The sequence below is a fragment of the Lentzea sp. NPDC037011 genome, assembly GCF_055607425.1.
The window spans coordinates 1-55,820 of the sequence record NZ_JBVJRT010000015.1 but is presented as its reverse complement, the minus strand read 5'-3'; the positions used below and the strand labels follow the sequence as shown (position 1 = coordinate 55,820).

Here is a 55,820-nt window from a genome sequence, read left to right as displayed (position 1 = left end):
GTCGGGCCGGGTCCACATGCGGATGTCCACGTTCTGGCCGCGGACGACGGTTGCTGCCATGGGAACGAGGTTAGGCCGCGTTCTCGTTGATCCACAAAGGAGTTTCCGCGGCCGACACGAACTCCCAGGTGCCCTTGCGCACCTTCGCCCTGCTCATGTCGCCGCCCAGGGACGTGACGAACGCGCGCACGACCGGCAGGTCTACGACGCCCGCGATGAGGATCGCCCGGTTCTGGAGCGTGACGCTGCCGCCACCGAGCGTCTCGCGCGCCACGACGTCGTTGAGCAGGCCTTCCCGCAGCTGCTGCGCGGTGATGCCGTCGACCTCGACCTGCACGGCGTCGACCTGCGGCGAGTTCGCGGGCAGGAAGCGGAACGTCAGCACCGACTCCTGCCGGAACCGCTTGCCGATCGTGGCGGCGGCGTGCCGCAGGCCCTCCTCGCCGAGGGTGACGTCGAACTTGCGGGAGCGCTCGAACGTCGTCCGCTGCTGCTCGCTCGACCAGAACACGCCGTCGAGCAGCGTGGAGCGGGTGGTGACGCCGCCGTGGGCGAAGACGATGCCGCGGACCTCGCGGTCGAAGCCGGTCAGCCGGTCCCGCAGGCGGGAGTCGGCGGGGTCGGTGATGATCGCGGTGTTGTTCGTCGCGAAGATCTCCGGCAACGGCAACGGGGTGCCCGCCGCCGTTCCGGTGGTGACCGAGAACGCCAGCACCGACGTGACTGCAACGAGTAGTTTTCGCATGCGCGTCAAGGTATTGGCCCGAGCCGGTCGGCGTGCGGAATCCCAGCAGGCGGGCTGGCCCGATCATTGACAGCCGCACAGAACGTGAGAATCCTTCAGCCATGGATCGCGTGTGCGTCATCGGGGCGGGTTCGTCCGGCATCGCCGCTTGTCAGGTGCTGAGCGCCCGCGGCGTCGACTACGACTGCTACGAGGCCGGCTCCGACATCGGCGGGAACTGGCGCTACCTCAACGACAACGGCATGTCGTCCGCCTACCGCTCGCTCCACATCAACACCTCGCGGCAGATGATGGAGTTCAGGTCCTTCCCGATGCCGGCACACCTGCCGGCGTACCCGTCGCACTTCCAGATCGCCGAGTACTTCGACGACTTCGTGAAGCACCACGGCTTCCGCGACCGCATCCGGTTCCGCGCCGAGGTCACGTCCGTGGTGCCCACCGCCGGTGGCTACGCGGTCACCTCGCGCGACCGGGACACGGGGGAGCCGGTCACGACCTCGTACGGCTCGGTCGTCGTCGCGAACGGGCACCACTGGTCGCCGCGCTGGCCGGAGCCGGCGTTCGAGGGCACGTTCGACGGCGAGCAGATGCACGCGCACTTCTACAAGACGCCGGAGCGGTTCGCCGGCAAGAAGGTCCTGGTGCTCGGCATCGGCAACTCGGCCTGCGACATCGCCGTCGAATCGTCGCGGGTGTCCGCGCGGACGTTCCTGGCGATGCGCCGCGGCGCGCACATCATGCCGAAGTTCCTGTTCGGCATGCCTACCGACCACCTGACGACCTCGCCGCTGGCCCGGTTCGCGCCGTCGTGGCTGCAGGCGCTGTCACTGCGGCTCATGCTGCGGATCTCGCGCGGCAAGCTCACCGACTACGGTCTGCCGCAGCCCGCGCACGGCATCCTCGCCGCGCACCCGACGGTGTCCGACGACCTGCTCACCCGGCTCGGGCACGGCGACATCACGGTGAAGCCGAACGTCGCCCGGCTCGACGGGACCGGTGTCGTCTTCACCGACGGCAGCCGCGAGGACGTCGACGTCATCATCTACTGCACCGGCTACAAGGTCGAGTTCCCGTTCCTGGAGGCGTCCGCGTTCCCCTCGGTGTCGTCGGCCGACAACGAGGTGTCGCTCTACAAGCGGGTCGTCGACCCCGAGCACCCCGGGCTCTACTTCCTCGGGCTGATCCAGCCGCTCGGAGCGGTCATGCCGCTCGCGGAGGCGCAGGCCGAGTGGGTCGCCGACCTGCTCACCGGACGGGCGGTGCTGCCGCCGGTGCCGGACATGAAAGCGGAGGTCCTCGCGTACCGGCAGGGGCTGCGCAGCCGGTACGTCGCGTCGAAGCGGCACACCCTGGAGGTCGACTTCCTCGGGTACCAGCGGGAGCTGTTGGCGGAACGGCGCCGCACGCCCGCTCACTGATATATCGGCTGCTTCGTAGCTCACGACACCCTGCTGACCTGCGCCTTAGCAATGAGTCTTTGGACGACGACCGCAAAAGAATCGTTGCAAAGGGGCAGGACGGCAGCCGGCTGGAGGTGAGCTGACGGTGGTGAGCTGACGGGTGGTGAGCTACGGGAAGGCTGGGGCAGGCGTGACAGGGGAGCGGGCTGGGTACGGTCCAGGTGTGGCTCAGGTGATCGTGCTCAACGGCGGGTCCAGCGCGGGCAAGTCCGGGATCGCGCGGTGCCTGCAGGCGGTGTTCCCGGAGCCGTGGCTGGCGTTCGGGGTGGACACGCTGATCGACGCGATGCCGGCGCGGTTGCGGCTCGGCGAGGAGGGCATCGGGTTCGCCGACGACGGTGAGGTGACCGTCGGCGGGGAGTTCCGCGAGCTGGAGGACGCGTGGATCGGCGGTGTCGCCGCGATGGCACGGGCCGGGGCGCGCGTGATCGTGGACGAGGTGTTCCTCGGCGGCACGGAGTCGCGGGCGCGGTGGGAGAAGGCGCTGGACGGGCTCGACGTGGTGTGGGTCGGGGTGCGGTGCGACGCGACGGTCGCCACCGGGCGTGAGCTCGCCCGCGGGGACCGGGTGAGCGGCATGGCGGAAGCGCAGGCGGACCTGGTGCACCGGGACATGACCTACGACGTCGAGGTCGACACCACGCACACCGAGTCACTGGACTGCGCGAAAGCGATTGCGGGTTTCCTGAGCAGCAAGAACGGCTGAGCCAGGGGGTTCGGTGGGCGCCACACCGAACCGGTGAACGGGACTCAGGTCAGCAGCACTCGCAGCACGTGCAGCACTCGTCCGTCATCGGGATCACCTCCCCTCCGGTGGGCACCACGGGGGACAGTCGGTGCTCTCGACCATCTCCGCCAGCTCGGTGCGGAGCCGGGCCAGCCGCGTCATCTCGGCGTCGATGTCCGCGATGTGCCGCCGCAGCAGCTCCGAGGCGGGTTCGCACGGGCACTCGCCGGTGTCGCGGACGGCCAGCAGCGAGGCGATCTCGCGCAATGTGAGCCCGAACCGCTGGCAGTCGCGGATGAACCGGATCCGCTCGGCGGCCGCCTCCGGGTACTGCCGGTAGCCCGACGACGTGCGCGGCGGGGGAGCGAGCAACCCCGCCCGCTCGTAGTACCGCACCGTGTCCGGCGCGACCCCCACCTCCCGTGCGAGTTCCGCAACTCTCATGCCGCCCACGCTAAACCTGGGAGTGCACTCCAGGGTCAAGCACGACGAAGGGGGCGGCCGGCGTGCTGCCGGCCGCCCCCTTCGGGCGAACGGGTCAGTGCACGCCGAGCACGCCGTCGACGCGGCGCGGGATGCCCAGCGGGTTCGCGTCCTGCAGCTCGGCCGGCAGCAGGGCGTCCGGCCACGACTGGTAGGTCACCGGTGCGATCCAGCGGCGGATCGACGTCGCTCCCACCGAGGTGTGCAGCGGGTTCGTCGTCGACGGCCACGGGCCACCGTGGTGCTGGCCCCACGCCACGGCGACACCGGTCGGCCAGGCGTTGAAGATGATGCGGCCCGCGACGTGCCGCAGGACCTCGGCGACCGCACCGGCCTCGGCGTGGTCCGACTCGGCCGCGTGCACGGTGCCGGTCAGCGTTCCCGGCAGCTTCGCGAGCACGGGGTGCAGCTCCGCGGGCGACGAGTACGTCACGACCAGCGCCGCCGGGCCGAAGTGCTCCTCGGTCAGCTTCTCCAGGTTCTGCTCGAACACCGAGATCGGCACGCTGAACAGCCGCGGCGACACCGCCCACGCCTCGTCCGGCCGGCTGCCGGTCGACACGACGGTCACCAGGTCCGACGCGGCCAGCGCGTCCGTCGAGGCGGTGTAGGAGTCGCACATCCGCTCGTTGAGCATCGCGCCACCGGCCGTCGCCGCCACCGCCTCGCCCAGCGCGGGCACCAGCTCCGCGGGCGCGAACACCAGGCCGGGGTTCGTGCAGAACTGGCCGACGCCCATCGTCAGCGACTGCGCGAAACCGGCGGCGACGTCCGGGGTTGCCGCACCCGGCAGGATCACCGTCGGGTTCACGCTGCCCAGCTCGCCGTAGAACGGGATCGGGTCCGGCCTGCCCTGCGCCAGGTCGAACAACGCCCGCCCGCCACCGGTCGACCCGGTGAAGCCGACGGCCCGCACGACCGGGTGCTGCACCAGGGCCACGCCGGCCTGGGTGCCGTAGACGATCCCGAACACGCCCTCGGGCGCACCGGCCGCGCGCAGCGCGTCCACGACCACGCGGGCGGTCTCCCGCGAGGTCGACGGGTGCGCCGAGTGTGCCTTCACCACGACGGAACAGCCGGACGCGAGCGCGGACGCCGTGTCACCGCCGGCCACCGAGAACGCGAACGGGAAGTTCGACGCGGAGAACACCGCGACCGTCCCCAGTGGACGCAGCACGCGGCGCAGCACCGGGCGCGGCGGGATGATGTCCGGGTTCGCCGAGTCCAGCGTCGCCTCGACGTAGCTGCCCTCGCGCAGCACCTCCGCGAACAGCCGCAGCTGGTTCGTCGTGCGCTTGAGCTCGGTGGTCAGCCGCGGCACGCCCAGCGCCGTCTCGCTGTCCGCGGTGGCGACCAGCAGCTCCGACTCCGCGTCGAGCGCGTCGGCGACCGCCTCCAGCACCACCGCGCGGTCGGCGGCCGGCGCGAGCGACCACGCCGGGAACGCGACGGCGGCAGCCGAGGCGATCCAGTCCACCTCGCTGTCCGGGGTCTTGGCGACCGGTTCGCCGAACGGCTCACCGGTGCGCGGGTTGTATCCCTGAACGACGTGGCTCAACGCCCTGCCTCCTTGACTGCCGTGTCGAAATCGGGGCCGCACCAGGCCCCGCCCACGTACTTGCCCGCATACGACGACGGGTCGAGCTCACCGCCGTGCGCGGCCAGCACCTCTTCCGCGAACACCTCGGAGTCGTCCTGCGGTTCGTAGCCCAGCGCGCGGGCCTCGTCGAGCGAGAACCAGCCGCGCGTGTTGGCCGAGACGCCCCACACGATCCGGAACCCCGGTGAGGCGACCGACAGCGCCGCCTCGAACAGCCGGGCGCCGTCGTCGGGTGACATCCACGTCGACAGCATCCGCACGTCGCGCGGCTTCGGGAAGCACGAGCCGATGCGCAGTGCGATCACGTCCATCCCGTAGCGGTCGGCGTACAACGACCCCAGCGCCTCCAGCGCCACCTTCGACACACCGTAGTAGGTGTCCGGGCGCGGGAAGAGGTAGTCACCGGCCTCGCCGTCGGCGCGTTCGACGTACCCGACGGCGTGGTTGGAGCTCGCCAGCACCACCCGGCGCACACCGGCGCGGCGCGCGGCCTCCAGGACCGTGTGCGTGCCGTCGATGTTGACCCGCAGGATCTTCTCCCACGACTCCTCCAGGCTGTGCCCGCCGAGGTGGATCACGGCGTCCACGTCCCGCATCGCCGCCTCCATTGCGGCCATGTCGGTCACCGATGCCTGGACGAGCTCGACGTCCTCGCCGTCCGCCGCGGCGGGCAGCTCGGCGATGTCCAGCAGCCGCAGGACACGGCCCTGTGCGGCGAGCCGGGGACGCATGAGCGTTCCCACCACGCCGGCCGCGCCGGTGATCAGGATGCGTGCGGTCACGGGTTCGACCCCTCCGTCGTGTGCGTGTGTCTGGTGGAGCTCGGGTTCAGCGGCCGAACTGGCGGAGGAGCTCGGTGATCGTCCTGGCGGCGTCCAGCAGGGCGGCGATGACCTGCCGCTCGTGTTCCGGGGTCAGCCGGCCCAGCGGGACAGAGCAGCTCATCGCGTCCAGCACGGGGTTGCGGTACGGCAGGGCGACGGCGAAGCAGCCGAGCCCCGGCGTGTTCTCCTCGCGCTCGTGGGCGTACCCGGCGTTGCGGAACCCGGCGAGCTGCTCGTGCAGGGCCGCCCGGTCGGTCACCGTGTTCGGCGTCAGCGGCGCCAGCCCGTCGGGAAGGATCAGGTCGACCTCCTCCGGCGTCCGCGTGGACAGCACGGCCTTGCCCAGCGACGTGGAGTGCGCTGGCAGCCGGCGGCCGACGCGCGAGACGACGCGCAGGTGGTGCTCGGACTCGCGGCTCGCCAGGTAGACGACGTCGGCACCGTCCAAACGGGCGAGGTGCACGGTCTCGTTGATCTCCTGGCGCACCTGCTCCATCACCCGGATGGCCGCCCGCACGACGGGGTCGTGGTCCAGGTAGGACGTACCGACGAGCAGCGCGCGAACACCGATGCCGTAGGTGCCCCTGTCCGAGTCGACCTCCACCCAGCCGCGCGCGACGAGCGTCTGCAGCAGCATGTAGAGGCTGGACTTGGGGTAGCTGAGCTCGCGGTGCAGCTCCGTGAGCGTCAGCCTGCGGTCTGACGCGGACAGCACCTCGAGCAGCTCCACCGTGCGGTCGGCGGACTTCACCGCACCCGGACGAGCCGTGCCCTTGTCGATCGGCGACGCCACCTGGCCTCCTCGAAACAGGAAAGCAACTTGCCCTTGACACGTTGCTGTCCTGATTCTTACAGTCCTGCACCAGGTTCACAAGTACGACCCAGGTTCACATACCTGAACTCGAAGGGCCTGACGATGCGCCGTAGAACAGCCACCACCGTCGCCACGCTCAGCGTGGCCGCCCTGCTCGCGGGGTGTGGCAGCGGCAGCACGGCCTCGTCGGCCAAGGACCCGGACAAGCCCCTCGAGGTGTGGACCCGCTCGACCGAGGCGACGGCGAAGGTCTACGAGAAGATCTTCAAGTCCTTCACCGAGAAGACCGGTGTGCGGGTCGACTACAAGCCGATCTTCAACGACTTCGACAAGCAGGTGCAGCAGCGCGCCGCGTCGAAGGACCTCCCCGACGTCGTCATCACCGACACCGGCTCGCTCGGCAACTTCGTCAAGCAGGGCTGGACGACCGAGGTGAACCGCGGAGACGTCGGGGGTGGCTCCGACGTCGTCGACCGCGCGTGGAACAACGCCAAGGGCGCGGACGGAAAGTTCTACGCCATCCCCTACTCCACCCAGGCGATGGTCACGCTGATCCGCAAGGACTGGCGCGAGAAGCTCGGCAAGCCGATCCCCACGACGTGGGAGGAGCTCGACGACCTCGCGAGGGCCTTCACCCGCGACGACCCCGACGGCAACGGGCAGAACGACACCTACGGCATGCTCGTCCCCGGCACCACCGACCGCGGCTACCTCGCCTGGTGGGCGTCGAGCTACATCTGGCAGGGCGGCGGCGACATCCTGGAGGAGCAGGGCGACGGCAAGTTCCGCGTCGGCATCGACTCCCCGGAGTCGGTCAAGGCCGTCGAACGGCTGCGCAAGCTCTTCTGCGAGGACAAGGTCGTGCAGCCCGGCTCGCTGACGCTGGGCACCAACGACGCGCACCCGCTGTTCGAGGCCGGCAAGAGCGGCATCTACCTCACCGGCCCCTACATGATCGGCCGCTTCGACAAGTCGGTCGGCAAGGACAGGTACGAGGTCATCGCGTCCCCGCGCGGCCCGGCCGGTGCCACCGTGCTCGGTGAGGGCGAGAACATCTACCGGATGGCCGGCTCCGCGAAGACCGCCGACCAGCAGAAGCTCGCCGAGTACCTCATCACGCCCGAGGCGCAGCAGGCCGGCATGAAGGGCGACCCGCAGCCCGTGGTCCGCCTGCCCGTCAACAAGAACGTCGACGTCGACGCGACCTACGACGACCCGCGCTGGGCAACCGTGGCGGGCGTGTACTCCAGCGAGGCGCGGCCGTTCCCGAGCGTCCCGAACTTCGCGCCGTTCCGGCAGAAGACCTCGGAGACCCTGAACTCCATCCTCGCGAAGTGCCCCGCCGACTCCTCGGCCGAGCTGAGGTCGCTCGCGGAGGCGCTCAAGAAGGAGCTCGACAACCAGAAGGCGTCGAAGTGACGGCAGTGCGGTCACCCGGCGACACCCGAGACGTGGGCTTGACGGCTAGTGGCGGCGGTGCCGTCGAGACCCACCCCGTGAGGCGGCGCCGCCGGCGCCGCCTCACGGGAGCCACCTTCGTCCCCTGGCTGTTCCTGCTCCCCGCCGCGCTGATCTTCCTGGTCTTCAAGTTCATCCCGATGGCAGAGGGCATCCGGCTCTCGCTGTACCAGGTGCGGCCGTTCCTCGGTGACATCTTCGTCGGGTTCGAGAACTACGCCACGATCCTGCGGGACGAGAAGTTCCTGACCGCCGGCTGGCACACCCTCGTGCTGGCCGGCGGTCAGACGGCCGGTGCGATGGTGATCGGCTTCTTCCTCGCGTTGTTGCTGGAAGGCCACACCAAGACGCTGTGGTTCGTGCGGTCCGCGGTGTTCCTGCCCGTCGTGGCGGCCACCGCGGTCATCGGTGAGATCTGGCGGCTGTTCTTCTACCCGGCACCGGAAGGCTTCCTCAACGAGCTCATCTCGTGGGTCGGGCTCGGCCCGTGGGAGTACATCCACGACCCCGGCACGTCGCTGGTGTCGGTGATGTTCGTCGGCATCTGGAAGCACGCGCCGTACGACATGGTGCTGATCCTCGCCGGTCTGGCCGGCATCGACCGCCGGCAGTACGAGGCGGCCGCGATCGACGGTGCCTCGACGCCCCAGCGGATCTGGAACGTGACACTGCCCGCGTTGCGGCCCGTCATCACGATCCTGCTGACACTGGCGGCGATCCGCGGCCTGCGCGTGTTCACCGAGGTGTACGTGCTGACCGGCGGCGGACCGGCCGGGTCGACCGACGTCTGGATGACCCGCGTCTACACCACCGCGTTCGAGCAGTCCGAAGCCGGGCTCGCCTCCGCTGGCTCCGTGCTGTTGTTCCTGGTTACCTTGGTTTTGACGGTCAGCGTGCAGTGGTACCGCCGCCGGAGGGAGGCGCGATGAGCAGCGTCAACTCAAGCCGTTTCGACAGCGCCCTCGGCTGGTCCACCCACACCGGCGCGTGGTTCAGCCGGGGTCTCCGCTTCGTCCTGAGCGCCCTCGCGGTGGTCCTCTTCTGCGGGCCGCTGCTGGTCATCTTCTCGGGCGCCTTCGACCACAACCCGGACCCGACGAAGCTGTCGGTGGTACCGGACGACCCGTCGCTGATCAACTTCCGGGTCGCGGCGGAGAACAGGATCTGGCACTACCTGGCCAACTCGCTGATCATCGCCGGCGGCGCCTTGGTGCTGCAGCTCGCGGTCAGCGTGTTCGCCGCCTACGCGCTGGCGCGCAAGAAGTTCCGCGGACAGGCCATCGCGCTGCTGGTCATCCTCGCCACGATGATGCTGCCGGAGGAGGTCATCGCGATCCCGCTGTCCCTGGTGATCGGCGACCTCCCGCTGCTGCACGTGAGCCTCAGGGGCACCCTGCTCGGCGTCATCCTCCCGTTGGGGGCGTGGGGTTTCTCCATCTTCGTCATGACGGAGTTCATGAGGGAGATCCCCGCGGAGCTGGAGGAGGCGGCCAAAGTGGACGGTGCGGGGGAGCTGCGGCTCTTCGCGCAGATCATCCTCCCGCTGTGCAGGCCGGCGCTGGGCGTCATCGCCGTGTTCGGCTTCAACATGATCTGGGAGCAGTACCTGCTCCCCCTGATCGTCGCCGCCGACCCCTCCGACTACACGCTCACGGTCGCACTGCTCGCGCTCCGCTCCGACGACATGGTCGGGACGGGGATCGTGCTGGCCGGTGCGTTGCTGGCGCTGGTACCGAGCCTGGTCGTGTACCTGTCGCTGCAGAAGTCCTTCCTGCGTGGGATCACCACGGGAGCGATCAAGGGATGAGTGCTGGTATGCAACTCGATGGTGTGCTGTTCTTTCCGGTGACCCCGTTCGACACCGAGGGAAACATCGCCTGCGACGTGCTCGCCGAGCACGTCAAGCACGGTGTGTCGGCCGGTCCGGGCGCGGTGTTCGTCGCCTGCGGCACCGGCGAGTTCCACGCGTTGGAGCTGGCGGAGTTCGAACGCGCGGTGGCGGTCGCGGTGGAGGCGACCGGCGGGCGGGTGCCGGTGTTCGCCGGTGCCGGCGGCTCGGTGGCGTTCACCAAGCAGTTCGTGCGGGCCGCCGAACGCGCCGGTGCCGACGGCATCCTGCTGCTGCCGCCGTACCTCGTGACGAACCCGGCCGCCGGCCTCGTGCGGTACGTGGCCGAGGTCGCGGGCGCCACGGAGCTGCCGATCATCGTGTACCAGCGCAACAACGCGCGGTTCACGCCGGACACCGCCGTCGAGGTCGCGTCGATCCCGAACGTCATCGGCCTCAAGGACGGCCTGGGCGACCTCGACCAGATGCAGCGCATCGTGCTCTCGGTGCGCGCCGGCGTCGACAAGCCGTTCCAGTTCTTCAACGGCCTGCCGACCGCGGAGATGACCCAGCTCGCCTACCGGGCCATCGGCGTCGAGCTGTACTCGTCGGCGGTGTTCTGCTTCGCGCCGGAGATCTCCCTCGGCTTCTACCAGGCCGTGCAGTCGGGGAACACCGAGCTGGTCAACCGGTTCCTGCACGAGTTCTACAAGCCGCTGGTCGAGCTGCGCGACCAGGTCCCCGGCTACGCCGTCGCCCTGGTGAAGGCGGCCGTGCGCGCGAACGGCCTCGACGTCGGCGGCGTGCGCGCGCCGCTGGTCGACCCGTCCGAAGAACACCTCGCCGCACTGGACAAGATCATCGTCGCGGGCAAGGCCCTGCTGGCCTGAGGGGACGGTCGCCGTGAAGATCACCGAGATTGTTCTGACACCGATCGCGTTCCGCGACCCGCCGCTGCTGAACTCGGCCGGCGTGCACGAGCCGTGGGCGCTGCGCACGATCGTCGAGGTGCACACCGACGAGGGCATCTCCGGGCTGGGGGAGACCTACGGCGACCTCGGGCACCTGGAGCGCTCGCGGTCCGTCGTCGGCTCGCTCGTCGGCCTGGACGTGTTCGCGCTCAACGAGATGCACGCGCGCGTCTCCGCCGTGCTCGGCGGCACCGTCGGGCTCGACAAGCACGGCCTGACCGGTCAGATCACCGCGGAGAGCACCGTCGACCGGGTGTTCTCGCCGTTCGAGGTCGCGTGCCTGGACATCCAGGGCAAGGCGCTCGGCCGCCCGGTGCACGACCTGCTGGGCGGCGCCGTCCGCCCGGCGGTGCCGTACTCCGCCTACCTGTTCTACAAGTGGGACGGGCACCCCGGTGCCGAACCCGACGAGTGGGGCGCGGCGGTCGACCCCGCGGGCATCGTGGCGCAGGCGCAGAAGATGATCGGGCAGTACGGCTTCGGGTCGATCAAGCTCAAGGGCGGCGTCTTCCCGCCGGAGCAGGAGGTCGAGGCGATCCGCGCGCTGCGCGAGGCGTTCCCCGGCCACCCGCTGCGGCTCGACCCGAACGCGGCCTGGTCCCCGGCGACGTCGCTGCGGGTCGCGGCCGAGCTGGACGGCGTCCTGGAGTACCTGGAGGACCCGACCGCGCAGATCGCCGGCATGGCCGAGGTGGCCGCGCAGGCGCCGATGCCGTTGGCCACCAACATGTGCGTGGTCGCGTTCGAGCACCTGCGGCCGTCGGTCGAGCAGGGTGCCGTGCAGGTGATCCTGTCCGACCACCACTACTGGGGCGGGCTGCAGCGGTCGCGGCAGCTGGGCATGATCTGCCAGACGTTCGGCATCGGCCTGTCGATGCACTCGAACTCGCACCTGGGCATCTCGCTGGTCGCCATGACGCACCTGGCCGCCGCGACGCCGAACCTGAACTACGCCTGCGACACGCACTACCCGTGGAACGCGGCCGACGAGGTCGTCGAACCCGGCGTGCTGTCCTTCGTGGACGGTGCGGTGCCGGTGCCCACCGGTCCGGGCCTGGGCGTGTCGCTCGACCGGGACGCGCTGGCCCGGCTGGCGGAGAACTACGAGCGGTGCGGCATCACGGCCCGTGACGACACGGGGTACATGCAGAAGTTCGACCCGAGCTACGAGAGGAAGCGCCCCCGGTGGTGAAGTCGGTTGTCCACGCCTACCCGTGGGACCTGATCGGTGATCCTGACGCCGTTGCGCGGTACCGGGACCTCGGTGTCGACGCGGTCGCCCTGGCCGCCTCGTACCACACGGTGCGGGCGGCGACCCCCTTGCACCCGGAGCACCGTCTGGTCGACGCGCGGCACGCGGCGCTCTACCTGCCCGTGCGCCCGGAGAAGTACGGGCGGCTCGTGCCGGCGGAACCGTCCTGGGTGGACGGTCCCGACTCGTTCGGCGAGGCGGCCGCGCTGGTCCGTGCGGCCGGGCTGCCGGTGTACGCGTGGACCGTGCTGACGCACAGCTCGCGGCTGGGCGACCTGCACCCGGACATCACCGTGGTGAACGCGTTCGGCGACCGGTACCCGTACGCGTTGTGCACGGCGCAGCCCGACGTCGTGGAGTACACGTCGGCGCTGGTGTCGGAGGTGCTGGAGCTCGGCGCGCCGGACGGGGTCGTCCTGGAGGCCTGCGGGCCGCTGGGGTTCGTCCACGGCGGGCACCACGAGAAGACCGACGGAACCGACTGGAACGCGGTGCAGCAGAAGCTGTTGTCGCTCTGCTTCTGCTCGGCCTGCACCGCCCTGTACGCCGACCCGGACGCCGTGCGCGCAGCGGTGCGGGCTGGGGTCGACCGCGGCGCACCCGGCGTCGAGGAAGCGCTGGGTGCGCTCGCGGACGACGTCCGCGCGGTGCGCACGGGTGTGGTGCGGTCGTTGCGGCAACGCGTCGTCGGTGAGATCCGTGCCGCCGCGCCTTCCGTCCGGATCGGCATGCACGTGACGGCGGACCCGTGGGGCACCGGGCCGTTCGCGACCGTCGCCGGCGGGCTGGACGCGGACGTCGACGTGCTCACCACCATGTGCTGGCCGGGCCCGGAGGTCGCGGTGCCGGGCATCGAGGCGTTGCGCGCGGCCGCCCCGGACACGCGGATCGCCGCGTACGTGCTGGGACTGCCGCCGAAACCGGCCGACGGAGCGGCGCTGTCGAAGGAGTGGCTGGCGTACGCGGACGCGGGGGTTGAGGAGTTCCACCTCTACCACGGCGGCCTGGCGTCGGCGGCCCGGCTGGAGGCGCTGCGCGAGGCGGTCGCGGCCGTTTCCCGGTAACTGTGAAGCGAACTCGCTGCAACCCGTTGTGAGCGCGGTTCCGTCCTTGGTGCATGAGGCACATCGGAACCGTAGTTGGCACTGGCGCCCTGCTGCTGGTGATGACCGCCTGTGGCAGTGCGCAGAACACCGGCACTGGAGCAGGTGGCGGTCCAACCTTGCCGACCGCCACCTCGTCCTCCTCGGAGGTGCCGCCGGGCATCGCGCCCGGTGAGGTGCCGCCCGACGGCACACCGGTGACGAAGCTGGACACCAACGCCCTGGCGTCGGACTACCCGCGCACCGCGTGGACCCAGGGCGACGGCAAGACCGTCACCGTCGTGGCCCAGGAGGCCGGGTGCGGCAAGGCCAGCGCGTCGGTGCTGGAGCAGTCGGCGTCGGTGGTGAAGATCGAGCTGCTGGAGACGCTGCCGCTCACCAAGCAGATGTGCACGATGGACATCCGCTTCCCCCCGCTGAAGGTGCAGCTGGACGAGCCCCTGGGTGAGCGCACGGTCGTGCTGACGTCGCGGCAGGAACAGAAGTAGACCTCCCTCCCCCCGGTGCCCGGCCGGCACCTGCCCCGTCGGCCGGGCACCACCCGCGCTCAGCTCCGTTTGCAAGGATGGTGCGCATGAGAAACGTCGTCGCTGCCGTTGCTCTCGCTGTCGTGGTCGCCGGGTGCTCGTCCGGTGGCACGTCGAGCGCGCCGGGTTCGAGCTCCTCCTCCGGTGTCCCGCCGACCGGGACGTCCGCGCCCGGCGCGTCGACGCCGGGGTCGAGCTCGCCCTCCGCCCCCGTGCAGCCGCCGGTGTCGATCTCGCAGGAGAAGCCGGTCGTGCCGCCGGACGTCACGCCGGTGCCTCAGGAGAAGGTCGACTCGACATCGTTGTCAGAGACCTTCCGCACCGAGGCGTACGTGTTCGGCGACGGTCGCGACGTCGAGGTCTTCGGCGTCGGCGGTGGCTGCAAGGAGGCCCGCGCCGAGGTGACCGCGCAGTCCGCCGAGGTCGTGCAGGTGACGCTGGTGACGATCACCAAGCAGCCGCCGGGCACGGTCTGCACGCAGGAGGTCCGCGAGGTCCCGCTGACCGTCCGCCTCGACGCGCCGCTGGGCGACCGCAGGCTCGTGCTGGAGTCCCGCGAGGAGTCCGGCTGACGGCTGGGGCACTGATAAGTGGATCTTCGCCTGGGGAACCGCGAGCTGCACGTGCACGACGTCGGGGAGGGCGTGCCGGTCTTCTGGCACCACGGCACGCCCAACCTCGGCCTCCCGCCCGAGCCGTTGTTCCGGCCGGGCGTCCGCTGGCTCTCGTACGACCGGCCCGGCTACGGCAGGTCGACCCCGCTGCCCGGTCGTTCGGTGGCGTCGGCCGCGACTGATATATCGCACATCGCCGACGAGCTCGGCCTGTCGGCGTTCGCGGTCGTCAGCTATTCCGATGGAGGCCCGCACGCCTTGGCCGTGCCGCTCTGCTCGGTGACCGCGTCACCGCCGTCGTCGCCGCCGCGTGCCTGGCGCCGTTCGACGCCGCGGGCCTCGACCACTTCGCCGGCATGATCCCCTCCGGCTCGGCCTCGCTGCGTGCTGCGGCTGCGGGCCGTGCGGCGAAGGAGCAGCACGAGTCCTCCGGCGCCGAGTACGACCCGGAGTTCACCGAGGCGACCTCGCCGTGCTGCGCGGTGACTGGTCGTGGTTCGAGCAGGTCGTCGGTCCCGCCCTCGCCAACGGCCCTGGCCCGCTCATCGACGACGACCTCGCCCACGTGACCTCGTGGGGCTTCGACCCGTCGGCCATCAGCGCACCGACCGTGCTGCTGCACGGCGAACGCGACGGCATCGCCCCCGCCGCACACGCCCGCTGGCCGGCCGCATCCCCGGCGCCGAGCTCCGCCTGTTCGCCGACGACGGCCGCATCTCCGTGCTCACCCACGTGCCCGCCGTCCTCGACCAGCTCCTACCTGCCCCTTTGCAACGACTCTTTGGACGACGATCGCAAAAGAATCGTTGCAAAGGGGTGGGCCAAGCAACGGCCGGGTCAACCGATATATCAGTTGGCCCGGCCGTTGAGGTGTTGCGGCAGCTCGGCTGGAAGCCGCTGTGCGAGCTAGCGGCGGAAGCTGATCTGCAGGGTCGGGGCGGAGGTCTCGGCGAAGAAGTCGTTGCCCTTGTCGTCGACGACGACGAACGCCGGGAAGTCCTCGACCTCGATCTTCCAGACCGCCTCCATGCCGAGCTCGGGGTACTCCAGCACCTCGACCTTGCGGATGCAGTCCTGCGCCAGGCGTGCCGCCGGGCCGCCGATCGAACCGAGGTAGAAGCCGCCGTGCGTGGCGCACGCGGACGTCACCTGCTTGGAGCGGTTGCCCTTCGCGAGCATCACCAGCGAGCCGCCCGCGGCCTGGAACTGCTCGACGTAGGAGTCCATGCGGCCGGCGGTCGTCGGGCCGAACGACCCGGAGGCGTACCCCTCCGGCGTCTTGGCCGGGCCCGCGTAGTAGACCGGGTGGTCCTTCAGGTACTGCGGCATCTCTTCGCCGGCGTCGAGGCGTTCCTTGATCTTGGCGTGCGCGATGTCGCGGGCCACGACCAGCGGACCGGTCAGCGACACGCGGGTCTTCACCGGCAGCTGGGTGAGGACCTCGCGGATCTCGGCCATCGGGCGGGTGAGGTCGATGCGGACGACCTCGTCGGACAGGTCCTCGCCCTCGACCTCGGGCAGGAACTGGGCCGGGTCGCGTTCGAGCTGTTCCAGGAACACGCCCTCTGCGGTGATGCGGGCCTTGGCCTGGCGGTCCGCCGAGCACGACACCGCGATGCCGACCGGCAGGGACGCGCCGTGGCGGGGCAGGCGGATGACGCGCACGTCGTGGCAGAAGTACTTGCCGCCGAACTGGGCGCCGATGCCGAAGTTGCGGGTCAGCTCCAGGACCTGCTGCTCCAGGTCGCGGTCGCGGAACGCGTGGCCCGACGCCGAACCCTCCGACGGCAGGTTGTCCAGGTAGCGGGCCGACGCCAGCTTCGCGACCTTCAGGTTCTGCTCCGCGGACAGGCCACCGACCACCACCGCGAGGTGGTACGGCGGGCAGGCGGCGGTGCCGAGCGAGCGCAGCTTCTCGTCGAGGAACGACGCGAGGCGCTTCGGGTTCAGCACCGCCTTCGTCTCCTGGTACAGGAACGTCTTGTTCGCGCTGCCGCCGCCCTTGGCCATGAACAGGAACTCGTACATCGGGTCCTGGCCGGGCTTGTGGAACACCTCGATCTGCGCGGGCAGGTTGGTGCCGGTGTTCTTCTCGTCCCAGAACGTCAGCGGCGCCATCTGCGAGTAGCGCAGGTTGAGCTCCTGGTAGGCCTCGTAGACGCCGCGGGCCAGGGCCTGCTCGTCGTCGCCGCCGGTCAGGACCGTCTCCGTGCGCTTGCCCATGATGATCGCCGTGCCGGTGTCCTGGCACATCGGCAGCACGCCGCCGGAGGAGATGGCCGCGTTGCGCAGCAGGTCCATCGCGACGAAGCGGTCGTTGCCGGACGCCTCGGGGTCGTCGATGATCTTGCGCAGCTGGGCGAGGTGCGACGGGCGCAGCAGGTGCTGGATGTCGCGGACGGCTTCCTTCGCGAGCAGCGTCAGGGTCTCCGGCGCGATCTCCAGGAACCTGCGGTCGCCGGCCTCGATCAGCTTCACCCCGTCGGAGGTGACGAGGCGGTACTCGGTCTCGGTGTCCTTCGCGAGCGGGAGGACGTCGGTGTACTCGAAAGTGGTGGGCACGGCGTACACAACTCCAACGGTGTGCAGTTCGGATCAGAAAACCGTACCGCCACCAAAGGGACGTACCACGCCCCGTCCACCGTGTTCTTCGCTACGGCCGCCCGAAACGCGGAAGGCCGGGGCAGCCCCCGGCTGCCCCGACCTTCCTCCGTGTGCGACGTCCGGCTCTCGGCGGGCGTCGCGTGGCTTGGTAACGCCCGACCGTGCCGTGCGTTGAGTCACAAGTCAATGCTTGCGGTCGCCTGAGATCCGACCGTGACACCACCTGGCCCAACGGGCCTCAGGAGGCGTATGCCCGCAGCTTCGCGGCCCTCTCGCCCTGGCGCAGCTTCGACATGACCTCGCGCTCGATCTGGCGCACCCGCTCGCGGGACAGGCCGAACCGCTTGCCGATCTGGTCGAGGGTGCGCGGCTGACCGTCTTCGAGGCCGTAGCGCAGCCGGATCACGGCCTGCTCGCGCGGCTCCAGCGTGGCGAGCACGCGGCGCAGGTCGTCCTGCAGCAGGCCGGAGATGACGGCGCTCTCGGCGTCGGTCGCGTCCGAGTCCTCGATGAAGTCACCGAGGGGAGCGTCCTCCTCCGTGCCGACCGGCATGTCCAGCGATACCGGGTCACGGGCGTGGTCGAGCAGGTCGGAGACCTTGTCCACGGAGATGCCCGACTCCTTGGCGAGCTCCTCGTGCGTGGCCTCGCGGCCCAGCGACTGGTGCAGGTCGCGCTTGATCCGCGCGAGCTTGTTCACCTGCTCGACCAGGTGGACGGGGAGGCGGATGGTGCGGCCCTGGTCGGCCATGCCGCGGGTGATGGCCTGGCGGATCCACCACGTCGCGTACGTCGAGAACTTGAAGCCCTTGGTGTAGTCGAACTTCTCCACCGCGCGGATCAGGCCCAGGTTGCCCTCCTGGATCAGGTCCAGCAGCGGCATGCCGCGGCCCGTGTAGCGCTTCGCGAGCGACACGACGAGGCGCAGGTTGGCCTTGAGCAGGTGGTCCTTGGCACGGCGGCCGTCGCGGACGAGCTCCCCCAGCTCTTCGCGACGGGTGGGAGTCAGGCGCTTGGCCGTCTCCAGGACGTGGTGGGCGAACACGCCCGCCTCGATGCGCTTCGCGAGGTCGACTTCCTCCTCGGCGGTGAGCAGCGCTGTCTTGCCGATTCCGTTCAGGTAGACTCGAACGAGGTCGGCCGCTGGCCCCTGAGCGTCGAGGTCGGCTGCTTCGACGGCGGTGTTGTCTCCGACTTCACGGTCGAAGATCCTGGTGACGGTCATGGATCTCCCTCCCCCTGCTGCGGGCGACGCGGTCGCGGGCACGGTGGTCAAGGCGGCGCGGCGCTGCGCCCTGGTGCCGGTTCGCGGCGGGCCCGCTCTGTGGATCCCATCGCTTGCTGGCTCTCATCCGGGGTAACGAACCGGATTCCGAATTCGTTCCCGACTTCCTGACCTGAAGACGTCGCCGCTGTCACAACGGTTGCGCGAGTAATCTGAGGATTGGCTGAGAAGCCTTTCCTCAGACCTCCACGAGCACCGTGAACGGACCGTCGTTCACGCTCCGCACCTTCATCTCCGCCCGGAAACGTCCCGTTTCGACCCGTGCGCCCATTTGGCGCAGCTCCGCCACGACGGCGTTCACCAACGGTTCCGCGTGCTCGGGCCGCGCGGCCGCCGTCCAGGACGGGCGGCGGCCCTTGCGCGTGTCCCCGTAGAGGGTGAACTGGCTGACGACCAGCAGGGGAGCGCCGGTCGACTCGCACGACTGCTCGTCATCGAGGATCCGCAGCCCGTGCAACTTGCGCGCCATTTTGGCGGCGTGGGCCGCCGTGTCGTCGTGGTGGACGCCGAGCAGGACCAGCAATCCGGGCTCGGTGATCGCCCCGACGACCTCCCCTTCGACTTCCACACTCGCCTCTGTGACGCGCGCCACAACGGCTTTCACGCGGGAATCAACATTCCGTGCCGGATGAGATCACGAACGATCGGCAACGCGGCTTCCGAATCGATTTCTCCATACGCGAACTCCAGCAACGCGAGCAGGTCCGCCAACGGCAGCGCACCCGTGCACCCGGCGACGAGCTTGGCCGTCGCCTCGTCCACCTCGTGCTGCCAGCCGGGCCCGTCGGTGCGGTGCAGCCGGGCCACGACCTTGCGCCAGCCCTCCTCGCCCGCCTCGGACACCTCCTCCAGCAGCACGGTGTCCGCGACCCGGAACGTCCGGTCGAGCAGGTCGGGGTTCGCGCGCAGCCACGCCACGTTGTCGAGCCACCGCGCCGCCTCCGGGCCCAGCGGGTCGTCGAACGCGTGCCGCAGGTCCTCGCACACGACCTCGGAGTGCAGCTCGTCGGTGCGCCGCAGCGTCACGTACCCGAACCCGACGCCCTGGACGTCGTTCTCCTCGAACCAGTCGAGCCACGCGGCGGCCTTCGCCCGCCCCTCCGGACTGCGCGGGTCGACGCCCGCGTCCTTGAGCCACGTGCCGACGTACAGCGCCGGCTCCGCGATGTCGCGCTGCACGAACCACGCGTCCACACCGCCGCGGGGGAGCCAGCCGGAGACGCGCTCCTCCCAGTCCTCGCCCTTGCGGTGCACCCAGGACGCGAGCAGCTGCCCCACACCACCCTCGTTGAGGAACGCGGGCAGCTGCCGGATCACCAGCGCCGACGCGTCGTCACCGCCGAGACCGGAGTCGCGGTAGACGTAGTCGACCCGCGGCGGCCCGACGACGAACGGCGGGTTGCACACGACCTGGTCGAACCGCCGGTGGCGCACCGGGCCGAACCACTCGCCCTGCAACGTCTCCACGTCCAGCCCGTTGATGCGGAACGTGCCCTGTGCGAGCCGTAGCGCGCGCTCGGACAGATCGGTGGCCGTGATGCGTTCGGCGTGCTTGCTGGCGTGCAACGCCTGGACACCGCAGCCGGTGCCGAGGTCGAGCAGCGAGCCGACCGGGGTGCGCCGGGTGGCGCGGGCGAGGCTGATCGAGGCGTGGCCGACGCCCAGGACGTGGTCCTCGGGCACGGAACCGCCGCGCAGGTCGGAGTCGAGGTCGGCGATGACCCACCAGTTGTCCTCGTAGGGCCGCACGTCCAGCCCGGCGGTCAGCTCGCTCGTCAGCACCTCGTTCGCGACGAGGTCGTCGATGTCGGTCCCGGCCAGCGCCCTGCGGACGTCCTGCTCGGGTTCGGTGTCGCCGAGCAGGAACAGGCGGATCAGCGTGCCGAGGGTCCCGGCGTCCCTGCTGGCGCGGCGGGCGGGTTCCGGCTCGCCCCTGCCGAGGGCGGCGTGGGCCTGCGGGCCGAGCGCGTCGACCACGCCGTCCGCGGTGTAGCCGGCGTTCTCGAAGGCCTCGCGCAGGCGGGCGCACAGGTCGGCGGAAAGATCAGGGTGCACGGCTGCACATGTTTTCACGGCACCGGGATCAGCGCGTGGCCGACAGCCTCATCACCGACAGCGCGATCGCCATCGCCAGCCGCTGGTCCGGGTCGTCGAGCGGAAGCGGTGTCACCTCCGCCATCTTCTGCATGCGGTACCGCAGCGTGTTCGGGTGCACGTTGAGCTCCCGCGCGGCGGCCCGCACGTCACCCTGGGCTGCGAGCCACGCCTTCAGCGTCGATGCGTAGTTCGTCCCGAACTCCTCGTCATGTCGCAATATGTTGGATATCGGTCCACGGGTCGGCAGCCGTCCGGCGTCGGCGACGGCCGCGAGCCGGTGCAGCAGCACCCGTGCCCACGCGTCGTCGTACACGACCGGCTCACCCGTCGACAGCGCCAGGCACTCGTCGGCCTCCTGGCGCGAGGTCGGCAGCTGCGTCGCCTCGGCCGGCCCGCCGACACCGGCCAGCACCGTCGCCTCCGCCGGCAGCTCCCGCACCAGCGAGCGCACCCAGTCGACGGCGTCGTCGGCGGCGGGGATCACCGTGTAGAGGACGTTGCCGAACAACGCGCTGCGCCCCGGCCGCGACCAGCCGAAGCCCGCGGTCGCCCGCTGGAACGCCAGCACCGCCGCCCCGTGCTCGCCCTCGCCCGCGTGCGCCTGCACCGCGATCACCCGCAGGTCCGCCGACGGCAGGCCGAGCCGGGCGACGTCCGCGGACTCCGGGTGTTCGAGCAGCCGGATGACCAGGTCGGCCTCCGCCTGGCGTTCGAGGTCGGTCGAGGCACGCGAGCGCAGCAGGTGCAACGCGGCTGTGCGCGCGCCGTCCACCAACGCCGCCGTGCGGGCCGCGTCGACCGGGCCGGTCACCTCCACCCACACCGAACCGAGCAGCTCGCGTCCGGCGCGCACGGCGGCCACCAGGCGGTTGCCCAGCTGCGGGGTCAGCTTGGGCACGAAGATCGGTTCGTCGGACGAGGCGAGGTGCGTGAAGACGCCGTACTCGTCGAGCGCGCGCCGGGCCTCCTCCGGCACCCGGCGGCCCAGGATGGTCTGCACCCGCACCGGGTCGACGTCCTGCTGGCGGTAGGAGTAGGCGAGCACGCGGGACTGCTGGTCCTCGATCGTCACCGGTCCGCCGACCACGCCCGCGATGACGTCGGCCAGCCCGAACAGGTCACCGGTGCGCGTGCCGCCGTTGACCAGTGTCTGCGTCACGTTCGCGAGCTGGCTCCACGGCACCGAGGGGTCCACGAGCAGCACGGCCGCGCCGGACTTCTTCGCGGCGACCACGACCCGTTCGTCCAGTGGCGGCCTGCCGTGCAGCACCACCGCGGAGGCTGCGGTCGACGACACCAGCCGGGCCGCCGCGGCGACCGACGGCGTGCCCAGGCCCAGCAGCACGTCCCCCGCGGCGGCGGGCGTGTTCTCGGCCGGGTCGTGCAGGGCGACCCCGCGCAGCTCGGCGGCACGGCCCCTCGGCGCGCACGCCAGGTGCGTGCCCAGGCTGCCGAGCACGTCCACGAGGCGATCAAGGGCGACCACCCGCGGATGTTAACCGCCGACCGGCCGTCCCGGTCGTCACCCGGACGTGCGACCATGGATGCCGGAGGTGGTGTCGTGAGCAGTCCAGACCGGAACGACACCCCGGTGTTGATCACCGAGGCGGCCCCGTCCTACGAGGAACAGCACGCCGCCCGGCGCCGCAAGTACGCGATCATGATGAGCCTGCGCTTCCCGTGTCTCATCCTCGCGGCGCTGTTCGCGCACACGTGGTGGCTCGCGCTGTTCTTCATCGTGCTGTCCGTGCCGTTGCCGTGGATGGCCGTGCTGATCGCGAACGACCGGCCGCCGCGCAAGTCCGAGAAGGTGAACCGGCACCAGGTCGAACGCCGCGCGATCGCACCGAAGAGCACGACCGTCATCGACGGTTAACGGGGCGGCTGGGCGCCGACGACGGCGACCGCCCGCGAACCCGCGCGCACGCCACCGAGCAGCGCGTCGCGCTTGGACGCACCCGAGAGCCACGCCGCGAGGAACCCCGCGTCGAACGCGTCACCGGCACCGGTCGAGTCGACGCACTCGGCGCGCTCGGCCGGAACCGACACGATCTCGTCGGCGTCGACCCACGAGGCACCGTCCGGGCCGGAGGTGACCACGACGGTCCCGACGTGCGAGAGCAGCTGCTTGGCCGCGGCCGGGTCGGGTGAGCCCGCCAGCGCCGCCAGCTCGTCGGCGTTGGGCATCAGCACGTCGACGCCCCGCACGTCCTCCAGGAACCACGGCGTGGCCTCGATCAGCACCGCGGCCTGCGGGTCCACCGACGTGGTCCAGCCGGCCGCCCGCGCAGCCGCCAGCGCCGCCAGCCCGGCGGGCCGCGAGGTGGCGTCGAGCAGCACGTAACCGGACAGGTGCAGGTGGCCGTCCGCGCCCGCGAGCAGGCCGGGGTCGAGGTCGGCGGGGGAGAACCGGGCGTTCGCTCCGCGGTCGGGCAGCATCGAGCGCTGGCCGTTCTCGTCGACCAGCACGACCACGCAGCACGTCGCGAGGTCCGGGTCGACCGCGAACGCGCACCGCACACCCGCGGCGGTCAGCTCGGCGTGCACCTGCCGTCCCGCCGAGTCGGCGCCCACGCGCGCGACCAGCACCGGCGACGCACCGCACGCGGCCAGCCACACGGCCGTGTTCGCGCCCGCGCCGCCGGGTTCGATCGTCACCTTCGCGCGCACGTCACCGCCGTGCGCGATGGGGCCGGAGTGGCGGGCGACGACGTCCAGGCCGGCATCGCCGACCACGACGACCGGCCTCACCGGCACAGCTCCACCGCGACCTCGGCCGCGACCTGGACGTTGCTGACGACGAGCTCCTCGTTCGCGTCGAGGCTCACGCCCCCGCTCGCGGTGTGGAAGTGCTCCAGCAGCACCGGCGTGACGTCCTTGCCGCGCACGTCGCCGTCGACGAGCTTCCGCAGGCCCTCGGCGAGCAGCCGGTCGTGCAGCCCGGCGTCCATCTCGAACGCCTCCGGGATCGGGTTGACCAGCAGCATGCCGCGCTCGCCCGCCGCGAACACCGCGGCCGCCTGCTTCGCGTCCTCGACCCGCCACGGCACGCCGAACTCCGACTCGCGCCGGTAGAACGCGGGGAAGCGGTCGGTCCGGTAGCCGACGACCGGCACGGACCGGGTCTCCAGCACCTCCAGCGTCGCGCCCATGTCGAGGATCGACTTCACCCCGGAGGACACCACGAGCACCGGCGTCGTCGCGACCACGTCGAGGTCGGCCGAGACGTCCCACGTCTCGTGCGCGCCGCGGTGCACACCGCCGAGGCCGCCGGTGCCGAACACGCGGATGCCGGCCCGGTGGGCGAGCGCGGTCGTGGACGCCACGGTCGTGGCACCGCTGCGGCCGAGCGCGCAGGCGGCGCCCAGGTCGCGCAGGGACAGCTTCAGCAGCTCCTCGGAGCAGACCCGCTCCAGCTCGGCGGTGGTGAGGCCGATGTGCGGCACGCCGTCGAGCACGGCGATCGTGGCCGGGACGGCACCGGCCTCCCGCACCACGCGCTCCAGGCGTGCGGCGACGGTCAGGTTGCGCGGGGCGGGCAGCCCGTGGGACAGGATCGTGCTCTCAAGTGCGACGACCGGCCGGTTCTCGGCCAGTGCGGCGGCAACTTCCTCAGCGATGTGCAGCGTAGTCACGAGAGGGCATCTTCCCAGGTACTCTGGGCGGGTGAGCACCCAGACTCTCCCCGAGGTCGACGTACGGCCGGATGAGACCGACCAGTCCTCGGACGACGCCCCGAAGATGTTCCACTACGTGCGCAAGGCGAAGATCGCCGAGAGCGCCGTGATGGGCACCCACGTGGTCGCACTGTGCGGCGAGGTCTTCCCGGTCACGCGGTCGCCGAAGCCCGGTTCGCCGGTGTGCCCGGACTGCAAGAAGATCTACGAGAACCTGCCCGAGGGCGGCGGCGAGGAGTAGCCCTCCTGTCCTGCGACGCGAGCCCCGGCGCCTGCTGCTCAGGCGCCGGGGCTCGCGTGCGTCGCGGACCTGTCAGGGGCCGCTGGTGCGTTCGCGTTCCTGCTTGACGGCCTGGACCGGTAACGGTGTCGTGAGCTGCGTGTCGGCGGGAGAGGGCGCGGTGTGGGCGGTCTGCTCCGGCCTGGCCGGCCGGGGCCGCGCGGCCTCCTCGCGGATGCGCGACGCGGCGCGTTCCAGCTCCAGGCGGCGCCACCGGCGGCGCTGGCGGCGGGTCATCTTCGCGGGCCACATGTCCTGGATGGCGCTGTTGAAGTACGCGCCGATCGTGATCGCCAGGCCGATGAAGAACACGAACAGCAGGAACGCGATCGGCGTCGCCAGCGCGCCGTAGGTGTAGCCGGTGGTGGTGATCCACTGGATGTACAGGCGCAGGCCGATCGACGACAGGATGAACACCGCCATCGCGAGGACCGCGCCGGGCAGCACCCGGTGCCACGGCAGCTTCCGCGGCAGGGCGAGTTTGTAGAGCATCGACAGCGACAGCACGAGCAGCAGCCCCACACCGGGGTAGTAGAAGCGGCTCACCCACGTCTCGACGTAGGGCTGCCACGACGCCGGGAACAGCTGCGGCAGGATTTCCGGGCCCAGCGCCAGCACCGGCAGGCCGACCACCAGCGCGACCAGCGACACCATGTACAGCAGCAGGGCGAACAGGCGCTGCCACAGTTCGTTGCGCACGCCGTACTGGCCGTGCGCGACCGTGATCGCGTCCACGAACGACGACATCGCCGAAGACCCCGCCCACAGCGAGATCAGGAAGCCGATGGAGACGATCTCGCCCTTGCCGGTGCTCAGGATCTCGGTGACCGTCGGCTGGATCACCCCGTTCACCACGTCCCCGCTGAAGATCGTCCGGGTGAACCCGATGATCCTGTCCTGGACGGCGCTCACGACCGCGGAGCCGAACCAGTCGCCGAGGTAACCCATGGCGCCCAGCACTCCGAGCAGCAGCGGGGGGAACGAGAGCGTCTGCCAGAACGCGGCCTCGGCGGCTTCTGAGAAGATGTTTCCCTGCCACGCCTTCGACAGCGTGCGCGCCAGTAGACGCAGCGGCGTCTTGCGGCCGGACCTGCGTGCGTCGTTGTCGGTAGGCGAGCCCATCGCAAGGTCAAGCATGGTGCATGTGGCCACGTTTCGCGGCATCGGCGTCCGGAACAGGTAGGGTCGGGGTGCCCTCGGCGACGGCCTGCCTGAGGGCAGTTTTGTGTCGAAACCACGTTCGACCTGCGCAAACGAGGAGAAACACGTCTGTGACAGCGACAGCGACAGCGACAGCAGCAATGCGACCGCTGCGGGCATGGCAACGCCGCGCGCTGACCAAGTACCTGGCGGCGAAGCCCCAGGACTTCCTCGCCGTCGCCACGCCCGGTGCGGGGAAGACGACCTTCGGCCTCCGGGTGGCGGCCGAGCTGCTCGCCGACCGCACGATCGAGGCCGTCACGATCGTCACGCCCACCGAGCACCTCAAGCACCAGTGGGCGAAGTCCGCGGCCGAGCAGGGCATCGCGATCGACTCGAACTTCCGCAACACCAACGCGATCACCTCCCGCGACTACCACGGTGTCGCGGTCACGTACGCCCAGGTCGCCGCGCACCCGTCGCTGCACCGGGTGCGCACGGAGAACCGCAAGACGCTCGTGCTGCTCGACGAGATCCACCACGGCGGTGACGCGAAGTCGTGGGGTGACGCGATCCGCGAGGCGTTCACGCCCGCCGTGCGCCGGCTGTGCCTGACCGGCACGCCGTTCCGCTCCGACGACTCGCCGATCCCGTTCGTGCAGTACGAGGAGGGCGCGGGCGGGTTCAAGACCTCGAAGGCCGACCACACCTACGGCTACTCCGACGCGCTGCGCGACGGCGTCGTCCGGCCCGTGCTCTTCATGGCGTACTCGGGTGAGGCGTCGTGGCGGACCAGCGCGGGCGAGGAGTTCACGGCACGGCTGGGCGAACCGCTCACCCAGGAGCAGACCGCGCGGGCCTGGCGCACCGCGCTGGACCCGGCCGGCGACTGGATGGCCTCCGTGCTGCGCGCCGCCGACCAGCGGCTCACGCAGAAGCGCGAGAACGGCATCCCCGACGCCGCCGGCTTGGTGATCGCGACCGACCAGGAGACGGCGAAGGCCTACGCGCAGGTGCTCCTGCGCGTGACCGGCCACACCGCGACCGTCGTCCTCTCCGACGACCCGAAGGCCTCCGGCAAGATCGCCGAGTTCGCCGCGACGAACGAACGCTGGATGATCGCCGTCCGCATGGTGTCCGAGGGCGTCGACGTCCCGCGGCTCGCGGTCGGCGTGTACGCCACGTCGTCGTCGACCCCGCTGTTCTTCGCGCAGGCCGTCGGACGCTTCGTGCGCGCCCGCAAGCCCGGCGAGACCGCGTCGGTGTTCCTGCCCTCGGTGCCGGTCCTGCTGCAGCTCGCGGCCGAGCTGGAGGCCCAGCGCGACCACGTCCTGGGCAAGCCGCACCGGGAGAAGGACGGCTGGGACGACGAGCTGCTCGCCGACGCGAACCAGACCAAGGACGAACCCGGCGAGGAGGAACGCGCCTTCACCGCGCTGGGCACCACCGCCGAGCTCGACCAGGTCATCTACGACGGTTCGTCGTTCGGCACGGCGGCGTTCGCGGGCTCGCAGGAGGAGCAGGAGTACCTCGGCCTGCCGGGGCTGCTGGAGCCCGACCAGGTGCGCACGCTCCTGCTGCAACGCCAGGAGGAGCAGCTCGCGTCAGCGGCCAAGCGCCCCAAGGCGGAAGCCCCGGTGCGGGAGGTGCGGACGGCCAGCGTCCAGGAACGGCTCGCCTCACTGCGCAAGGAGCTCAACACCCTCGTCGCCATGCACCACCACCGCACGAAGAAGCCGCACGGCAAGATCCACAACCAGCTGCGCGAGTACTGCGGTGGCCCGGTGACGGCGATGGCGAGCATCGAGCAGCTCGAAGAGCGGATCGCGACGCTCCGCTCCTGGTGAGCGCCGATATATCGGATATGGCACATCGCTGATCAGGCGATATGCCATATCCGGTATCCAGTATGCGATATCCCGTATGCGATATATCGCTCAAGCTCGGACGACGGCGACCGCGAGCGTGCTGTAGCTCGCGGTGAAGCCACCACCCATGGCGTCGATCGCGTTGCTGACGGCGTCGACGACGACATCGACCTTGTCGCGGGCGAGCGGCGTGAGCGAGCCCGTGGTGAGCATGAGGTCGAGGTAGCTGCCGGTCGTGTAGCTGTGCTCCCAGTCGGCACGCCACTGCTCGGCACCGCTGAACTCGCCGGTGGCCAGGAACGCGTCGGCGGTCCGGGCACAGCCAGTCGCGTAGCTCTGCAGCGCCTGCTCGGCCGTCGTGCTGAGCTGGAACGGTGCGTCGGGCACGACGCGCCGGTACGCATCGGCGAAGGCCCGGGCAACCGGGTCCGGCGGCGTGAACACGTGCCACAGCGCGACGAACAACCCACCGGGCCGCAGCACCCGCGCGACCTGAGCGGGGCCGACAGCGGGATCGACCCAGTGCCACGACTGGGCCGCGACGACGGTGTCGACCGTGCGGCCGGCCGGGTCCCAGCTCTCGAACGCCGCCGTCTCGACGATCACACCGGTGCCGCGGGCGAACTCGGCCATCCGCTCGTCGGGCTCGACACCGAGCACGGTGCAGCCCGCGTCCCGCAGTTGCCGGGCGGCGATGCCCGTGCCGCAGCCGACGTCGAGCACGCGCGGACCGGTGCCGAGGCCCAGGGCGGAGCCGGTGTCGGGGCCATGGCCAAAGCCCATGTCGGGATTCGCGCCGGAGCCAGTGGCGTAGCCCAGGCCGGAGTCTGTGTTGGGCCCGCGTTCGGAGGTTGCGCCGGAGCCCATGTCGAGACTGTGGCCGGAGCCCGTGTTGGAACCCCGGCCAGAACTCGCGTCGGGAACCCGGCTGGAGCCCATGGCGGAACTGCGGCCGGAACTCGTGTCGGGAATCCGGCCCAAGCCTGCGTCGAGACCCTGGCCCGCGCCCGTGTCGGAACTCGCGCTGGGGCTCCGGCCCGAGCCCGTGTCAGGACCGCGTCCGATGCGGGCGATCCGGTCGACCATCTCGGCGGGGTAGGGCGGGCGAGCGCGGTCGTAGCGGTCGGCGTCCGAGCCGAAGCTCTGCGACCACCCGGCTAGAGTGGGCATGTGCCCACCATAGTGGGCATGCGCCCACTTGTGAACCGAGCGAGGGTGGAGGCGCGAGCCGTGCCGACCGGGGTGCATCTGCGTGACGTGCGGGAACAGCTGTTCGGCGCGGCCGAGCAAGTGCTGCGCGAGGGCGGGCCCAGCGCGTTGACCAGCCGCGCGGTCACGGAGACCGCAGGCGTCGCCAAAGGTGTGTTGCACCGGCACTTCGCGGACTTCGACGCGTTCCTCGCCGCGTTCGTCGTGGACCGCGCGACCAGGACGGAACGACGGCTCGCGGAGCTGACCGCGGGTGAGGGGACGGTCGTCGGCAACCTGGCCGAGGCCGTCGAGGCGGTCTTCACGTCCGTCGCCGTGTCGGTGGTCGCGCTGATCACCTTCAGGGACGAGTTGCGCGCCCGGCTGCGTGACACCTGGCCCGCCGGGGTGCCGGTGCTGACCGAGGCGGTCGAGCTGATCGCGGCCTACCTCGCCGCGGAGCAGCGGCTCGGCCGGGTCGAGGCCGGCGTCGAGTTCGACGGCCTGGCGCCGATGCTCATCGGCAGCGCCCACCTGTTGTTCGCCGACCGGCAGGCGCGGCCGGACGCGGAGAGCGTTCGACAGCTGGTTCGACGGGTCGTTCGACCGGCCATCGATTCACCTGCCGACAACTGATATCCGATATATCAGTACTGGTTGCAGTAGTGCCTTGGTAACGCTCTCACAACGCTCGGTAGCTAAATTGCGGCAGAGTTACCGCATCGTGACGACTTAATCGATGCAGTGTGGTTCCGGTCACGCGTATGTCGGGCATACGTTGTGCGCCACAACATTCTCTGTGACACAGCGCAGTGAAAGGGATGGCGGATGCGCAGCAAGACTCTCGCTTCCATCGCCGTTACCGCGGGCCTCGCCCTGGCGGTTTCGGCGTGCGGCGCCAACACGTCCTCCGGCACCGGGGGAAGCACCGAAACGAACTCTGGCAGCGGCAGTGGCGCGAAGGTCGGCGTGATCCTTCCTGAGACCGCCTCCTCCGCACGCTGGGAGGGCTTCGACAAGCCGCTCCTCAAGGCCGCTCTGGAGAAGGAGGGGCTCGTCCCCGACATCCAGAACGCCCAGGGCGACGTCCAGAAGTTCAGCACCCTCGCCGACGGCATGATCAACGCCGGCGTCAAGGTCCTGATCATCGCCACGCCCAACAGCGAGGTCGGCGCCTCCGTCGCCAAGAAGGCGCAGGCCCAGGGCATCCAGGTCATCGACTACGACCGCCTGAACACCGGTGGCTCCTCGTCCTACTACGTGTCGTTCGACAACGTGAAGGTCGGCGAGCTGCAGGGCCAGGGCCTCGCGGACGCGCTGAAGGCCGCGCCGCAGGGCGCGAACGTCATCGAGGTCGAGGGCGCGCCGACGGACAACAACGCGACCCTGTTCCACGAGGGGCAGCAGAAGGTCCTCAAGCCGCTCTACGAGTCCGGCAAGCTCAAGCTCGTGCAGTCCCAGCCGATCGACAACTGGGACAACCAGAAGGGTGGCCAGGTCTTCGAGCAGATCCTGACCTCCAACGGCGGCAAGGTGGACGGCGTCGTCGCCGCGAACGACGGCCTCGCCGGCGCGGTGATCACGGTCCTCAAGAAGGTTGGCCTGAACGGCAAGGTCCCGGTCACCGGTCAGGACGCCACCCCGGACGGTCTGCAGGCCGTGCTCCGCGGTGACCAGTACATGACCGTCTTCAAGCCGATCAAGGACGAGGCCGAGGCCGCCGCCAAGCTGGCCGCCGCCCTCGCCAAGGGCGACACGGCCGCCGCCGACGCCCTCGCGACCGGCACGACGAAGGACGGCAAGGCCAACCGCGACGTCAAGTCCGTGCTGCTCACCGCTCAGCTGATCACCAAGGACAAGGTCAAGTCCGTGGTCGACGCGGGCTTCGTCAAGGCCTCGGAGATCTGCGTGGCCGACACCCAGGCCGCCTGCACCGAGCTCGGCATCAAGTAGTAGGACCGCTTGCGTCCAGGCGGGGTGCGGACTGCGCACCCCGCCTCGGCGCGTGGTAACTCCGGAGGAACCCCCAGTGAGCGAGCCGATTCTCGAGCTGCGCGGCATCAACAAGAGCTTCGGTCCCGTGCACGTCCTGCACGACATCGACCTCGTCGTGAACCCCGGCGAGGTCACCGCCCTCGTCGGCGACAACGGCGCGGGCAAGTCGACGCTGGTCAAGTGCATTGCGGGCATCCACCCGACGGACTCGGGTGAGGTCCTTTTCAACGGCGAACCGGTGCACATCAAGGGCCCGCGCGACGCCGCAGAGCTCGGAATCGAGGTCGTCTACCAGGACCTCGCGCTGGCCGACAACCTCGACATCGTCCAGAACATGTTCCTCGGCCGCGAGCGCACCAAGGGCGGTCTGCTCGACGAGACCGACATGGAGCAGGCGGCGCGCAAGACGCTGGCGTCGCTGTCGGTGCGCACGGTGAAGTCGGTGCGCACGCAGGTCTCGTCGCTGTCCGGTGGTCAGCGCCAGACCGTGGCGATCGCCAAGGCCGTGCTGTGGAACAGCAAGGTCGTGCTGCTCGACGAGCCCACCGCCGCACTCGGCGTCGCGCAGACGCGCCAGGTGCTCGACCTGGTCCGCCGGCTCGCCGAGCAGGGCCTGGGCGTCGTCCTGATCAGCCACAACATGAACGACGTCTTCGAGGTCGCCGACCGCATCGCGTGCCTGTACCTGGGCCGCATGGCCGCCGTCGTGGGGTCCAAGGACGTCACGCACGGCCAGGTGGTCGAGCTGATCACCGCCGGACGTTCCGGTGACCTGGGCATCGCCCGCCCCGAGGCGGCGACGATCTGATGAGTTCCGAAGAGGCCAGCATGACCGACACCACCGAAACGCACGAGGCGGAGACCGCCCAGCAGGGCGCGATCTCCGACTTCGGCATCGACACGACCTCCATGTCCACCGGCGAAGCGGTGCGCGACTACTGGGCCAGGGTCCGCGGCGGCGAGCTCGGCTCGCTCCCCGCGCTCCTCGGGCTCGTGGTGCTGCTCATCGTGTTCAGCTCGCTGTCCGACACGTTCTTCACCCTGGGCAACCTCGCCAACCTGCTCCAGCAGGGCGCCAGCATCACCATCATCGCGATGGGCCTGGTGTTCGTGCTGCTGCTCGGCGAGATCGACCTGTCGGCCGGTACCGCGTCCGGTGTGACCGCTGCGGTGATGGCGCTGCACCTGATCCACAACGGCAACCTGCTCGGCGGCATGGGCGACACGGTGTTCTACGTGTTCTGCGGCCTGCTGGTGCTGGCGATCGTGCTCGCCGTGGTGATGAAGATCTGGGCGGGCGCCGCGCTGTCGGCCATCGCACTGGTGATCGCCGCCGTCGGCGTTCCCGCGAACGCCTGGCTGGAGATGCTGCTCGCCGTCTGCGTCGGCGCGGCCATCGGCTGCATCACCGGCTTCCTGGTCGCGAAGGTCGGCATCCCGTCGTTCGTCGTGACCCTGGCGCTGTTCCTCGTCTGGGGCGGTGTCGTGCTGCAGCTCATCGGCCAGGGCGGCACGCTCGGCCTGCGGGACGACACGATCTTCAACGTCGCCAACGGCAACCTGAACTTCGTCGGCTCGTGGGTGCTGTTCGTCGTCGCCGTCGGCGGCTACGCGGCGGTCGTGCTCACCCGGCACTTCTCCCGCCTGCGCCGGGGCCTCGTGGCCCAGCCGACCACGCTGGTGCTGGCCAAGATCGGTGCCCTCGCGGTGCTGGCCGCCGTCATCACCTACGCGCTCTCGCTCAACCGCGCGCCGAGCAACCTCGTCGTCATCGAGGGTGTGCCGTACGTGGTGCCGCTGGTGCTCGTGCTGCTGGTGATCGGCACCTTCGTGCTTGACCGCACCTCCTACGGCCGCCACGTCTACGCCGTGGGTGGCAACAAGGAAGCGGCGCGCCGGGCCGGCATCAACGTCGAGCGGATCCGGATGAGCGTCTTCGTGATCGCCTCCTCCGCCGCCGCGATCGGCGCGATCGTGTACTCGTCGAAGGTCGGCTCGGTCGACCCGAACGCCGGTGGTGGCAACACGCTGCTGCTGTCGGTCGGCGCGGCCGTCATCGGTGGCACGTCGCTGTTCGGTGGCAAGGGCCGTCTGCGCGACGCCGTCATCGGTGGCGCCGTGCTCGCGATCATCCAGAACGGCATGGGCCTGCTCAAGCAGCCCGCCGCGGTCGTGTTCATCGTGACCGGTCTGGTCCTGCTGCTCGCCGCGAGCGTCGACGCCCTGTCCCGACGCCGAGCGGCGAACTCGGCTCGCTGACGCGGTGACTGGACCCACGTCCGGCACCCGTCCCGACGAGATCCGCAGGCACAACAGGACGGCGCTGCTGCGCCGCCTGCACGTCGACGGACCGTCCACCAGGGCGTCGCTCGCGGCCGAGCTCGGGCTCAACCGCAGCACGATCAAGGCACTGGTGGACGGTCTCGCCGAAGCCGGCGTGGTCGCCGAACGCGTGCCCGCTCTGCGCAGCGGAGCGGGCCGCCCGTCCCTGCTCGTCCTGCCCCAGCCGCACGCGGCGGTCGTGATCGCGATCGACGTGCGCGTGGAGCACGTGGCGATGGGGTTCGTCGGCCTCGGTGGGGAGATCCTCGGGCGGGACAGCTGGAACCTGCACCGGACGCGTGATCCGGGTGAGGTCATCACGCACATCGTCGACTCGGCGCGCCTCATGGCCGACGACCTCGACGCCACCGCCGTCGGAGTGGGCGTCTCGGTGCCCGGAGTCGTGCGGCGTGCCGACGGGCACGTGCACGAGGCACCGAACCTGCACTGGACGGACGTGGCCCTCGGCACACGCCTGGAGGCGGTGCTGAAGGTGCCCGTCCAGGTCGGCAACGACGCGGAGCTCGGTGCGCTCGCGGAGCACGTGCGCGGCGCGGCGCAGCAGTCCTCGGACATGGTCTACATCTCCGCCGACGTGGGCGTCGGCGGCGGCGTGATCCTGTCGGGGCAGCCGTTGCGCGGCACCGGCGGCTACGTCGGCGAGCTGGGGCACATGGTGGTCAACCCGCGCGGGCGGCAGTGCTACTGCGGCTGCACCGGCTGCTGGGAGACCGAGGTCGGGGAACCGGCGCTGTGCCGGGCACTCGGCCTGCCCGACGACGCCCCGCGCGGCGCTGTCGTCGCGGCGCTGCGGGCACTCGACGACCCGTCCGTGCTCGACGAGTTCGCCGACTGGCTCGCACTGGGGCTCGCGAACATCGTCAACGTCCTCGGCCCGGAGATGGTCGTGCTGGGCGACCTCTACACGGCGCTGCCGGCGTCGGTGGTCGACGGGGTCAGCGCGGCCGTGCAGCGGCGCAGCCTCGTCTCCAGGGCTGTCGGCGGCACCCAGGTCGTCACGTCCCCGCTGGGCAGGGACGCGAAGCTCGTCGGCGCAGCGGAGCTGGCCTTCGAACCGGTGCTCGACACCATCTGACCACTGGGGAGACCACCCGCGGAAGCGAAGGGGCCGGAGATCCAGTGGATCTCCGGCCCGAGCGGCTAGGTGGGGTGGAAGTCAGCCCTGCTGAATCTCAGCAGCGAGTTCGCGCAACTTCTCACTGTGCGCGCGAGCGTGGTGCCCGCAGAACAGCAGCTCGCCCCCGGACGGGAGCAAGGCGCGAACCTGGGCAGCAGCCCCGCAGCGGTCGCAGCGGTCGGCAGCGGTCAACTCGGGGCGGGTGAGTGCTGCAGTCATGATGAATCTCCCTCCGTCCCAGCAACGAAACGTTGTGTTCCGGTGCCCTCTTACCAAGCTGCGACCACAGCGCCCCTGGCTTGGTGCGCGTGCTCGCTGGCTCCACTCTGACAGACGTTTTGGCGATAGTCAGTGTTCCCGTGTGCGTGGCGACTCGCGTCACTCCGGGATTTACCCGCTTGACGCAGGCTCACACCTGGGTTTGCCACCGGTTCACCGGCTTGACAGGTACCCACAGCAACCGAAAACGTGCTGGTGGAGCAGCCCTTCAGGGCCGTTCGGTCGGTTGCGTGCAACCGGGAGTGTGATATCGGTTGCTCTTGTCCGCCCGCAGCGAACAGGTCACGAACGTCCCACGATTCGGACGCGGAACCGTGATCAAAATGCCCTCGCAAGCACCTGACTTGGAAGCACGACGGCCCCGCACCGAACCGGTGCGGGGCCGTCGTGCGTATGTCTTTGTAAGACGCTGTCCTAGTCGAGGTAGTCGCGCAGGACCTGCGACCGCGACGGGTGCCGCAGCTTCGACATCGTCTTCGACTCGATCTGCCGGATGCGTTCCCGCGTGACGCCGTAGACCTGGCCGATCTCGTCGAGCGTGCGCGGCTGGCCGTCGGTGAGGCCGAAGCGCAGCCGGACGACGCCCGCCTCGCGCTCGGACAGCGTCGCGAGCACGGACTGCAGCTGGTCCTGCAGCAACGTGAACGAGACGGCGTCCACGGCGACGACGGCTTCCGAGTCCTCGATGAAGTCACCGAGCTGGCTGTCGCCCTCGTCACCGATCGTCTGGTCCAGCGAGATGGGCTCACGCGCGTACTGCTGGATCTCCAGCACCTTCTCCGGCGTGATGTCCATTTCCTTGGCGAGCTCTTCGGGAGTGGGCTCGCGGCCCAGGTCCTGCAGCAGCTCGCGCTGGATGCGACCCAGCTTGTTGATGACCTCGACCATGTGCACCGGGATGCGGATGGTGCGGGCCTGGTCGGCCATCGCGCGGGTGATCGCCTGGCGGATCCACCACGTGGCGTACGTGGAGAACTTGTAGCCCTTGGTGTAGTCGAACTTCTCGACCGCGCGGATCAGGCCCAGGTTGCCCTCCTGGATCAGGTCCAGGAACGCCATGCCGCGGCCGGTGTAGCGCTTGGCCAGCGACACGACGAGGCGGAGGTTCGCCTCGAGCAGGTGGTTCTTGGCGCGCTCGCCGTCGCGGACGATCCAGCGCAGGTCGCGGCGCAGCTGCGGCGTGAGCTTCTCGGCCTCCTCCTCGGAGCGGCGCACGCGTTCGGCGGCGTAGAGACCGGCCTCGATGCGCTTGGCCAGCTCGACCTCCTCCTCGGCGTTGAGGAGGGCGACCTTGCCGATCTGCTTGAGGTAGGCGCGGACCGAGTCGGCCGAGGCGGTGAGCTCCGCGTCCTTGCGCGCCTGGCGCAGGGCCTCGGACTCCTCCTCGTCCCAGACGAAGTCGCCCTCGCTCTTGGGGTCCTCGGCCTCTTCCGGCTCGTCGGCGATCGGCTCGTCGACCAGCTCGACGTCCTCCAGGTCGCCTTCGCCGGGAGCGCCTTCCACGTCCTCCGGCTCGTCGCCCTCGCCGGCCTTCTTCGGCCCGCCCTTGGCGGCGGCGTCCTTGGCCCCTGCCTTGCGCGGAGCGCGGGTGGTCTTGGCGCCGGCGGCCTTGGCTGCGGGCTTCTTGGCTGCCGCAGCGGTCGTCTTGCGCTTCGTCGTCTCCTCGGCCTCGCCGGCCGCGGTCGACTTGGTGGTCTTGGCGGCGCTCGCGGCGGAGCTGGAGCGTCGGGTTGCGGTTTCTGCGGCTGCCACGTACGCCCTTTCGCGACGGTCGTTCAAGGCTGACCAGAGGGCGCGAAACCTCGGTCGCCAGAGTTCAGGGGATCTCCCCGCCGATCTTGACTGGCGGGTGTGCGTTCCATTGTAACGACGTCCGTGACGCGGTGTTGCGCCCCGAGGCTGTTCGAGGCGCTCCCACCTGCGTTCTCGCAGCTAGATCCAGTCGAGAGGAACGGACACGTTTCGGTGTCGGTTACCCGCTACGGCCGGGCGCCGTGCGCCGCGGCCCACGCGACACCGACGATGCCCGCGTCGTTCTTCAGCGCGGCCGCGACGACCTCCGTGCGCACCTTGAGCAACGGCAGCCACTTGTGCGCCTTCTTGCTCACGCCGCCGCCCGCGATGACGAGGTCCGGCCAGATGAGGTCCTCCAGCACGTTGACGTACCGGCTGACCCTGGGCGTCCACTCCTCCCAGGACAGCTCCTTCTCCTCCTTGACCGACGCCGCCGCGCGCTTCTCCGCGTCGTGCCCGTCGACCTGGAGGTGGCCGAACTCGGTGTTCGGGACGAGCTTGCCGTCCAGGAACACCGCGCTGCCGATGCCCGTGCCGAACGTCAGCAGCACCACGGTCCCGAGCCTGTCCACACCCGCGCCGTACGACATCTCCGCGATGCCGGCGGCGTCCGCGTCGTTCATCACAACGATGTCCTCGGGCTTGCGGCCCAGGCGTTCGGCGAACAACGACGCCGCGTCGCAGCCGATCCAGCCCTTGTCCACGTTCGCGGCGCTGTGCGCGACGCCGTGCTTGACGACGCACGGCAGCGTCACGCCGACCGGTCCGTCCCACTGGAACTTCTCGACGATCTCGGCGACGACGTCCGCCACCGCGTCGGGAGTCGAGGGCTGGGGCGTGGGGATCCGCATCCGTTCGCCGTCCAGTGAGCCGGTTTCGAGATCGACCAGCCCGCCCTTGATGCCGGAGCCGCCGATGTCCACACCGAACCCGCGGGTGATGCCCATCCCCGTGGTCCTTCCTACTCGATTCAGTAACCGTGGTGCGCAGACATTAGCCTGACGTTGTCCGATAGTCCCGTGCTAGTGACGCAGGAGGGAACCGGTCGTGCTTGATCCCCGGCCACTCGTCGACATCGCCGCAGCCATCGGACGGGAAGCAGGTGCTCTCGTCCAGCGCATGCGCGCGTCCGCGGTGGTGTCGTTCGACACGAAGAGCACCTCCACCGACGTGGTGACGGAAGCCGACCGCGCCTCGGAACAACTCGTTCGGACGCGTCTGTCCGAGGCCCGGCCCGGTGAGCCGGTGCTGGGCGAGGAGGAGGGCGGGTCCGTCGGCTCCGGCCTGACCTGGGTCGTCGACCCGATCGACGGCACCGTCAACTACCTCTACGGCATCCCCTGGTACTCGGTGTCGATCGCGGCGCAGCTCGACGGCGAGTCGGTCGCCGGCGCGGTCTTCGAGCCGGCGACCGGCCGGATGTGGACGGCGGCGCGCGGGCACGGCGCGTTCCTCGACGGCGAACCGGTGCGCGTGTCGGCGGCCACGGACCTGTCGCTGTCGCTGCTGGGCTACGGCTTCGAGTACCGCGCCGAACGCCGTCAGCGCCAGGCCGACACCTGGGCGGCGATGTCGACCCGCGTGCGGGACATGCGCCGTGCCGGTGCCGCCTCGCTCGACCTGTGCTCGGTGGCCGCCGGTCGCCTCGACGCCTACGCCGAGCACGGCCTGGGCCGCTGGGACTGGGCGGCGGGCGCGCTGGTCGCCGCCGAGGCGGGTGCGGTGGTGCGGCTGCCGGGGACGTCGCCGGAGCTGGGGGAGGACGCCACGTTCGCCGCCGCGCCCGGTGTCGCCGACGCCATGTACACGGCGTTGGTGGAGTCGGGCTTCGGCAAGGTCTGATTGACGCGGCTCGTGCACGTTGACCGGATCAACATGTGGGTTGATCCGGTCAACTGATGACTGATCGCTGTCCAGTCAACCTGGACTCAGCTGGAGCCGTCTGGCTCACGGCCGGGTGGAGCGGGACGAGAGGTCAGCAGGTCACTTCACGGGCCGCGGCCACGTTGTCGGCGTTCAGCGTCGGCGGGTTCGGCTCGGCGACCTGACCGCCCTGCTGCTCCGGCTGCTGGTCCGCCCACTCCTTGAGCTGGTCGAGGACCTTGCGGGCGGCGCTGTTCGGCTTGACCTCGTCGAACTTCTTGCCCACCGACACGTCGACGGTCGCGTCCTGGCGGTCGTCGCGCACCAGCTCCAGGCACGGTTCGACGAGCGACAACGTCCGCGCCGCCTGGGCGCCGGGCGCACCGAAGCGGAGCTGGCCGCGGCAGTTCATGTCCCCCGCGGGGTAGACCGGGTCGTTGCCGGGTTCGGCCGCCTGCTTCATGCCGAGCTCGGTGAGCATCACCGCCACGGCCTTCGCGTGGTTGCGCTGCGTCGAGGCGTTCACCACGCGGAAGTTCACGTCACCCACCGGAACCGGGTTCGTGCGGTCCAGCGCGTCGTGCTCCAGCACCGTGCCCAGGGCGGGCGGCGGCGCGACCGGTGCCGCCGCCGGGTCGACCACGCTCGTCACGTTCGTGGTCGTGCCGCCGGGCGGGTTGCACCTGATGGCCGCGTCCACGTCACTGGCGCTGCCGAGCACCTCCACCCACACGAAGACGGAGCTGACCAGCAGCACCGTGAACAGGATGAGCGCGGGTACCGGCCGGCGCCGCTTGTACGGCGTCAAGCTTCCCGATGCGGGTCCCACGTCCGAAGCCCTCCCCGTGTTCCAACCCTCTGATCAGCCTAGGCCCTGCCCGGCCGGCGTGCGCCGCGGCGCACGTGACCCACCGCACCGGCCCGGTCGCTCTCAGTCAGGACGGTACCTGCCCGGAGCGAGGTTGCACGCCGAGCCGAAGGTGCTCCCGCACAGGGTATCGGTCCAGCGTAGAAAGGTTGTGTCACCCGTCCGGTCGGTAAGGGGTAACCCGATGTCGGGTCATTCGGGCAGTGAGCTACCCTCTGCGCGCTCCGCACACATGTCGATCAAGCCGACGGTCACGTCAAGGGGGTTGGCTTGCCACGGAGTGCGAGAGACCTACGTCACCTTGACGTGGGGCACAAAAGAGGGCGCTGGAGCGTTAACCAGCGACACGAACAGTCTCCGTAGACCGCAGGGGTGAAGAAGATGGCGACCGACTACGACGCGCCGCGTCGCAGCGAGGCGGACGAACTCGCTGAGGACTCCCTCGAGGAGTTGAAGGCCCGGCGGAACGAGACGCAGTCCGGCGTCGTCGACGTCGACGAGGACGCGAGCGCGGAGAACTTCGAGCTCCCCGGAGCCGACCTGTCCGGCGAGGAGCTCACGTTCAAGGTCCTGCCCAAGCAGGCCGACGAGTTCACGTGCTCCAAGTGCTTCCTGGTGCACCACCGCAGCAGGCTCGCCGAGGACAACGGCGGCGTGTACATCTGCCGCGACTGCGCCTGATCCGCAGGCCTCAACAGCACTGGGCGCTCACCCGCACGGGTGGCGCCCAGTTGTGTTTGACCGACCTCGACGGCACCGTCGAACTTCAGCCTTTCGGGGAAACCTCAGGCCTTCAGCGCGGCGGCGAGCCGCTCGGGGTACCGGGTGCTGACCAGCCAGTAGGGCGTCGGGTCCTCCGGGTCGGTCACCCGCACGCGCACCATCGGCTTGACCCAGCCGCGGTGCAGCACGAACGCCGCCGGGTCGAGCTCACGGCCCATGGCGGCGCGCCGGGCCTCCGGCGCGATGACCTCCACCTCGCCCAGCAGCTCCAGCGGGATGTGGGCCTCGCCCACGTGCAGCTCACCGCCGGACACCTCGACCTTCGTCGACCCCATCCGGACGATCAGCAGGACGGTCAGCGGCAGCAGGACCGCGTACGGCAGCCAGGAGCGCACCCCGGGGAACCCCATGTGCACCTCGGCGGCCAGCAGAGCGGCGGCCAGCAGCGGCAGCGGCCAGATCCACCACGTCACGTACAGGCGCTCGCGGAAGGTCGTAGTGGCGGTCACGGCAGTCTCACTCACGTCGTCAGGGTAATCTCGGCCGCCGTGTCCAGCGTCGAGGTGTTGCTGACCCGGCTCGATCCGGGGGTTCCCGTGCCCGCCTACGCCCGTCCCGGCGACGCGGGCGCCGACCTGGTCACCACGTCGGACGTGGTCATTCCACCAGGCGAGCGCGCGGTGGTCGGCACCGGTGTCGCGATCGCGCTCCCCGACGGGTTCGCGGGCTTCGTGCACCCCCGCTCCGGCCTGGCCGCGCGGGTCGGGTTGAGCGTGGTGAACACGCCGGGGACGATCGACTCGGGCTACCGCGGTGAGATCCGCGTTTGCCTCGTGAACCATGATCTGCGTGAGCCGATCGCCCTCTCGCGCGGCGACCGGATCGCCCAGCTCGTCGTGCAACGCGTCGAGCACGCGGTGTTCCGGGAGGTCACGGCGCTGCCGGAGACGGAGCGCGGTGCGGGGGGCTACGGCTCGACCGGCGGGCACGTGGTGCTCGCCGGCACGGCAACCACAGAGACCGAGGGGTAAGGGATGTTCGGAAGGCGCCGCAAGCGCGGTCGTCACTCCGCGGGGGGCGTTGACACCGGCCTGGAGAACGACGAGGTCTTCGACGACGTGGAAGGCCCGTGGGACTCGACCGTCGCACCGAAGGACGACGTGCAGCGGCTCGACCTGGGTTCGGTGCTGCTGCCCATGCCGGACGAGGCCCAGCTGCAGGTCGAGATGGACCAGCAGAGCGCATCCGTGCGCGCGGTGCACATCCTCACGCCCGTCGGTCAGCTGACGGTGAGCGCGTTCGCCGCGCCGAAGTCCGGTGGCCTCTGGAAGGAGGTCGGCGCCGAGCTGATCGCGGGCCTCAAGGAGGACGGCGCCCGCATCAACCGGGAGAACGGCGAGTGGGGCGAGGAGATCACCGCGCGCAACCAAGGCGTGCAGATCCTCTTCGTCGGCATCGACGGCCCGCGCTGGATGCTGCGCGGTGTCGCCGCCGGTCCCGAGGAGCACTTCGAGCACAACGCCGCGGCGTTGCGCGAGATGATCCGCGGCACCGTGGTCGTGCGCGGTGAGCAGCCGATGCCGCCCCGCACCCCGCTGCCCGTCGAGCTGCCGGAGGCGATCGCCCGGCAGATCCAGCAGCAGCAGGGCTAACGCCCCTGCGCCCGACGCCACGCCTGCACCGCACGCCCCAGCGCGTGCGGGTAGGCGTCCAGCGTCGTCTCCACCAGCACGGCGCGCGGCAGTGCGTCCGCCCACGCCCGTGCGACCTCGACCGGGTGCACCGGGTCGTCGACGCAGCCGACGATCCCCGCGGGCACGTCGAGGGACCTCAGCTCCGCCAGGGTCGGCGCGACCGACTCGGCCGCCTCGGCGAGGTGCGGTACGAGCAGCTCGCCGTAGCCGTGCCAGGCGCGCCGCAGCTCGTCGTGCAGCCAGCCGGACGTGCCGGCGAGCGCCGCGTCGATCCCATGTGCCGCAACGACTTGCGCGCTCGCCGTCGCCGCGAGTGCGGCCGGTGCGCCGTCCGGGCTGCCGTTCCACGCGGGCAACGCGAGCACGAGCCCCGCGCACCGGTCCGGGTTGCGGACCGCCCACGACACGGCGACGTGCGCGCCGAGCGAGACGCCCCCCACCACGATCGGGTGCTCTGCGGCGGCGTGTTCCAGTGCCGTCAACCGTTCACTGAGTGTGCGGACGTGCGGAGCGTCAATCACCGCTCCGACCTGCGACAACGGGCCCGTGAAGACGGAACGGACAAACACGGCGTCGGAGGCGGTACCGGGCAGCAGGAGGACAGTCTCGACAGGCACGGCCGAGATTGTCCGCCCTCGTGCGTACCCTCACTGTCAGACGGTCCACACCACTGGGCCACCAAGGCACTGCAGGAGTCGGGGATGGGCGGCTATTGGCACCGCTTGGTGCGTCGCTTGACCAGCGACGTCGCCGAGCTCGACGCGGACGACCTGTCGCGGAAAGCGGAGGCCGTCGGCGCGGTGAAGGCCTGCGACTGCAAGTCCGGTGAGGAGGTCACCGTCCTGGGCCGGCTCCGCAGCGTGGAGCTCTGCCCCCGCGACGCGGCCGCCACCCTGGAAGCCGAGCTCTACGACGGCACCGAGGGCGTCACCCTCGTCTGGCTCGGCCGCCGTCGCATCGCGGGCATCGAGCCTGGTCGGACGATCAAGGCCCGTGGCCGCATCGCCGTGCGCGACGGGCGCAAGGTGCTCTACAACCCCTATTACGAGTTGCAGATCGCTTCATGACCTCAGCCAAGACCGAAGAAAAGCAGCCCACCGTCCTCGAGCAGATGGGCGGAGTGAGCGGAATGCTCTACTCCTCGCTGCCCGTCGTCGTCTTCGTGATCGTCAACTTCGCCGCCAAGAACCTCATGGCCGCGATCATCAGCGCCCTGGCGGCGGCCGTCGTGATCGGCGTGGTCCTCGCCGTCCGCAAGGGCACGATCCAGCCCGCCATCTCCGCCGTCTTCGGCGTCGGCATCGCCGCGTTCATCGCCTACAAGACAGGTGAGGCCAAGGGCTTCTTCCTGTTCGGCATCTGGCAGAGCGTCGTCTACGGCGGCGCGTTCCTGCTGTCGATCCTCGTGCGCTGGCCGCTGGCCGGCGTGATCTGGGCTTTCCTCAACGGCAGAGACCGCTCCTGGCGCTCCGACAAGGCCTCGCTGCGCGACTACGACATCGCCACCTTCGTGTGGGCGCTCGTCTTCTTCGCCCGCTTCGTCGTGCAGCGCTGGCTCTACGAGGAGGACCAGGTCGGCTGGCTGGCCGTCGCCCGCCTCGGCATGGGCTACCCGCTGATGGCCATCGCCCTCGTCGCCACCGTGTGGGCCGTCCGCCGCGCCGACAAGCGCCTCAAGGCCGCGGAGGAAGCAGCCGAGCGGGAGGCGGAGGCCGAGCTCGCCGCGGAGACCGACGAGGTCCTCGCCCGCACGGCCGACGACCTGCTCACCCCGGACATGGACGAGCTGAAGCGCACCGTCGAGCAGGAGTCGCGCGAGAAGTCCCGCGACTGACGCACTCTCGACACGGACAGGGCCGGGCCTCCGCGAGGAAGCCCGGCCCTGTCCCGTTCCGCACGAGGCTCGTCGCGGTACCGGCCGCTCGCTAGCACTGGCCGAAGAGCGCGCGCAGCCCGCACCGCCCGGTGACGCCCACCGCCGCGTACGTGGTGTGCAGGTGGTTGTCGACGGTGCGCTTGGCGATGGCCAGGCGGTCGGCGATCTCGGTGTTCGTCAGCCCCGCCACGGCCAGGCGCGCGATCTCCCGCTGGCGGTGGGTGAGGGCGACGAGCGTGCTCGTGACCGCCAGGCCCGGTGTGGTCGCGCCGTCGAACGACTCGGCGAGCGCGGCGGCCTGCCGTTCCAACCGGTCCGCGTCGCGGGGCCGGTCGTGCAGGCGGGACAGGCGGCCGGCCTCGGCGATCGACTCGGCGGCGAACAACGTGGCACCGCACGCCAGGAACGCCGCTGCCACCTCCTCCAGCCCCGCCGGGTCACGCAATGCGCGCGCCTGCGCGTGGGTGGCGTATGCGGTTGTGAGCGGGTCTTTGCGCGACTTCGCCAGTTCCAGCAGACGCGGTGAGGTGTCGGCACCGAACCGTGCGGCGTCGTGCAGCGACACGATTTCCTCGGAATGTGCGCCGTGGGCCCATGCGGCGGCGGCGTTGTCCAACGCTGCCTGCACGGCCTCATCGACCCGTCCCGCACTCGCGAGCACCCACGACCGTGCGCCACCGACGGCGAACCGCGCCACGCGCCAGGCCGGTCGCAACCCGGCCTCGGCACCGGCCAGCGCGCGTTGCGCGCGATCGGTCTGCCCCCGCAGTGCGGCTCCGGTGGCGAACTCGGCCAGCAGCACGACGTCCCACAGCGTCAGCGGTGCGTTCGGCTCGGGAAGGCCTTCGGCGCTGATCCGCACAGCCGCCGCCGCTTGTCCGCGCATGCGCGCGCTCTGGCTCAACAACACCCGCGACGACACCTGGGATGCCGGGCGGTGCCCTTCTTCGGCCAACGTCCGCGTGGCACGTTCCTCGGCCGGCGCCAGGTCACCGGAGAGCAGAAGGCTCGCCGTGCAGACCTCGTCATCGGCTGCGGCCCGCGCGATGGCGTCGGCGTGGTGGCCGCTGAGCCGGTCGGCGACCGCGAGCACCCGCCGGCCGGCCCGTTCGTCCTCGGCGAGCAGCAGCGCGCCAACTAGCCGGAGCACCGGTACCGGTGCGGCCTCCACCGCGAACTCCGCCGCGGTGTGCAGGACCGCGCGTTCCAGCTCCGCGGGCAGTGCCGCCGCTGTCAGCTCGTCCAGCACGGCGACAGCGGCTTCCTCGTCTCCCAGACCGAAGAACAGCTCGGACGCCCGCGTGCGGGCGACCTCGACCCGCCGCGCTTCGTCGCGCCCGACCAGGGGCAACTGATCGCTCACAGCTGGTAAGTGTGCGGATGCGCTCCGCAGATACCGCTCGATCGGTGTGTCCTGCGGTCCGATGCCGACGTCGGGGCCGCATGACACTCCTGAAGCTGGGAACGACCAGCCACAGCGCAGCGGTCGAGATCGCCGGTCCCAACCGGTTTACGGCATCGCGGTGCAGCTATGGGACTGCCATGGCGGCGAAGACCAGCACTGGAACGCACCCTGATATCCGATATCCAGTACATCAGCACGCGATATATCGGATATGAGCTCTAGCTCCGAGCCCATATCCGATATGCGGTATATCAGTAGCCGAGCGCGGACTTGATGTCCTGCTCGACCGCGGCGGTCGTGACGAACAGCAGCTCGTCGCCGCCTTCGAGGGTGTCGTCCGGCTGCGGCACGATGACCCGCCCGCCCCGCAGGATCGTCACCAGCGCGGCGTCACGCGGCAGGGTCAGCTCCGACACCGCGCGCCCGGCGAACGGCGTCGACTCGTCGAGCGTGATCTCCACCAGGTTCGCCTGGCCCTGGCGCAGCGTCAGCAGCCGCACCACGTCGCCGATCGTCACCGACTCCTCGACCATCGCGGCGAGCAACCGCGGCGTCGACACGGCGACGTCGACCCCCCACGACTCGGTGAAGAGCCATTCGTTCGTCGGGTCGTTCACCCGCGCCACCACGCGCCGCACCGCGAACTCGGTCTTCGCGAGCAGCGACACCACCAGGTTGACCTTGTCGTCACCGGTCGCGGCGATCACCACGTCGCACAGCTGCATGCCGGCGTCCTCCAGGGACGACAGCTCGCACGCGTCGGCCTGCACCCACTCGGCCTGCTCCACCGAGTTCGGGTCGAAGTGCGCCCGGTCCCGTTCGATCAGCATGACCTGGTGCCCGTCCTGGACGAGCTCCTGCGCGATGGACCGCCCCACCGCACCCGCACCAGCGATCGCGATCCGCATCAGCTCTCCTCCGGTGCCTGCAGCGCCGCGGCCGCGACGTCGGTGACCGTGCCGGACAACGCCGCCACGTAGATGGTGTCGTCCGCCTGCACCGTGGTCTTCGCGTCGGGCAGCACGCCCGTGCCAAACCGCATGAGGAACGCCACCCGCGCCCCCACCGCGGCCTCCAGCTCGAACACCGGCCGGCCCACCCACCGCTCGTCGACCTCGACCGGCAGCACCGCCACCGTGCCGGACGGGTCGCGCCACGCCGTCGCCGCGCCCTCGGGCAGCAGCATGCGCAGGAACCGGTCGGTGCTCCACGGCACCGTGGCCACCGTCGGGATGCCCAGCCGCTCGTACACCGCGGCCCGCTTGTGGTCGTAGATGCGCGCGACGACGTGCTCCACGCCGAACGTCTCCCGCGCCACCCGCGCCGAGATGATGTTCGAGTTGTCGCCGCTGGAGACCGCCGCGAACGCGCCGGCGCGCTCGACACCCGCCTCGATCAGCACGTTGCGGTCGAACCCGTTCCCGACGACCTGCTGGCCGTGGAAATCCCCGCCCAGCCTGCGGAACGACTGCGCGTCCTTGTCGATCACGGCGACCTGGTGGTCCAGCCGTTCCAGGGCCTTGGCCAGGGACGCCCCCACCCGCCCGCAACCCATGATCACCACGTGCACCGAATGCCTCCTCAGGCGAACTCTGCGCAGAACCTACCGAGCATTAGCCCGTCCCGGTGAGCGGACCCCTTACGCTCTGGCCGTGTCCAAGCTCGCCACCGCTGCCAAACGCCTCCTGGTCGGACGGCCGTTCCGCAGCGATCGCCTCGCTCACACCCTGCTGCCCAAGCGCATCGCCTTGCCGGTCTTCGCCTCCGACGCCATGTCGTCGGTCGCGTACGCGCCGGAGGAGATCTTCCTGATGCTGTCGGTGGCGGGCTTGAGCGCCTATGCGATGGCACCGTGGGTGGGGGTGGCGGTCGTGGTCGTGATGCTGACCGTGGTCGCCAGCTACCGGCAGAACGTGCACGCCTACCCGTCGGGTGGCGGTGACTACGAGGTCGCGACGGTCAACCTGGGCCGCAGGGCGGGGCTGACGGTGGCGAGCGCCCTGCTCGTCGACTACATCCTCACCGTCGCGGTGTCGATCTCGGCGGCGATGGCGAACATCGGCTCGGCGATCCCGTTCGTCGCCACGCACAAGGCCGAGTTCGCGGTCGCGGCCATCGTGCTGCTGACGGCGGTGAACCTGCGCGGCATCCGCGAGTCCGGCAGCGCGTTCGCCGTCCCCGTCTACGCGTTCATGATCGGCGTGTTCGGCCTGATCGGCTACGGGCTGTTCCGCGGCTTCGTCCTGGGCGACGAGATGCGTGCGGAGAGCTCGGGCCTGGAGATCCACGCCGAGTCGGACCACCTGATGGGACTGGCGTTCGTGTTCCTGGTGCTGCGGGCTTTTTCGTCCGGTTGCGCCGCTTTGACCGGTGTCGAGGCGATCAGCAACGGCGTGCCCGCGTTCCGCAAGCCGAAGTCGCGCAACGCCGCGACGACGTTGTTGCTGATGGGCGGCATCTCGGTCGTCATGCTGATGGGCCTGATCATCCTCGCCCAGCTCACCGACGTGCGGATGGCCGAGTCGCCCGCGCAGCAGATCACCAACGCCCCTGAGGGCTACGAGCAGAAGACGATGGTGGCGCAGATCGCGCACGCCGTGTTCGACAGCTTCCCGCCCGGCTTCTACTTCATCGCCGGCGTCACCGCGCTCATCCTGGTGCTCGCCGCGAACACCGCGTTCAACGGCTTCCCGGTGCTCGGCTCGATCCTCGCCCAGGACCGCTACCTGCCCCGCCAGCTGCACACCCGCGGCGACCGGCTGGCGTTCTCCAACGGCATCCTGTTCCTCGCCGGCTTCGCGGTCGTGCTGGTGATCGCGTTCGACGCCGAGGTCACCCGGCTGATCCAGCTCTACATCGTGGGCGTGTTCGTGTCGTTCACGCTCAGCCAGCTCGGCATGATCAAGCACTGGCAGCGGCTGCTCAGGACCGAGACCGACGCCCAGGCACGCACCAGGATGCGCCGCTCCCAGATGATCAACACCTTCGGCCTGGCGCTGACCGCGACCGTGCTGATCATCGTGCTCATCACGAAGTTCACGAAGGGCGCGTGGATCGCCATCGCGGCGATGGCGGCCATCTACGCGTTGATGACCGCGATCCGCAAGCACTACGACACCGTCGCCGAGGAGCTGCGCCAGCAGGAGCGGGTCCGCACGCTGCCGGCCCGCAACCACGCGATGGTCCTGGTGTCCAAACTGCACATGCCGACGCTGCGCGCGCTGTCCTACGCGAAGGCCACCCGCCCGGACGTGCTGGAGGCCGTCACGGTCAACGTCGACGACGGCGACACCCGCAAGCTCGTCGCGGACTGGGAGCGGGAGAACTTCAAGGTCCCGCTGAAGGTCATCGAGTCGCCGTACCGCGAGATCACCAAGCCCGTCCTCGACTACGTGAAGCGGGTCAGGTCGGACAACCCGCGCGATGTCGTTACGGTGTTCATCCCCGAGTACGTGGTCGGCCACTGGTGGGAGCAGCTGCTGCACAACCAGAGCGCGTTGCGGCTCAAGGGAAGGCTGCTTTTCCAGCCGGGAGTGATGGTGACGAGCGTGCCCTGGCAGCTCACGTCGGCGGCCAAGGTCCGCGACAAGGACGTCATCGCGCCCGGCGCTGTCCGGAGGGGACTTGACGACCGGTGAGCTGGGTAGGACGACGTTTCGAGGTAGAGGTGGGGCCCGTCGCGCACGGCGGGCACTTCGTCGCACGGCACGAGGGCCGTGTTCTGTTCGTGCGCCACGCATTGCCCGGTGAGCGCGTTGTCGCCTCCGTGTACGAGGACAACGGCGGGTCGTTCTGCCGTGCGGACGCCGTGGAGGTCCTCCAGGCGTCACCGGACCGCGTCGAGGCCCCGTGTCCGTTCAGCGGGCCGGGGCTGTGCGGCGGCTGCGACTTCCAGCACGTGGCGTGGGACGCGCAACGGGAGCTGAAGGCGCAGGTCGTCCGCGAGCAGCTGAGCCGTCTCGGCAAGATCGAGCGGGACGTGGTCGTGGAGGCGCTGCCGGGCGGGCCGCTGGAGTGGCGGACCCGCATCCGGATGGCCGTCGACGGTGACGGGCGACCCGGTTTCCGCGGCACCCGTTCCCACGATGTGATCCCGGTCGACCACTGTGTGATCAGCCGGCCGGGCATGGTCGAGGCCGTGACCGACCGCAGGTGGCGGGCGCAGGAGCTGACGATCGTCCAAGACGGTGACGGCAACCGCCATGTGGGTGAGGTGCGTGGCCGACACACCGTGCGACGCGCCGGAACCGGTACGGCCGTCGAGACGGCCGCCAGCCGAAAGTGGCGAATTTCCGCCGACGGCTTCTGGCAGGTCCACCCGGCGGCGGCGGACACGTTCGCGACCGTCGTGGGGCAGTGGGCCGCGGCCGAGCCCGGCCAGCGCGCGTGGGACCTCTACGGCGGCGCCGGGCTGTTCGCGTCGGTGCTCGGCCGCCAGGTCGGCGACACCGGGTCCGTGCTGGTCGTGGAGTCCTTCCCGGGCGCGGTCGAGGACGGCAGGCGCAACCTGCGGCGCATGCCCCAGGTCGAGTGGGTCGTGGGCAAGGTCGAACGCCTGGTGACCCGTCCGCTGCCGGTGGAGGACCCGCAGGTCGTGGTCCTCGACCCACCGCGCAAGGGGGCGGGCAAGGTCGTTGTGGCTGAAGTCGCACGGCGCCGTCCGCAGCGGGTGGTCTACGTGGCCTGCGACCCCGCCGCACTGGCACGTGACCTGGCCGAATTCACAGTTCAGGGGTACCGGCTCGACCAGCTGCGGGCCTTCGACGCGTTCCCGATGACCCACCACGTGGAGTGCATCGCCCTGCTCGTACCTGAGACGCGCTGACCATGCGTCTCAGTCGCGTCTCCGTAGACTGAGCCGAAGTCTTCAGGAGTGAGGTGGCGTGGTGACCCTGCTGGAGTCCGTGCACGGACCGGCTGATCTGAAACGGATGGACGAGGCGCAGCTGACGCAGCTGTGCGAGGAGATCCGGCGTTTCCTGGTCGACAAGGTGTCCAAGACGGGCGGGCACCTCGGCCCGAACCTGGGTGTCGTCGAGCTGACCGTGGCACTGCACCGGGTGTTCGACTCGCCGCAGGACCCGATCGTGTTCGACACCGGGCACCAGTCGTACGTCCACAAGATCGTCACCGGCCGGCGCGACGGTTTCGACCGGCTGCGCCAGCAGGGCGGCATGTCGGGCTACCCGTCGCGGTCGGAGTCCGAGCACGACGTGCAGGAGAGCTCGCACGCCTCGACGGCGCTGTCCTACGCGGACGGCCTGGCCAAGGCGAAGCAGATCAACGGCAGCGGCGGTCACGTGGTCGCCGTCGTCGGCGACGGCGCGCTGACCGGCGGCATGTGCTGGGAGGCGCTGAACAACATCGCGGCGGACAAGACGCGCCCGGTCGTGATCGTGGTCAACGACAACGGCCGCTCGTACTCGCCGACGATCGGTGGTCTCGCCGACCACCTGTCGTCGCTGCGGCTGCGCCCCGGCTACGAGCGCGTGCTGGAGAAGGGCAAGAGCGCCCTGCAGCAGACGCCGTTCTTCGGCAAGCCGCTCTACGCCGCCCTGCACGCCGCCAAGCGCGGCATCAAGGACGCGCTGGCGCCGCAGGCGATGTTCGAGGACCTCGGCCTCAAGTACATCGGCCCGGTCGACGGCCACGACCAGGCGACGCTCGAGTCCGCGTTGCAGCGCGCGAAGTCGTTCGGCGGCCCGGTGATCGTGCACGCGGTCACCCGCAAGGGCATGGGCTTCGCGCCGGCCGAGAACCACGAGGCCGACCAGATGCACGCCACCGGGATCATCGACCCGATCACCGGCGAGGACGTGAAGCCGGCCGGCCGGACCTGGACGCACGTGTTCTCCGACGCGCTCGTCGACGTCGGCCGCGAGCGCTCCGACGTCGTGGCGATCACCGCCGCGATGCAGGGGCCCACCGGCCTCGACCCGTTCGCCAAGGCGTTCCCGGAGCGCTTCTTCGACGTCGGCATCGCCGAGCAGCACGCGCTGACCTCCGCCGCCGGCCTCGCCATCGGCGGCCTGCACCCGGTCGTCGCCGTCTACGCCACGTTCCTCAACCGGGCGTTCGACCAGCTGCTCATGGACGTCGCGCTGCACCGGCAGGGCGTCACGGTCGTGCTCGACCGCGCGGGCGTCACCGGCCCGGACGGCGCGTCGCACCACGGCATGTGGGACATGTCGATCCTCGGCGTGATCCCCGGCGTCCACGTGGCGGCGCCGCGCGACGCCGCCTCGCTGGTCGAGGAGCTGCGCGAGGCCGTGGACATCTCCGACGCGCCCACCGTCATCCGCTACCCGAAGGCGTCCGTGGGCAAGGACCTGCCCGCGGTGGAACGCGTGGGCTCGGTCGACGTGCTCCGCCGCTCCGGCAACGACGTGCTGCTGGTCACGGTCGGCGCGCTGGGCGAGCTGGGGCTGGAAGCCGCGCAACGGCTTGAGGACCAGGGCATCGGCGTGACGGTCGTCGACCCGAGGTGGATCTACCCGATGTCGGGCGACCTCGTGGAGCTGGCCGCGGCGCACAAGCTCGTCGTGACAGTCGAGGACGGCGGCCGCCACGGCGGCTTCGGTTCGGCGCTCGCGGCCGCGCTGCGCGACGCCGACGTCGAGGTGCCGTTGCGCGACATCGCCCTGCCGCAGCAGTTCCACGACCACGGCTCGCGCGGCGAGGTGCTGTCGCTGTGCGGCATCACCGCGCAGGACGTGGCGCGCCGCGTCACCGAGTGGGCGGCCCGTCTGGAGTGCCTGCCGGTGGAAATCGACGCGCGGGCGGACAAGCAGGTCGGCTAGCCTCCTCCTCGCGCCCGCTCCCCGGTGGCCCGGCAGGTCTTCCTCGCCCGGGTTCCACGATCGAAGCGGGCACTGGGTGCCTTTGAAGCACCAGGTTCGAATCCTGGAACCACGACCCCGGTCGCACACGGGGGCGTCGGGCCCTGCGCGTCCCTTGTGGACGCCCGCCCGCCGTCCCGCCGGCCGGGGTCGTGGTGTACCCGGACCGAGGGGGGAGAGATGGTGAAGCACACGCTGTACCCGTGGGAGCGGGGTGTCCGGTTCGATCGCGGTGTGCTGGTGGGCGAGGTCGGTCCCGGCCGGCACCGCCTGCCGTGGCGGGCCGCGCTGCACCGCGTCGACGTCCGCCCGCGCACGATGACCCCGGCGGCGCAGGACGTGCCCACCTCCGACGGTGTGCTGGTGCGCGTGACCGTCGTAGTGCGGTGGGCGGTGTCGTCGCCGACGAGGTTCATCGTCGAGTCAGCGTCTCCCGAAGCTGAGCTGTACACGGCCGTGCAGCTGGCGTTGCGCGGTTCGGTGCTCACGCGCGCACATTCGGCGGTGGACCCCGAGCGCGAGACCATCGCGGCCGAGGTCGCCGCCGGTGTCGCCGCACGTGCCGAAGAGCTGGGCATCTCCGTTGCCGAGGTGGCCGTGCGCGACGTCGTGATGCCCGGTGAGCTGCGCCGTGCGGCGCTGGCCGAGCTGGTCGCGGCCGCGGAGGGACGGGCCGCGCTGGAACGGGCGCGCGGGGAGACCGCGGCGCTGCGGTCGTTGCTGAACGCCGCCCGGCTGGCCGAGGAGCACCCGGCGCTGCTGGAGCTGCGGGCGTTGCAGGCGGCGTCGACCGTCGTCGTGGACCGGCCTAGGCGAGCCTGACCGGCAACGAGCGCAGCCGGCCGCCCATGATCCCGACCGGTTCGGTGCGGGTGGGGACGGCGGTCAGCCGCGCGTTCGGGTAGGCGGTCCGGAACGTCTCCGCGAGGGCGCGCAGCTCCAGCTGGGCCAGCTGCGCGCCGATGCAGTAGTGCGGGCCGTGCCCGAACACCAGGTCCGGGACGCGGGTCAGGTCGACCAGCACGGGCGAGCCCGCGGGCACCCTCGTGCCGCCGAGGTCCACCTCGGCCGTGGTGAAGCGCCACAGCGTGTACGGCGCCGGTGGGTGCTCCCGCAACGACTCCCGCACCAGCACGTCCGGCGGCTCGTCGGTAGTGAGCAGGCGGGCGACGAGCGAGCCGGCCGCGAGGTCGGTGGTGATCTGCCCGGCGAACAAGATCGTGAACACCTGGTAGTGCAGGTCCTGCTCGGTCGTGCCGGGCGGCATGCGGAGCTCCGCGGTCGCCTCCGCCGACAGCCGTGCGAAACCGGCCATGGCGGCGGGGACGTGCGCCGGGTAGTCGACCAGCATCAGGCGGCACGACGTCATCGCCGTCTCGACGTGGTGCGCGGGGATGCCGAGCAGCTCGCACAGCACCGCCAGCGGGTACCGCGGCGTGAAGTCCTCGACGAGGTCGACCTCGTCGGGCAGCTCACCGAGCAGCTGCTCCGCGATATATCGCACACGGGGGTAGAACGCGCGCAGCTTCGCGGCGTTGAACAGCGGCGCGAAGGCCTTGCGCAGCTCCGCGTGCGGCTCACCGTCGAGCGTGGTGATCGCGAGCTGTTGCCCGGCTGTCGGTTCGAGGCCCGCCGTCGCGGCGTCCCAGTGCTTCGGCGCGAGCGCGGTGTCCTTGGCGAACCGGCTGTCGGTGAGCACCTCCTTCGCCAGGCCGGGTTCGGTGACGATCCAGACGGGGTGGTCGTACCAAATTTGCTGCATCACGCAGTGACTGTATCGCACAGTAGCTGCGTTGCGCAGTGATTGTGCGGCGCTCGTATGCTCGCGACCATGACGCAGCTGCTGGACGAGGTCCTGCGTGCCGTGGCCAGGTGGCAGATCCCGGTGATCCAGTTCAACGGGATGCTCGCCGAGCGCCTCGGCATGAACTGGACAGACCTCCAGGCGCTGTTCGTGCTGGCCAACGACGGCCCGGCCACTCCGGGCGAGCTCGCCAAGCGGGTCAACCTGACCAGCGGCTCCGCCTCGCGGATGATCGAGCGGCTCGTCCGGGCCGGGTACGTGCGCCGGGTGCCGGACCCGCACGACCGGCGCAAGGTCGTCATCGAACCCGACGACGACGCGGTGCGCCGGGTCGGCGGGCTCTACGACTCGCTGAACGAACGGCACCTGGCCGACCTCGGCTCGTTCGACGAGACCGAGCTGGCCGCGGTGCTGCGGTTCCTGCGGACCGCGGCCGCCCGCACGGAGGAGCAGATCCGACAGGGCCTGTGAAGGTGCCGTTAAGCGCCTTCTCAGGTGTTTGTGGCACCTTTGTGGCGTGCGGATATTGGTAGTCGAGGACGAGGTGCCGCTGGCCGACGCGATCGCTCGCGGCCTGAGGCGCGAGGGCATGGCCGTGGACGTCGCCTACGACGGCGAGACCGGGCACGAGAAGTCGACGGTCACCAGGTACGACGTCGTCGTCCTCGACCGGGACCTGCCCGGCATGTCCGGTGACGAGCTGTGCAAGGAGATCCTCAGCTCCGGCGCGCTGACCAGGGTCATGATGCTGACCGCCAGCGGGTCGATCGAGGACCGCGTGTCCGGGCTCTCGCTGGGCGCCGACGACTACCTCGCCAAGCCCTTCGCGTTCCCCGAGCTCGTCGCACGCGTGCGCGCACTGGCCCGCCGCGCGACGCCGGCGACGCCGCCCGTGCTCTCGGCGCAGGACGTCGAGCTCGACCCCGCACGGCGGACCGTGTCCCGCGGCGGGACGCCGATCGAGCTGACCCGCAAGGAGTTCGGCGTGCTCGAGGTCCTCCTCGCCGCCAAGGGCTCCGTCGTCAGCAGCGAGGAGCTGCTCGAACGCGTCTGGGACGAGAACGCCGACCCGTTCACCACGACCGTGCGCGTCACCGTGATGACGTTGCGCAAGAAGCTGGGCGAGCCGGGCATCATCGACACCGTGGTGGGTTCCGGTTACCGGGTGCCCAGTGCCTCGATCGGGTCTGCAGAGGTCTGACACGTGCGACGGCGCGGGCCGGGGCTGAGGCTCCGGATCACGCTCCTCACCACCGCGCTGGTCGCGGTGGTGAGTGCTGTGCTGCTCGCGCTCGGGTGGGTGCTGGTCGGCCGCGTCTTCGACTCGTCACCGTCGTTCCCCGCAGGCAGTCAAGTCAACGTTGACGGCGTCAACGTCGACGTGACGGTGTTGACGGAGGCGTTGACCACCGCAGCTCGCCAGGACCTCGTGCGGGCGGGGCTGGTGGCGTTCGCGTGCATGGTGCTGGCCGCAGCCGTGCTGGCGTGGACGTTCACCGGCCGGGTGCTCAAGCCCCTGCACGACGTCACCGGAGCCGCACAACGCCTGTCCGCCGAGTCGCTCGGCTCGCGGTTGCGCCTGGAGGGGCCGCGCGACGAGGTCGCGGAGCTCGCGGACACCTTCGACGCGATGCTCGACCGCCTCGAAGCCGCCTTCGACTCCCAGCGCCGGTTCGTCGCGAACGCGTCGCACGAACTGCGCACCCCCCTGTCCGTGGTGCGCACCGAGCTGGACGTGACCCTGTCCGACCCGGACGCCGACGTCGAAGAGCTGCGGCGCATGGCCGGCGTCGTGCGCGCGGCGGGGGAGCGGGCCGAACAACTGGTGTCCGCGCTGCTGTTGCTCGCGCGCACGGACGGCATCGGACTCGCGGTCCGCGAACCCGTCGACCTGTCGGCGTTGGTCGAGTCGGCGTGGAGGGCCGTGCGCGCGGAGGCCGAGGCACGCCATCTGCGCACCGTCTTCCGCTGTGCGCCCGCACTCGCCGTCGGCGACCCGGCACTGCTGGAGCGCATCGCGGGCAACCTGCTGGAGAACGCCGTCCGGCACAACCACGTCAACGGCTGGATCGAGACGACCGTCGAGACCGGCCCGCAGTGGTCGGTGCTGCGGGTGTCGTCGTCAGGTCAGCTCATCGCCCCGGATCGCGTCGAGGAGCTGTTCGAGCCGTTTCGCCGCGGGGTCAAGGACCGGACCAGCCAGTCCGGCACCGGCCTCGGACTGTCGATCGTGCGCGCCGCGGTGGCCGCGCACGGCGGGTTTGTGCAGGCAGTGGCCGTGCCGGCGGGTGGTCTGTCGGTGACCGTGCACCTGCCCAGCGCACCTCGGTGAGGCCAGGTGCAAGATCTTCGACGTGGCCCCGGTCACACTGTGCGTCGATCTTGGGGTGTTTAGGCCGTCCGTGCGGGGCCTGACCTGCGCAGATGTAGTGGCGGACCCCCGATTTGGATGTTGGGAGGCCGCCGTGTAAATTTCTCTCTGCCAGCGCGGAACGGGCCGGGAAACACCGGAACGGAGCGCGGCGAAAGACTTCTAAGCCTGACACAGCCCCGGAAGTGACTCTCCTCGGAGATGAGCTGCGGTGAGCGCGTGTTCTTTGAGAACTCAACAGCGTGCCGATAACACAGCCAGTAATATGAATACTCCTCGTCAGGAGTATTCCTTTGAGTAGCTA

Annotated in this window: 58 protein-coding genes (1 of these 58 running past the window's edge); 33 read left to right on the top strand and 25 right to left on the bottom strand. The window is 70.4% G+C overall.

The window, feature by feature from the left end; all coding sequences use genetic code 11:
• Together ACZ7CH_RS35530 and ACZ7CH_RS35525 are read right to left on the bottom strand one after the other, a co-directional pair.
• Positions 1-60: the beginning of an RtcB family protein gene (locus ACZ7CH_RS35530; RefSeq protein WP_470375940.1), read on the bottom strand. The gene continues 1,119 nt to the left of window position 1, outside the view; only the first 60 of its 1,179 coding nucleotides appear in the window; it begins with the start codon at positions 58-60; its stop codon lies off the left edge, out of view.
• Between the two features lie 10 nt (positions 61-70).
• Complete coding sequence (locus ACZ7CH_RS35525; protein ID WP_470375939.1) at positions 71-745, bottom strand: hypothetical protein; 675 nt, start codon at positions 743-745, stop codon at positions 71-73.
• A 101-nt stretch (positions 746-846) separates the two neighbouring features.
• On the opposite strand from ACZ7CH_RS35525, the gene ACZ7CH_RS35520 reads away from it, so the two are divergent.
• Positions 847-2,163 (top strand): NAD(P)-binding domain-containing protein, encoded by a 1,317-nt coding sequence (locus ACZ7CH_RS35520; protein WP_470375938.1) that lies wholly within the window; start codon positions 847-849, stop codon positions 2,161-2,163.
• Between the two features lie 205 nt (positions 2,164-2,368).
• Positions 2,369-2,911 carry a chloramphenicol phosphotransferase CPT gene (gene cpt, locus ACZ7CH_RS35515; RefSeq protein WP_470375937.1) on the top strand — a complete coding sequence of 181 codons (543 nt, stop codon included), beginning with the start codon at positions 2,369-2,371 and terminating at the stop codon, positions 2,909-2,911.
• A 93-nt stretch (positions 2,912-3,004) separates the two neighbouring features.
• On the opposite strand, the gene ACZ7CH_RS35510 is transcribed toward cpt, so the two are convergent.
• From ACZ7CH_RS35510 to ACZ7CH_RS35495, 4 genes are all read right to left on the bottom strand, one after another.
• Positions 3,005-3,376, bottom strand: a complete 372-nt coding sequence (locus ACZ7CH_RS35510) for a heavy metal-responsive transcriptional regulator (protein WP_360398368.1) — start codon at positions 3,374-3,376, stop codon at positions 3,005-3,007.
• A 94-nt stretch (positions 3,377-3,470) separates the two neighbouring features.
• Complete coding sequence (locus ACZ7CH_RS35505; RefSeq protein ID WP_470375936.1) at positions 3,471-4,973, bottom strand: aldehyde dehydrogenase (NADP(+)); 1,503 nt, start codon at positions 4,971-4,973, stop codon at positions 3,471-3,473.
• Positions 4,970-5,797 (bottom strand): NAD-dependent epimerase/dehydratase family protein, encoded by an 828-nt coding sequence (locus tag ACZ7CH_RS35500; protein WP_470375935.1) that lies wholly within the window; start codon positions 5,795-5,797, stop codon positions 4,970-4,972. Before ACZ7CH_RS35500 ends, ACZ7CH_RS35505 begins: the two co-directional genes overlap by 4 nt.
• A gap of 46 nt (positions 5,798-5,843) precedes the next feature.
• Entirely contained in the window at positions 5,844-6,632 is a 789-nt protein-coding gene (locus ACZ7CH_RS35495) for an IclR family transcriptional regulator (RefSeq protein ID WP_360398362.1), read from the bottom strand.
• Positions 6,633-6,755: 123 nt separating this feature from the next.
• On the opposite strand from ACZ7CH_RS35495, the gene ACZ7CH_RS35490 reads away from it, so the two are divergent.
• The 10 genes from ACZ7CH_RS35490 (at position 6,756) to ACZ7CH_RS35445 (ending at position 14,975) form a co-directional block, all read left to right on the top strand.
• Positions 6,756-8,072: a sugar ABC transporter substrate-binding protein gene (locus ACZ7CH_RS35490; RefSeq protein WP_470375934.1), complete on the top strand. Its 1,317-nt coding sequence runs from the start codon at positions 6,756-6,758 to the stop codon at positions 8,070-8,072.
• A gap of 77 nt (positions 8,073-8,149) precedes the next feature.
• Positions 8,150-9,040 (top strand): carbohydrate ABC transporter permease, encoded by an 891-nt coding sequence (locus ACZ7CH_RS35485; RefSeq protein WP_458433687.1) that lies wholly within the window; start codon positions 8,150-8,152, stop codon positions 9,038-9,040.
• Positions 9,037-9,918, top strand: a complete 882-nt coding sequence (locus tag ACZ7CH_RS35480) for a carbohydrate ABC transporter permease (RefSeq protein WP_470375933.1) — start codon at positions 9,037-9,039, stop codon at positions 9,916-9,918. Before ACZ7CH_RS35485 ends, ACZ7CH_RS35480 begins: the two co-directional genes overlap by 4 nt.
• Positions 9,919-9,926: 8 nt before the next feature.
• The gene (locus ACZ7CH_RS35475; protein ID WP_470375932.1) at positions 9,927-10,829 is read left to right on the top strand and encodes a 5-dehydro-4-deoxyglucarate dehydratase; all 903 of its coding nucleotides are present in this window, start codon (positions 9,927-9,929) and stop codon (positions 10,827-10,829) included.
• Positions 10,830-10,842: 13 nt separating this feature from the next.
• Positions 10,843-12,102, top strand: coding sequence for a glucarate dehydratase family protein (locus tag ACZ7CH_RS35470; protein ID WP_470375931.1), 1,260 nt, complete (start codon positions 10,843-10,845; stop codon positions 12,100-12,102).
• Positions 12,096-13,226: a hypothetical protein gene (locus ACZ7CH_RS35465; protein ID WP_470375930.1), complete on the top strand. Its 1,131-nt coding sequence runs from the start codon at positions 12,096-12,098 to the stop codon at positions 13,224-13,226. The genes ACZ7CH_RS35470 and ACZ7CH_RS35465 overlap by 7 nt, the downstream gene beginning before the upstream one ends.
• 158 nt (positions 13,227-13,384) lie before the next feature.
• The gene (locus ACZ7CH_RS35460; protein ID WP_360398349.1) at positions 13,385-13,753 is read left to right on the top strand and encodes a hypothetical protein; all 369 of its coding nucleotides are present in this window, start codon (positions 13,385-13,387) and stop codon (positions 13,751-13,753) included.
• A gap of 86 nt (positions 13,754-13,839) precedes the next feature.
• Positions 13,840-14,364: a hypothetical protein gene (locus ACZ7CH_RS35455; RefSeq protein ID WP_470375929.1), complete on the top strand. Its 525-nt coding sequence runs from the start codon at positions 13,840-13,842 to the stop codon at positions 14,362-14,364.
• An 18-nt stretch (positions 14,365-14,382) separates the two neighbouring features.
• Positions 14,383-14,766, top strand: a complete 384-nt coding sequence (locus tag ACZ7CH_RS35450; protein ID WP_470375928.1) for an alpha/beta fold hydrolase — start codon at positions 14,383-14,385, stop codon at positions 14,764-14,766.
• Positions 14,763-14,975, top strand: coding sequence for a hypothetical protein (locus ACZ7CH_RS35445; protein ID WP_470375927.1), 213 nt, complete (start codon positions 14,763-14,765; stop codon positions 14,973-14,975). The genes ACZ7CH_RS35450 and ACZ7CH_RS35445 overlap by 4 nt, the downstream gene beginning before the upstream one ends.
• Positions 14,976-15,312: 337 nt before the next feature.
• Here ACZ7CH_RS35445 and ACZ7CH_RS35440 read toward each other — a convergent pair whose 3' ends face one another.
• The 5 genes from ACZ7CH_RS35440 to ACZ7CH_RS35420 form a co-directional block, all read right to left on the bottom strand.
• A complete protein-coding gene (locus ACZ7CH_RS35440) occupies positions 15,313-16,977 on the bottom strand; it encodes a fumarate hydratase (RefSeq protein WP_470375926.1) in 1,665 nt (554 codons plus the stop codon).
• Between the two features lie 271 nt (positions 16,978-17,248).
• Positions 17,249-18,235 (bottom strand): sigma-70 family RNA polymerase sigma factor, encoded by a 987-nt coding sequence (locus ACZ7CH_RS35435; protein WP_360398341.1) that lies wholly within the window; start codon positions 18,233-18,235, stop codon positions 17,249-17,251.
• Between the two features lie 238 nt (positions 18,236-18,473).
• Positions 18,474-18,899 (bottom strand): D-aminoacyl-tRNA deacylase, encoded by a 426-nt coding sequence (dtd, locus tag ACZ7CH_RS35430; protein ID WP_360398339.1) that lies wholly within the window; start codon positions 18,897-18,899, stop codon positions 18,474-18,476.
• Positions 18,896-20,350: a DUF7782 domain-containing protein gene (locus tag ACZ7CH_RS35425; protein ID WP_470372256.1), complete on the bottom strand. Its 1,455-nt coding sequence runs from the start codon at positions 20,348-20,350 to the stop codon at positions 18,896-18,898. The genes dtd and ACZ7CH_RS35425 overlap by 4 nt, the downstream gene beginning before the upstream one ends.
• Positions 20,351-20,378: 28 nt before the next feature.
• A complete protein-coding gene (locus tag ACZ7CH_RS35420; protein ID WP_458433679.1) occupies positions 20,379-21,878 on the bottom strand; it encodes a PucR family transcriptional regulator in 1,500 nt (499 codons plus the stop codon).
• Positions 21,879-21,932: 54 nt separating this feature from the next.
• On the opposite strand from ACZ7CH_RS35420, the gene ACZ7CH_RS35415 reads away from it, so the two are divergent.
• Positions 21,933-22,268, top strand: a complete 336-nt coding sequence (locus ACZ7CH_RS35415) for a DUF3099 domain-containing protein (RefSeq protein ID WP_360398333.1) — start codon at positions 21,933-21,935, stop codon at positions 22,266-22,268.
• On the opposite strand, the gene ACZ7CH_RS35410 is transcribed toward ACZ7CH_RS35415, so the two are convergent.
• Together ACZ7CH_RS35410 and ACZ7CH_RS35405 are read right to left on the bottom strand one after the other, a co-directional pair.
• Positions 22,265-23,143: a carbohydrate kinase family protein gene (locus ACZ7CH_RS35410; RefSeq protein ID WP_360398331.1), complete on the bottom strand. Its 879-nt coding sequence runs from the start codon at positions 23,141-23,143 to the stop codon at positions 22,265-22,267. The two genes, ACZ7CH_RS35415 and ACZ7CH_RS35410, sit on opposite strands and share 4 nt — an antisense overlap.
• A complete protein-coding gene (locus ACZ7CH_RS35405) occupies positions 23,140-24,027 on the bottom strand; it encodes a pseudouridine-5'-phosphate glycosidase (RefSeq protein WP_360398329.1) in 888 nt (295 codons plus the stop codon). Before ACZ7CH_RS35405 ends, ACZ7CH_RS35410 begins: the two co-directional genes overlap by 4 nt.
• Positions 24,028-24,058: 31 nt before the next feature.
• Here ACZ7CH_RS35405 and ACZ7CH_RS35400 point away from each other — a divergent pair, with 31 nt between their 5' ends.
• A complete protein-coding gene (locus tag ACZ7CH_RS35400; protein WP_360398327.1) occupies positions 24,059-24,310 on the top strand; it encodes a DUF3039 domain-containing protein in 252 nt (83 codons plus the stop codon).
• 72 nt (positions 24,311-24,382) lie between these two features.
• Here the strand turns inward: ACZ7CH_RS35400 and ACZ7CH_RS35395 are convergent, their stop codons facing one another.
• The gene (locus ACZ7CH_RS35395; RefSeq protein ID WP_458433676.1) at positions 24,383-25,471 is read right to left on the bottom strand and encodes a YihY/virulence factor BrkB family protein; all 1,089 of its coding nucleotides are present in this window, start codon (positions 25,469-25,471) and stop codon (positions 24,383-24,385) included.
• 179 nt (positions 25,472-25,650) lie between these two features.
• On the opposite strand from ACZ7CH_RS35395, the gene ACZ7CH_RS35390 reads away from it, so the two are divergent.
• Positions 25,651-27,336 (top strand): DEAD/DEAH box helicase, encoded by a 1,686-nt coding sequence (locus tag ACZ7CH_RS35390; protein ID WP_458433675.1) that lies wholly within the window; start codon positions 25,651-25,653, stop codon positions 27,334-27,336.
• Positions 27,337-27,426: 90 nt separating this feature from the next.
• Here ACZ7CH_RS35390 and ACZ7CH_RS35385 read toward each other — a convergent pair whose 3' ends face one another.
• Positions 27,427-28,224: a class I SAM-dependent methyltransferase gene (locus ACZ7CH_RS35385; RefSeq protein ID WP_470375925.1), complete on the bottom strand. Its 798-nt coding sequence runs from the start codon at positions 28,222-28,224 to the stop codon at positions 27,427-27,429.
• Positions 28,225-28,587: 363 nt separating this feature from the next.
• Between ACZ7CH_RS35385 and ACZ7CH_RS35380 the strand changes: the two genes are divergently transcribed.
• The 5 genes from ACZ7CH_RS35380 (at position 28,588) to ACZ7CH_RS35360 (ending at position 33,958) form a co-directional block, all read left to right on the top strand.
• Positions 28,588-29,181: a TetR/AcrR family transcriptional regulator gene (locus ACZ7CH_RS35380; RefSeq protein WP_470375995.1), complete on the top strand. Its 594-nt coding sequence runs from the start codon at positions 28,588-28,590 to the stop codon at positions 29,179-29,181.
• Between the two features lie 192 nt (positions 29,182-29,373).
• Positions 29,374-30,498 carry a sugar ABC transporter substrate-binding protein gene (locus tag ACZ7CH_RS35375; protein ID WP_360398319.1) on the top strand — a complete coding sequence of 375 codons (1,125 nt, stop codon included), beginning with the start codon at positions 29,374-29,376 and terminating at the stop codon, positions 30,496-30,498.
• 76 nt (positions 30,499-30,574) lie between these two features.
• A complete protein-coding gene (locus ACZ7CH_RS35370) occupies positions 30,575-31,348 on the top strand; it encodes an ATP-binding cassette domain-containing protein (protein ID WP_053738513.1) in 774 nt (257 codons plus the stop codon).
• A gap of 20 nt (positions 31,349-31,368) precedes the next feature.
• Complete coding sequence (locus ACZ7CH_RS35365) at positions 31,369-32,799, top strand: sugar ABC transporter permease (RefSeq protein WP_360398318.1); 1,431 nt, start codon at positions 31,369-31,371, stop codon at positions 32,797-32,799.
• 4 nt (positions 32,800-32,803) lie between these two features.
• Positions 32,804-33,958 (top strand): ROK family protein, encoded by a 1,155-nt coding sequence (locus ACZ7CH_RS35360; RefSeq protein WP_360398316.1) that lies wholly within the window; start codon positions 32,804-32,806, stop codon positions 33,956-33,958.
• Positions 33,959-34,039: 81 nt separating this feature from the next.
• Here ACZ7CH_RS35360 and ACZ7CH_RS35355 read toward each other — a convergent pair whose 3' ends face one another.
• The 3 genes from ACZ7CH_RS35355 to ppgK form a co-directional block, all read right to left on the bottom strand.
• Complete coding sequence (locus ACZ7CH_RS35355; protein ID WP_231642793.1) at positions 34,040-34,219, bottom strand: DUF7455 domain-containing protein; 180 nt, start codon at positions 34,217-34,219, stop codon at positions 34,040-34,042.
• Between the two features lie 474 nt (positions 34,220-34,693).
• Positions 34,694-36,031, bottom strand: coding sequence for an RNA polymerase sigma factor (locus ACZ7CH_RS35350; RefSeq protein WP_360398314.1), 1,338 nt, complete (start codon positions 36,029-36,031; stop codon positions 34,694-34,696).
• Between the two features lie 227 nt (positions 36,032-36,258).
• On the bottom strand, positions 36,259-37,020 hold the full coding sequence (gene ppgK, locus ACZ7CH_RS35345) for a polyphosphate--glucose phosphotransferase (protein ID WP_360398312.1): 762 nt from the start codon (positions 37,018-37,020) through the stop codon (positions 36,259-36,261).
• Between the two features lie 100 nt (positions 37,021-37,120).
• Here ppgK and ACZ7CH_RS35340 point away from each other — a divergent pair, with 100 nt between their 5' ends.
• Positions 37,121-37,915 (top strand): inositol monophosphatase family protein, encoded by a 795-nt coding sequence (locus tag ACZ7CH_RS35340; protein ID WP_360398310.1) that lies wholly within the window; start codon positions 37,121-37,123, stop codon positions 37,913-37,915.
• 133 nt (positions 37,916-38,048) lie between these two features.
• Here ACZ7CH_RS35340 and cei read toward each other — a convergent pair whose 3' ends face one another.
• Complete coding sequence (gene cei, locus ACZ7CH_RS35335; RefSeq protein ID WP_360398308.1) at positions 38,049-38,744, bottom strand: envelope integrity protein Cei; 696 nt, start codon at positions 38,742-38,744, stop codon at positions 38,049-38,051.
• A 441-nt stretch (positions 38,745-39,185) separates the two neighbouring features.
• On the opposite strand from cei, the gene ACZ7CH_RS35330 reads away from it, so the two are divergent.
• Complete coding sequence (locus ACZ7CH_RS35330) at positions 39,186-39,485, top strand: DUF4193 domain-containing protein (protein ID WP_086667480.1); 300 nt, start codon at positions 39,186-39,188, stop codon at positions 39,483-39,485.
• A gap of 104 nt (positions 39,486-39,589) precedes the next feature.
• Here the strand turns inward: ACZ7CH_RS35330 and ACZ7CH_RS35325 are convergent, their stop codons facing one another.
• Positions 39,590-40,051, bottom strand: a complete 462-nt coding sequence (locus tag ACZ7CH_RS35325) for a DUF3093 domain-containing protein (RefSeq protein ID WP_470375924.1) — start codon at positions 40,049-40,051, stop codon at positions 39,590-39,592.
• A gap of 24 nt (positions 40,052-40,075) precedes the next feature.
• Between ACZ7CH_RS35325 and dut the strand changes: the two genes are divergently transcribed.
• Together dut and ACZ7CH_RS35315 are read left to right on the top strand one after the other, a co-directional pair.
• A complete protein-coding gene (gene dut, locus ACZ7CH_RS35320) occupies positions 40,076-40,558 on the top strand; it encodes a dUTP diphosphatase (protein WP_360398304.1) in 483 nt (160 codons plus the stop codon).
• 3 nt (positions 40,559-40,561) lie between these two features.
• On the top strand, positions 40,562-41,179 hold the full coding sequence (locus tag ACZ7CH_RS35315; RefSeq protein ID WP_360398302.1) for a DUF3710 domain-containing protein: 618 nt from the start codon (positions 40,562-40,564) through the stop codon (positions 41,177-41,179).
• Here ACZ7CH_RS35315 and ACZ7CH_RS35310 read toward each other — a convergent pair.
• Positions 41,176-41,703: an alpha/beta fold hydrolase gene (locus ACZ7CH_RS35310; protein WP_470375923.1), complete on the bottom strand. Its 528-nt coding sequence runs from the start codon at positions 41,701-41,703 to the stop codon at positions 41,176-41,178. The two genes, ACZ7CH_RS35315 and ACZ7CH_RS35310, sit on opposite strands and share 4 nt — an antisense overlap.
• A 219-nt stretch (positions 41,704-41,922) precedes the next feature.
• Here ACZ7CH_RS35310 and ACZ7CH_RS35305 point away from each other — a divergent pair, with 219 nt between their 5' ends.
• Positions 41,923-42,288 carry an OB-fold nucleic acid binding domain-containing protein gene (locus ACZ7CH_RS35305; protein WP_065913341.1) on the top strand — a complete coding sequence of 122 codons (366 nt, stop codon included), beginning with the start codon at positions 41,923-41,925 and terminating at the stop codon, positions 42,286-42,288.
• Entirely contained in the window at positions 42,285-43,055 is a 771-nt protein-coding gene (locus tag ACZ7CH_RS35300; RefSeq protein ID WP_360398298.1) for a DUF3159 domain-containing protein, read from the top strand. Before ACZ7CH_RS35305 ends, ACZ7CH_RS35300 begins: the two co-directional genes overlap by 4 nt.
• Before the next feature lie 91 nt (positions 43,056-43,146).
• Here the strand turns inward: ACZ7CH_RS35300 and ACZ7CH_RS35295 are convergent, their stop codons facing one another.
• The 3 genes from ACZ7CH_RS35295 to ACZ7CH_RS35285 all read right to left on the bottom strand — a co-directional run bounded on the left by ACZ7CH_RS35295 (position 43,147) and on the right by ACZ7CH_RS35285 (position 46,072).
• Positions 43,147-44,460: a LuxR C-terminal-related transcriptional regulator gene (locus ACZ7CH_RS35295; RefSeq protein WP_470375922.1), complete on the bottom strand. Its 1,314-nt coding sequence runs from the start codon at positions 44,458-44,460 to the stop codon at positions 43,147-43,149.
• 293 nt (positions 44,461-44,753) lie between these two features.
• Entirely contained in the window at positions 44,754-45,410 is a 657-nt protein-coding gene (locus ACZ7CH_RS35290; RefSeq protein WP_053738527.1) for a potassium channel family protein, read from the bottom strand.
• On the bottom strand, positions 45,410-46,072 hold the full coding sequence (locus ACZ7CH_RS35285) for a potassium channel family protein (protein ID WP_360398292.1): 663 nt from the start codon (positions 46,070-46,072) through the stop codon (positions 45,410-45,412). The genes ACZ7CH_RS35290 and ACZ7CH_RS35285 overlap by 1 nt, the downstream gene beginning before the upstream one ends.
• An 82-nt stretch (positions 46,073-46,154) precedes the next feature.
• Here ACZ7CH_RS35285 and ACZ7CH_RS35280 point away from each other — a divergent pair, with 82 nt between their 5' ends.
• The 4 genes from ACZ7CH_RS35280 to ACZ7CH_RS35265 all read left to right on the top strand — a co-directional run bounded on the left by ACZ7CH_RS35280 (position 46,155) and on the right by ACZ7CH_RS35265 (position 52,163).
• Positions 46,155-48,140 carry an APC family permease gene (locus tag ACZ7CH_RS35280; protein ID WP_360398290.1) on the top strand — a complete coding sequence of 662 codons (1,986 nt, stop codon included), beginning with the start codon at positions 46,155-46,157 and terminating at the stop codon, positions 48,138-48,140.
• Positions 48,141-48,169: 29 nt separating this feature from the next.
• The gene (locus tag ACZ7CH_RS35275) at positions 48,170-49,327 is read left to right on the top strand and encodes a class I SAM-dependent RNA methyltransferase (protein WP_458433671.1); all 1,158 of its coding nucleotides are present in this window, start codon (positions 48,170-48,172) and stop codon (positions 49,325-49,327) included.
• A 61-nt stretch (positions 49,328-49,388) separates the two neighbouring features.
• The gene (dxs, locus tag ACZ7CH_RS35270; protein ID WP_470375921.1) at positions 49,389-51,302 is read left to right on the top strand and encodes a 1-deoxy-D-xylulose-5-phosphate synthase; all 1,914 of its coding nucleotides are present in this window, start codon (positions 49,389-49,391) and stop codon (positions 51,300-51,302) included.
• Between the two features lie 219 nt (positions 51,303-51,521).
• Complete coding sequence (locus tag ACZ7CH_RS35265) at positions 51,522-52,163, top strand: SPFH domain-containing protein (RefSeq protein WP_470375920.1); 642 nt, start codon at positions 51,522-51,524, stop codon at positions 52,161-52,163.
• Here the strand turns inward: ACZ7CH_RS35265 and ACZ7CH_RS35260 are convergent.
• Positions 52,150-53,103: a cytochrome P450 family protein gene (locus ACZ7CH_RS35260; RefSeq protein WP_470375994.1), complete on the bottom strand. Its 954-nt coding sequence runs from the start codon at positions 53,101-53,103 to the stop codon at positions 52,150-52,152. The genes ACZ7CH_RS35265 and ACZ7CH_RS35260 overlap by 14 nt on opposite strands.
• 69 nt (positions 53,104-53,172) lie before the next feature.
• On the opposite strand from ACZ7CH_RS35260, the gene ACZ7CH_RS35255 reads away from it, so the two are divergent.
• The 3 genes from ACZ7CH_RS35255 to ACZ7CH_RS35245 are packed head-to-tail and all read left to right on the top strand — an operon-like array spanning position 53,173 to position 55,477.
• The gene (locus ACZ7CH_RS35255; protein WP_360398280.1) at positions 53,173-53,616 is read left to right on the top strand and encodes a MarR family winged helix-turn-helix transcriptional regulator; all 444 of its coding nucleotides are present in this window, start codon (positions 53,173-53,175) and stop codon (positions 53,614-53,616) included.
• Positions 53,617-53,662: 46 nt separating this feature from the next.
• Positions 53,663-54,346, top strand: a complete 684-nt coding sequence (locus ACZ7CH_RS35250) for a response regulator transcription factor (RefSeq protein WP_065913330.1) — start codon at positions 53,663-53,665, stop codon at positions 54,344-54,346.
• 3 nt (positions 54,347-54,349) lie between these two features.
• The gene (locus ACZ7CH_RS35245) at positions 54,350-55,477 is read left to right on the top strand and encodes a sensor histidine kinase (protein ID WP_360398277.1); all 1,128 of its coding nucleotides are present in this window, start codon (positions 54,350-54,352) and stop codon (positions 55,475-55,477) included.
• The last annotated feature ends 343 nt before the right edge of the window (positions 55,478-55,820 follow it).

Excerpts from the sequence above, each read along its gene's own strand:
- ACZ7CH_RS35475 (WP_470375932.1), top strand. The coding sequence starts at position 9,927 with ATGCAACTCGATGGTGTGCTGTTCTTTCCGGTGACCCCGTTCGACACC.
- ACZ7CH_RS35355 (WP_231642793.1), bottom strand. The coding sequence starts at position 34,219 with ATGACTGCAGCACTCACCCGCCCCGAGTTGACCGCTGCCGACCGCTGC.
- ACZ7CH_RS35510 (WP_360398368.1), bottom strand. The coding sequence starts at position 3,376 with ATGAGAGTTGCGGAACTCGCACGGGAGGTGGGGGTCGCGCCGGACACG.
- ACZ7CH_RS35520 (WP_470375938.1), top strand. The coding sequence starts at position 847 with ATGGATCGCGTGTGCGTCATCGGGGCGGGTTCGTCCGGCATCGCCGCT.
- ACZ7CH_RS35445 (WP_470375927.1), top strand. The coding sequence starts at position 14,763 with ATGATCCCCTCCGGCTCGGCCTCGCTGCGTGCTGCGGCTGCGGGCCGT.
- ACZ7CH_RS35490 (WP_470375934.1), top strand. The coding sequence starts at position 6,756 with ATGCGCCGTAGAACAGCCACCACCGTCGCCACGCTCAGCGTGGCCGCC.
- ACZ7CH_RS35455 (WP_470375929.1), top strand. The coding sequence starts at position 13,840 with ATGAGAAACGTCGTCGCTGCCGTTGCTCTCGCTGTCGTGGTCGCCGGG.
- ACZ7CH_RS35265 (WP_470375920.1), top strand. The coding sequence starts at position 51,522 with ATGGTGAAGCACACGCTGTACCCGTGGGAGCGGGGTGTCCGGTTCGAT.
- ACZ7CH_RS35435 (WP_360398341.1), bottom strand. The coding sequence starts at position 18,235 with ATGACCGTCACCAGGATCTTCGACCGTGAAGTCGGAGACAACACCGCC.
- ppgK (WP_360398312.1), bottom strand. The coding sequence starts at position 37,020 with ATGGGCATCACCCGCGGGTTCGGTGTGGACATCGGCGGCTCCGGCATC.
- ACZ7CH_RS35365 (WP_360398318.1), top strand. The coding sequence starts at position 31,369 with ATGACCGACACCACCGAAACGCACGAGGCGGAGACCGCCCAGCAGGGC.
- ACZ7CH_RS35330 (WP_086667480.1), top strand. The coding sequence starts at position 39,186 with ATGGCGACCGACTACGACGCGCCGCGTCGCAGCGAGGCGGACGAACTC.
- ACZ7CH_RS35260 (WP_470375994.1), bottom strand. The coding sequence starts at position 53,103 with ATGCAGCAAATTTGGTACGACCACCCCGTCTGGATCGTCACCGAACCC.
- ACZ7CH_RS35395 (WP_458433676.1), bottom strand. The coding sequence starts at position 25,471 with ATGGGCTCGCCTACCGACAACGACGCACGCAGGTCCGGCCGCAAGACG.
- ACZ7CH_RS35315 (WP_360398302.1), top strand. The coding sequence starts at position 40,562 with ATGTTCGGAAGGCGCCGCAAGCGCGGTCGTCACTCCGCGGGGGGCGTT.
- ACZ7CH_RS35385 (WP_470375925.1), bottom strand. The coding sequence starts at position 28,224 with ATGGGCTCCGGCGCAACCTCCGAACGCGGGCCCAACACAGACTCCGGC.
- ACZ7CH_RS35305 (WP_065913341.1), top strand. The coding sequence starts at position 41,923 with ATGGGCGGCTATTGGCACCGCTTGGTGCGTCGCTTGACCAGCGACGTC.
- ACZ7CH_RS35290 (WP_053738527.1), bottom strand. The coding sequence starts at position 45,410 with ATGCGGATCGCGATCGCTGGTGCGGGTGCGGTGGGGCGGTCCATCGCG.
- ACZ7CH_RS35525 (WP_470375939.1), bottom strand. The coding sequence starts at position 745 with ATGCGAAAACTACTCGTTGCAGTCACGTCGGTGCTGGCGTTCTCGGTC.
- ACZ7CH_RS35375 (WP_360398319.1), top strand. The coding sequence starts at position 29,374 with ATGCGCAGCAAGACTCTCGCTTCCATCGCCGTTACCGCGGGCCTCGCC.
- ACZ7CH_RS35300 (WP_360398298.1), top strand. The coding sequence starts at position 42,285 with ATGACCTCAGCCAAGACCGAAGAAAAGCAGCCCACCGTCCTCGAGCAG.
- ACZ7CH_RS35255 (WP_360398280.1), top strand. The coding sequence starts at position 53,173 with ATGACGCAGCTGCTGGACGAGGTCCTGCGTGCCGTGGCCAGGTGGCAG.
- ACZ7CH_RS35390 (WP_458433675.1), top strand. The coding sequence starts at position 25,651 with ATGCGACCGCTGCGGGCATGGCAACGCCGCGCGCTGACCAAGTACCTG.
- ACZ7CH_RS35480 (WP_470375933.1), top strand. The coding sequence starts at position 9,037 with ATGAGCAGCGTCAACTCAAGCCGTTTCGACAGCGCCCTCGGCTGGTCC.
- ACZ7CH_RS35415 (WP_360398333.1), top strand. The coding sequence starts at position 21,933 with ATGGATGCCGGAGGTGGTGTCGTGAGCAGTCCAGACCGGAACGACACC.